The sequence below is a fragment of the Rhodoflexus sp. genome, assembly GCF_053489755.1.
On the sequence record NZ_JBRCHD010000061.1, the window covers coordinates 1 to 57,671 of the forward strand.

51 protein-coding genes (1 of these 51 running past the window's edge) are annotated in these 57,671 nt (G+C 46.6%); 34 read left to right on the forward strand and 17 right to left on the reverse strand.

The window, feature by feature from the left end:
* Both ACWIP2_RS13710 and ACWIP2_RS13715 read left to right on the forward strand, forming a co-directional pair.
* On the forward strand, window positions 1-180 hold a 180-nt coding region (locus tag ACWIP2_RS13710; RefSeq protein ID WP_448520512.1), incomplete at its 5' end, for a hypothetical protein.
* A gap of 262 nt (window positions 181-442) precedes the next feature.
* Entirely contained in the window at window positions 443-1,060 is a 618-nt protein-coding gene (locus ACWIP2_RS13715; protein ID WP_448520513.1) for a 7-carboxy-7-deazaguanine synthase QueE, read from the forward strand.
* Here the strand turns inward: ACWIP2_RS13715 and chrA are convergent.
* Window positions 1,057-2,250: a chromate efflux transporter gene (gene chrA / locus ACWIP2_RS13720; RefSeq protein ID WP_448520514.1), complete on the reverse strand. Its 1,194-nt coding sequence runs from the start codon at window positions 2,248-2,250 to the stop codon at window positions 1,057-1,059. The two genes, ACWIP2_RS13715 and chrA, sit on opposite strands and share 4 nt — an antisense overlap.
* Window positions 2,247-3,524 (reverse strand): threonine ammonia-lyase IlvA, encoded by a 1,278-nt coding sequence (gene ilvA / locus ACWIP2_RS13725; RefSeq protein ID WP_448520515.1) that lies wholly within the window; start codon window positions 3,522-3,524, stop codon window positions 2,247-2,249. The genes chrA and ilvA overlap by 4 nt, the downstream gene beginning before the upstream one ends.
* 191 nt (window positions 3,525-3,715) lie before the next feature.
* Here ilvA and ACWIP2_RS13730 point away from each other — a divergent pair, with 191 nt between their 5' ends.
* The 6 genes from ACWIP2_RS13730 (at window position 3,716) to ACWIP2_RS13755 (ending at window position 9,611) form a co-directional block, all read left to right on the forward strand.
* On the forward strand, window positions 3,716-4,519 hold the full coding sequence (locus tag ACWIP2_RS13730) for a peptidyl-prolyl cis-trans isomerase (RefSeq protein ID WP_448520516.1): 804 nt from the start codon (window positions 3,716-3,718) through the stop codon (window positions 4,517-4,519).
* A gap of 50 nt (window positions 4,520-4,569) precedes the next feature.
* Window positions 4,570-5,913, forward strand: coding sequence for a peptidylprolyl isomerase (locus tag ACWIP2_RS13735; protein WP_448520517.1), 1,344 nt, complete (start codon window positions 4,570-4,572; stop codon window positions 5,911-5,913).
* 74 nt (window positions 5,914-5,987) lie between these two features.
* Window positions 5,988-6,950 (forward strand): AAA family ATPase, encoded by a 963-nt coding sequence (locus ACWIP2_RS13740; RefSeq protein ID WP_448520577.1) that lies wholly within the window; start codon window positions 5,988-5,990, stop codon window positions 6,948-6,950.
* A gap of 51 nt (window positions 6,951-7,001) precedes the next feature.
* The gene (locus ACWIP2_RS13745; protein ID WP_448520518.1) at window positions 7,002-8,774 is read left to right on the forward strand and encodes a lysophospholipid acyltransferase family protein; all 1,773 of its coding nucleotides are present in this window, start codon (window positions 7,002-7,004) and stop codon (window positions 8,772-8,774) included.
* Window positions 8,767-9,252, forward strand: a complete 486-nt coding sequence (locus ACWIP2_RS13750) for an NUDIX domain-containing protein (protein ID WP_448520519.1) — start codon at window positions 8,767-8,769, stop codon at window positions 9,250-9,252. Before ACWIP2_RS13745 ends, ACWIP2_RS13750 begins: the two co-directional genes overlap by 8 nt.
* A 26-nt stretch (window positions 9,253-9,278) precedes the next feature.
* Window positions 9,279-9,611 carry a hypothetical protein gene (locus ACWIP2_RS13755; protein ID WP_448520520.1) on the forward strand — a complete coding sequence of 111 codons (333 nt, stop codon included), beginning with the start codon at window positions 9,279-9,281 and terminating at the stop codon, window positions 9,609-9,611.
* Here the strand turns inward: ACWIP2_RS13755 and ACWIP2_RS13760 are convergent.
* Both ACWIP2_RS13760 and trhA read right to left on the reverse strand, forming a co-directional pair.
* Window positions 9,608-10,303 carry an RluA family pseudouridine synthase gene (locus ACWIP2_RS13760; protein WP_448520521.1) on the reverse strand — a complete coding sequence of 232 codons (696 nt, stop codon included), beginning with the start codon at window positions 10,301-10,303 and terminating at the stop codon, window positions 9,608-9,610. The two genes, ACWIP2_RS13755 and ACWIP2_RS13760, sit on opposite strands and share 4 nt — an antisense overlap.
* Window positions 10,300-10,941 (reverse strand): PAQR family membrane homeostasis protein TrhA, encoded by a 642-nt coding sequence (gene trhA, locus ACWIP2_RS13765; RefSeq protein WP_448520522.1) that lies wholly within the window; start codon window positions 10,939-10,941, stop codon window positions 10,300-10,302. Before trhA ends, ACWIP2_RS13760 begins: the two co-directional genes overlap by 4 nt.
* A 119-nt stretch (window positions 10,942-11,060) precedes the next feature.
* Between trhA and ACWIP2_RS13770 the strand changes: the two genes are divergently transcribed.
* The gene (locus ACWIP2_RS13770) at window positions 11,061-12,158 is read left to right on the forward strand and encodes a hypothetical protein (protein ID WP_448520523.1); all 1,098 of its coding nucleotides are present in this window, start codon (window positions 11,061-11,063) and stop codon (window positions 12,156-12,158) included.
* A gap of 151 nt (window positions 12,159-12,309) precedes the next feature.
* Here ACWIP2_RS13770 and ACWIP2_RS13775 read toward each other — a convergent pair whose 3' ends face one another.
* Complete coding sequence (locus ACWIP2_RS13775; protein ID WP_448520524.1) at window positions 12,310-12,954, reverse strand: hypothetical protein; 645 nt, start codon at window positions 12,952-12,954, stop codon at window positions 12,310-12,312.
* Between the two features lie 151 nt (window positions 12,955-13,105).
* On the opposite strand from ACWIP2_RS13775, the gene ACWIP2_RS13780 reads away from it, so the two are divergent.
* Window positions 13,106-13,618 carry a phosphoribosyltransferase family protein gene (locus tag ACWIP2_RS13780; RefSeq protein WP_448520525.1) on the forward strand — a complete coding sequence of 171 codons (513 nt, stop codon included), beginning with the start codon at window positions 13,106-13,108 and terminating at the stop codon, window positions 13,616-13,618.
* Between the two features lie 6 nt (window positions 13,619-13,624).
* Here ACWIP2_RS13780 and argS read toward each other — a convergent pair whose 3' ends face one another.
* Window positions 13,625-15,445, reverse strand: coding sequence for an arginine--tRNA ligase (gene argS, locus ACWIP2_RS13785; RefSeq protein WP_448520526.1), 1,821 nt, complete (start codon window positions 15,443-15,445; stop codon window positions 13,625-13,627).
* A gap of 96 nt (window positions 15,446-15,541) precedes the next feature.
* Between argS and ACWIP2_RS13790 the strand changes: the two genes are divergently transcribed.
* The 5 genes from ACWIP2_RS13790 to ACWIP2_RS13810 all read left to right on the forward strand — a co-directional run bounded on the left by ACWIP2_RS13790 (window position 15,542) and on the right by ACWIP2_RS13810 (window position 22,700).
* The gene (locus ACWIP2_RS13790; protein WP_448520527.1) at window positions 15,542-17,200 is read left to right on the forward strand and encodes an amidohydrolase; all 1,659 of its coding nucleotides are present in this window, start codon (window positions 15,542-15,544) and stop codon (window positions 17,198-17,200) included.
* A gap of 39 nt (window positions 17,201-17,239) precedes the next feature.
* Window positions 17,240-17,386 carry a DUF2256 domain-containing protein gene (locus ACWIP2_RS13795; protein ID WP_448520528.1) on the forward strand — a complete coding sequence of 49 codons (147 nt, stop codon included), beginning with the start codon at window positions 17,240-17,242 and terminating at the stop codon, window positions 17,384-17,386.
* Between the two features lie 94 nt (window positions 17,387-17,480).
* Complete coding sequence (locus ACWIP2_RS13800; protein ID WP_448520529.1) at window positions 17,481-20,255, forward strand: 2-oxoglutarate dehydrogenase E1 component; 2,775 nt, start codon at window positions 17,481-17,483, stop codon at window positions 20,253-20,255.
* A gap of 32 nt (window positions 20,256-20,287) precedes the next feature.
* On the forward strand, window positions 20,288-21,841 hold the full coding sequence (odhB, locus tag ACWIP2_RS13805) for a 2-oxoglutarate dehydrogenase complex dihydrolipoyllysine-residue succinyltransferase (protein WP_448520530.1): 1,554 nt from the start codon (window positions 20,288-20,290) through the stop codon (window positions 21,839-21,841).
* 175 nt (window positions 21,842-22,016) lie between these two features.
* On the forward strand, window positions 22,017-22,700 hold the full coding sequence (locus tag ACWIP2_RS13810; RefSeq protein ID WP_448520531.1) for a DUF3592 domain-containing protein: 684 nt from the start codon (window positions 22,017-22,019) through the stop codon (window positions 22,698-22,700).
* A 143-nt stretch (window positions 22,701-22,843) separates the two neighbouring features.
* Here ACWIP2_RS13810 and ACWIP2_RS13815 read toward each other — a convergent pair whose 3' ends face one another.
* On the reverse strand, window positions 22,844-23,452 hold the full coding sequence (locus ACWIP2_RS13815; protein WP_448520532.1) for a TonB family protein: 609 nt from the start codon (window positions 23,450-23,452) through the stop codon (window positions 22,844-22,846).
* Between the two features lie 172 nt (window positions 23,453-23,624).
* Here ACWIP2_RS13815 and rsgA point away from each other — a divergent pair, with 172 nt between their 5' ends.
* The 4 genes from rsgA (at window position 23,625) to ACWIP2_RS13835 (ending at window position 28,975) form a co-directional block, all read left to right on the forward strand.
* Window positions 23,625-24,557 (forward strand): ribosome small subunit-dependent GTPase A, encoded by a 933-nt coding sequence (gene rsgA, locus ACWIP2_RS13820; RefSeq protein ID WP_448520533.1) that lies wholly within the window; start codon window positions 23,625-23,627, stop codon window positions 24,555-24,557.
* An 87-nt stretch (window positions 24,558-24,644) separates the two neighbouring features.
* Window positions 24,645-25,526 carry a Cbp1 family collagen-binding glycoprotein adhesin gene (locus ACWIP2_RS13825; protein ID WP_448520534.1) on the forward strand — a complete coding sequence of 294 codons (882 nt, stop codon included), beginning with the start codon at window positions 24,645-24,647 and terminating at the stop codon, window positions 25,524-25,526.
* Window positions 25,527-25,659: 133 nt separating this feature from the next.
* Window positions 25,660-26,256, forward strand: a complete 597-nt coding sequence (locus ACWIP2_RS13830; RefSeq protein WP_448520535.1) for an RNA polymerase sigma factor — start codon at window positions 25,660-25,662, stop codon at window positions 26,254-26,256.
* Complete coding sequence (locus ACWIP2_RS13835) at window positions 26,246-28,975, forward strand: hypothetical protein (protein WP_448520536.1); 2,730 nt, start codon at window positions 26,246-26,248, stop codon at window positions 28,973-28,975. The genes ACWIP2_RS13830 and ACWIP2_RS13835 overlap by 11 nt, the downstream gene beginning before the upstream one ends.
* 247 nt (window positions 28,976-29,222) lie before the next feature.
* On the opposite strand, the gene ACWIP2_RS13840 is transcribed toward ACWIP2_RS13835, so the two are convergent.
* Window positions 29,223-30,170, reverse strand: a complete 948-nt coding sequence (locus ACWIP2_RS13840; protein ID WP_448520537.1) for a transglycosylase SLT domain-containing protein — start codon at window positions 30,168-30,170, stop codon at window positions 29,223-29,225.
* 88 nt (window positions 30,171-30,258) lie between these two features.
* Between ACWIP2_RS13840 and msrA the strand changes: the two genes are divergently transcribed.
* The 3 genes from msrA to ACWIP2_RS13855 all read left to right on the forward strand — a co-directional run bounded on the left by msrA (window position 30,259) and on the right by ACWIP2_RS13855 (window position 33,241).
* Window positions 30,259-30,909 (forward strand): peptide-methionine (S)-S-oxide reductase MsrA, encoded by a 651-nt coding sequence (msrA, locus tag ACWIP2_RS13845; RefSeq protein WP_448520578.1) that lies wholly within the window; start codon window positions 30,259-30,261, stop codon window positions 30,907-30,909.
* A 95-nt stretch (window positions 30,910-31,004) separates the two neighbouring features.
* Window positions 31,005-32,198, forward strand: coding sequence for a parallel beta-helix domain-containing protein (locus tag ACWIP2_RS13850; protein WP_448520538.1), 1,194 nt, complete (start codon window positions 31,005-31,007; stop codon window positions 32,196-32,198).
* Entirely contained in the window at window positions 32,195-33,241 is a 1,047-nt protein-coding gene (locus ACWIP2_RS13855; RefSeq protein WP_448520539.1) for an SO2930 family diheme c-type cytochrome, read from the forward strand. The genes ACWIP2_RS13850 and ACWIP2_RS13855 overlap by 4 nt, the downstream gene beginning before the upstream one ends.
* A gap of 186 nt (window positions 33,242-33,427) precedes the next feature.
* On the opposite strand, the gene ACWIP2_RS13860 is transcribed toward ACWIP2_RS13855, so the two are convergent.
* Entirely contained in the window at window positions 33,428-34,480 is a 1,053-nt protein-coding gene (locus ACWIP2_RS13860) for an NAD(P)/FAD-dependent oxidoreductase (RefSeq protein WP_448520540.1), read from the reverse strand.
* 35 nt (window positions 34,481-34,515) lie between these two features.
* Here ACWIP2_RS13860 and thrC point away from each other — a divergent pair, with 35 nt between their 5' ends.
* Together thrC and ACWIP2_RS13870 are read left to right on the forward strand one after the other, a co-directional pair.
* On the forward strand, window positions 34,516-35,832 hold the full coding sequence (gene thrC / locus ACWIP2_RS13865) for a threonine synthase (protein ID WP_448520541.1): 1,317 nt from the start codon (window positions 34,516-34,518) through the stop codon (window positions 35,830-35,832).
* Between the two features lie 118 nt (window positions 35,833-35,950).
* On the forward strand, window positions 35,951-39,022 hold the full coding sequence (locus ACWIP2_RS13870) for a glycosyltransferase family 117 protein (RefSeq protein WP_448520542.1): 3,072 nt from the start codon (window positions 35,951-35,953) through the stop codon (window positions 39,020-39,022).
* A 70-nt stretch (window positions 39,023-39,092) separates the two neighbouring features.
* Here ACWIP2_RS13870 and ACWIP2_RS13875 read toward each other — a convergent pair whose 3' ends face one another.
* The 5 genes from ACWIP2_RS13875 to ACWIP2_RS13895 all read right to left on the reverse strand — a co-directional run bounded on the left by ACWIP2_RS13875 (window position 39,093) and on the right by ACWIP2_RS13895 (window position 43,441).
* Window positions 39,093-39,497 (reverse strand): hypothetical protein, encoded by a 405-nt coding sequence (locus tag ACWIP2_RS13875; protein WP_448520543.1) that lies wholly within the window; start codon window positions 39,495-39,497, stop codon window positions 39,093-39,095.
* Window positions 39,498-39,557: 60 nt separating this feature from the next.
* Complete coding sequence (locus ACWIP2_RS13880) at window positions 39,558-40,790, reverse strand: nucleoside recognition domain-containing protein (RefSeq protein ID WP_448520544.1); 1,233 nt, start codon at window positions 40,788-40,790, stop codon at window positions 39,558-39,560.
* A gap of 200 nt (window positions 40,791-40,990) precedes the next feature.
* Window positions 40,991-41,701, reverse strand: coding sequence for an SDR family NAD(P)-dependent oxidoreductase (locus tag ACWIP2_RS13885; protein ID WP_448520545.1), 711 nt, complete (start codon window positions 41,699-41,701; stop codon window positions 40,991-40,993).
* 70 nt (window positions 41,702-41,771) lie between these two features.
* Window positions 41,772-42,890 carry a S1C family serine protease gene (locus ACWIP2_RS13890; RefSeq protein ID WP_448520546.1) on the reverse strand — a complete coding sequence of 373 codons (1,119 nt, stop codon included), beginning with the start codon at window positions 42,888-42,890 and terminating at the stop codon, window positions 41,772-41,774.
* Window positions 42,887-43,441, reverse strand: a complete 555-nt coding sequence (locus ACWIP2_RS13895; RefSeq protein ID WP_448520547.1) for an RNA polymerase sigma factor — start codon at window positions 43,439-43,441, stop codon at window positions 42,887-42,889. The genes ACWIP2_RS13890 and ACWIP2_RS13895 overlap by 4 nt, the downstream gene beginning before the upstream one ends.
* Before the next feature lie 90 nt (window positions 43,442-43,531).
* On the opposite strand from ACWIP2_RS13895, the gene queG reads away from it, so the two are divergent.
* The 4 genes from queG (at window position 43,532) to tilS (ending at window position 47,876) form a co-directional block, all read left to right on the forward strand.
* Window positions 43,532-44,470, forward strand: a complete 939-nt coding sequence (queG, locus tag ACWIP2_RS13900; protein ID WP_448520548.1) for a tRNA epoxyqueuosine(34) reductase QueG — start codon at window positions 43,532-43,534, stop codon at window positions 44,468-44,470.
* 99 nt (window positions 44,471-44,569) lie between these two features.
* A complete protein-coding gene (locus tag ACWIP2_RS13905) occupies window positions 44,570-45,937 on the forward strand; it encodes a BatD family protein (protein ID WP_448520549.1) in 1,368 nt (455 codons plus the stop codon).
* A 35-nt stretch (window positions 45,938-45,972) separates the two neighbouring features.
* Window positions 45,973-46,527 (forward strand): rhomboid family intramembrane serine protease, encoded by a 555-nt coding sequence (locus ACWIP2_RS13910; protein ID WP_448520550.1) that lies wholly within the window; start codon window positions 45,973-45,975, stop codon window positions 46,525-46,527.
* 2 nt (window positions 46,528-46,529) lie between these two features.
* Window positions 46,530-47,876: a tRNA lysidine(34) synthetase TilS gene (tilS, locus tag ACWIP2_RS13915; RefSeq protein ID WP_448520551.1), complete on the forward strand. Its 1,347-nt coding sequence runs from the start codon at window positions 46,530-46,532 to the stop codon at window positions 47,874-47,876.
* An 8-nt stretch (window positions 47,877-47,884) separates the two neighbouring features.
* Here the strand turns inward: tilS and bshB1 are convergent, their stop codons facing one another.
* Window positions 47,885-48,601: a bacillithiol biosynthesis deacetylase BshB1 gene (gene bshB1, locus ACWIP2_RS13920; RefSeq protein ID WP_448520552.1), complete on the reverse strand. Its 717-nt coding sequence runs from the start codon at window positions 48,599-48,601 to the stop codon at window positions 47,885-47,887.
* A gap of 42 nt (window positions 48,602-48,643) precedes the next feature.
* Between bshB1 and ACWIP2_RS13925 the strand changes: the two genes are divergently transcribed.
* The 4 genes from ACWIP2_RS13925 (at window position 48,644) to ACWIP2_RS13940 (ending at window position 52,408) form a co-directional block, all read left to right on the forward strand.
* A complete protein-coding gene (locus ACWIP2_RS13925) occupies window positions 48,644-49,783 on the forward strand; it encodes a cystathionine gamma-synthase (protein WP_448520553.1) in 1,140 nt (379 codons plus the stop codon).
* A 331-nt stretch (window positions 49,784-50,114) separates the two neighbouring features.
* Window positions 50,115-50,492: a GxxExxY protein gene (locus ACWIP2_RS13930; RefSeq protein ID WP_448520554.1), complete on the forward strand. Its 378-nt coding sequence runs from the start codon at window positions 50,115-50,117 to the stop codon at window positions 50,490-50,492.
* A 111-nt stretch (window positions 50,493-50,603) separates the two neighbouring features.
* The gene (hemF, locus tag ACWIP2_RS13935) at window positions 50,604-51,497 is read left to right on the forward strand and encodes an oxygen-dependent coproporphyrinogen oxidase (protein WP_448520555.1); all 894 of its coding nucleotides are present in this window, start codon (window positions 50,604-50,606) and stop codon (window positions 51,495-51,497) included.
* Window positions 51,498-51,514: 17 nt separating this feature from the next.
* Window positions 51,515-52,408 carry an alpha-1,2-fucosyltransferase gene (locus tag ACWIP2_RS13940; protein ID WP_448520556.1) on the forward strand — a complete coding sequence of 298 codons (894 nt, stop codon included), beginning with the start codon at window positions 51,515-51,517 and terminating at the stop codon, window positions 52,406-52,408.
* Window positions 52,409-52,555: 147 nt separating this feature from the next.
* Here the strand turns inward: ACWIP2_RS13940 and ACWIP2_RS13945 are convergent, their stop codons facing one another.
* Window positions 52,556-55,375, reverse strand: coding sequence for an outer membrane beta-barrel protein (locus ACWIP2_RS13945; protein ID WP_448520557.1), 2,820 nt, complete (start codon window positions 55,373-55,375; stop codon window positions 52,556-52,558).
* Between the two features lie 142 nt (window positions 55,376-55,517).
* Here ACWIP2_RS13945 and kdsA point away from each other — a divergent pair, with 142 nt between their 5' ends.
* Entirely contained in the window at window positions 55,518-56,351 is an 834-nt protein-coding gene (gene kdsA, locus ACWIP2_RS13950; RefSeq protein WP_448520558.1) for a 3-deoxy-8-phosphooctulonate synthase, read from the forward strand.
* A gap of 74 nt (window positions 56,352-56,425) precedes the next feature.
* On the opposite strand, the gene ACWIP2_RS13955 is transcribed toward kdsA, so the two are convergent.
* Window positions 56,426-57,067 (reverse strand): flavin reductase family protein, encoded by a 642-nt coding sequence (locus ACWIP2_RS13955; RefSeq protein ID WP_448520559.1) that lies wholly within the window; start codon window positions 57,065-57,067, stop codon window positions 56,426-56,428.
* A gap of 30 nt (window positions 57,068-57,097) precedes the next feature.
* Here ACWIP2_RS13955 and ACWIP2_RS13960 point away from each other — a divergent pair, with 30 nt between their 5' ends.
* Window positions 57,098-57,671: the beginning of a putative sugar nucleotidyl transferase gene (locus ACWIP2_RS13960; RefSeq protein WP_448520560.1), read on the forward strand. The gene runs 623 nt beyond the window's last position; only the first 574 of its 1,197 coding nucleotides appear in the window; the start codon lies at window positions 57,098-57,100; the stop codon falls past the right edge of the window.

Below are 57,671 nucleotides of genomic sequence, written 5' to 3' on the forward strand. Positions count from 1 at the left end.
GGTCTCATCCAATCGGACAGGATTGCTTTTGTGTTGCGTGTTCTTTTACTTTGCAAAAGGCTTCGTGAAGCAAGCAGCGCCGGCAAAAGTCTTTACGGGGCGCTCAACTGTCCACAAGCCAATTCTTACATATTTTCAAAGCCAAAGTTTGCTCACTCTGACCTGTTTAAAAGGGGCTGAGAAGCATCAAAACAGCTGTATAACTTGTTGTGTAGCAGGCTTTTTCCACATACGTAAGTTGTTGGTTTTCAATAACTTAAGATGTGGGTTCGATGCTTGCTTCGGCTATAAAAGTCTTTGCGAGACTGTCTAAAAAGACTGTAGGTAGCGCAGACTTTAGTCTGTAGCTATTTGACTATCAATTATTTAATTACTTTTTGGACAACCTCTTTTTAGTTTTGATGCGCTTGGCAAAGCGGAAGCATTCAACAATTTTACAGATATGTTAACCCAGACGCAAGAAGAAGTACTGCCTGTAATGGAGGCATTTTATACAATACAAGGTGAAGGACACTGGCAAGGGCATGCTGCTTATTTTATTCGCTTGGGGGGCTGCGATGTTGGCTGCGTGTGGTGCGATGTAAAGGAATCATGGGATGTGAATGCGCATCCGAAATTTGCTGTTGCTGATATTGTGGCGCAGGCAATGGATTATCCGGCGCGCATGGCAGTTATTACAGGCGGGGAGCCGCTGATGCACAATTTGGATGGATTGACGGCTGCATTGAGGGCTGCAGGTTTCCGCACCCACATAGAAACTTCCGGTGCGCATCCTTTTTCCGGAACATGGGATTGGGTATGCTTTTCTCCTAAAAAGTTCATGGCACCCAAGCCCGATATTTATGCGCGTGCCAACGAGTTGAAAGTAATTATCTACAACAAAAGCGATTTTGCATTTGCCGAAAAGTTTGCCGCCGTAGTGCCTACAGATTGTCGCTTGCTCTTGCAACCCGAGTGGGATAAGTCAGCGCAAATGATGCCTCTGATCGTAGATTACGTAAAAGCCCATCCAAAGTGGCAAGTTTCTCTGCAAACGCATAAGTTCATGGCCATACCTTAGCCTGTCCACTGTACCATCAGCCAGCCTGCCAAGATGCCAGCCAGCACAATTACAGGTGCAGATAGACGAGTGAATTGCAGCAACAAAAGTGTTGCAGCGGCTACCCCAATATTGACCAGTGTTTGCGGCATAGGCTCCCATAGCAGAAATACTGCGGCGATTACCAATCCTGCGCTTGCAGCGTTGATGCCTTCGAGTGATGCTTTGACCGGACGATACTTTTTGAGTTGCTCCCAAAACGGATAGGCGAAAAATATAAACAAGGCGCCGGGCAGATTGATGCCTAATGTTGCCATCAGGCTGCCAAGTACCATGCCGCCAATACTCTCCTGCCGCATCGTGAGTGCGCCTATATATCCTGCAAACGAAAAGACAGGACCGGGTACTACCTGAAGCAATGCATAGCCCGAAAGAAATTCGGCAGAGGACAGATAGCGTTTGAACTCTACAAACTCATTGTACAGCACAGGTACAAGCACCTGCCCTCCGCCAAAAACTAATGCGCCGTTGCGGTAAAAATTTTCTAACAAGCGGATCGGCAGGGAGCGCGTAATTCCGCCCAGCGCTGCTATGCTCACAAAAAGAACAGCAAATAGTATGAGGTATTTCCATTTGACTGTAATTGCTGTTTTTTCTTCGCGGACAAATTCTCTGTATTTGACTGAGGTAGCAAGCCCCGAAAGGACAATCAATACAGGGAGCAGGAAGGGCGTTCGCAGAAAATAAGCTGCTACAGCTGCCACCAGTGTAATCAGAATCGCCTCGCGGGTTTGTACCAATTTGCGTACAATGACAAATCCTGCATGTGCCACCAGCCCAATAGCGATCGGCTGCATAAACTGTGTGTAGGCCCAGAGGTTGATATTTTTCTGTTCTTCCTGCCAGAAAACCAGCGTCAGCGCAAAGGATGTAACGATCAAAAATGCAGGAAAAATCCATACGAGCAGGCAAAGCAGTGCAAACAGCGCACCGCCTTTTTTGTAGGCGATGGCTGTGAGCATTTGCGTTGAAGACGGGCCGGGCAGCAACTGACAGAGTGCGTTGATTTCCATTAGCTCGCTCTCAGTCAAGTACCGACGTTTTTCTACAAGCACCTTCAGGAATAATGCCATGTGCGCCTGAGGGCCGCCAAAAGCGCTCAGGGTCAGCAAGGCTACATCACGCAAAAAAAGTAGGTCTCTTCTGCTCAAATCAGAATAGAAAAAAGTTCGGGACGTTCGTTCAAATGCTCGAAACTAATATTGCGCTCTTCCATCCGCTTGACAAGGGCTTCATAGTCTGAGGGATGATTAAATTCGATGCCTAACAAGGCAGGCGCTCGTTCGCGGTTATTCTTTTTGGTATATTCAAAGTGTACAATATTGTCGCCCGGGCCTAAAACATTAACAACAAACTCGCGGAGTGCGCCCGAACGTTGTGGAAAACTGATGATGAAATAGTGTTTCAGTCCTTCAAAAAGCAGCGAGCGCTCTTTGATCTCCTCCATGCGGGTAATATCGTTGTTGCTGCCACTGACGATGCACACCACATTTTTGCCTTTGATGGCTTCCCTGTGATAGTCGAGCGCTGCAATGGTCAGTGCGCCGGCAGGTTCTACTACAATCGCATCTTCGTTGTAGAGTTGCAAAATGGTCGAACAGACTTTTCCTTCGGGAACAAGTGTGATTTGCGAAACTACTTCTTTACATATTTCGAAGGTGATGTCGCCAACGCGCTGTACAGCCGCGCCGTCCACAAACTTGTCTATTTTGTCTAAAGATACTACCTCTCCGCGTTCAAGTGATACTTTCATACCCGGAGCGCCAAGTGGCTCAACGCCAATAATTTGCGTAGTTGGACTTAATTGTTTGAAATAGCTGCCTACGCCGGCAATCAGTCCGCCTCCCCCGATGGGTACAAAGAGCATATCTATGTCTGTAGCCGCATCTTCGAGTATTTCAACGCCTACCGTCCCCTGTCCTGCGATTACTTTTTCGTCGTTGAATGGATGGATGAAGACGCTGTTATGTTCTTCGCAATATTTGACAGCTTCTTTGTAGGCATCGTCGAAGGTATCGCCTGTCAGAACGATCTCGACGTACTCTCTGCCAAAAAATTTAACTTGTTTGACTTTTTGCAAAGGGGTAGGGGTAGGCATAAAAATCGTACCCTTAATTTTCAGTAGCTTACACGAAAAGGCAACTCCTTGTGCATGATTGCCTGCACTGGCACAAACCACTCCTCTGTCCAATTCTTCGCGGCTGAGGCTGCTGATCTTATTGTAAGCACCTCGTAGCTTGTAGGAGCGGACAACCTGCAAATCTTCCCGTTTGAGCCAGATGTTTGCTTGGTATTTTTCTGACAGGTTGGCATTGTATTGTAAAGGCGTTTGCAGCACCACCTGCCGAAGTAACTTGTCGGCATTCATAATGCGGGAGGCGGGCAACAGCGCCGATGATTTCGCGATTCCGTTTAGACTACTCATGCTTATTAATGGCTCTTGCAAAGGTACGAGCATTGTTGTCCAAATATACAAAACCTTTGGCAGCAATTCTGAATGTGCAGCGACTTTTGCCGGCGCAGCAAAAATTAGCGAATCTCATGTAAATTTGCCCAATGACTCATTGCAAGTTATTTTTCATTGGTATACTAATAGGGTTGGCGGGCTGCAATGGAATGCAGGATAGTACAGAGCAGCCGATTGCACAGGTGTACGATGCCTACCTAATGCCTTCCGATTTGAGAGCAGTTATTTCGGATGCTGCAACCCCCGAAGACAGCGCGCGTATAGCTAAAAGTTACGTAGAAACATGGGCGAAAACCCAGCTACTTTACTATGAAGCAGCTACAGGGGCAAAGTTGGATATGGATGAGATTGAGCGCCGCGTTATGGAATTTAAATACCAACTAATTACGCACGCATTTGTGCAGCAATACATTAGCCAGCATCTGGATACGGTTGTTACAGACGAGCAGATACGCGCTTACTACGAAGCTAACAAAGCTAACTTTGAATTGAAGCAGAATATCGTCAAAGGCATGGTGATCAGAATTAACGAGCGTACACCTGAAAAGGCAAAGGCCTATGCATTGCTCAAGAGCCGTAATCCCGACGATTGGTACGAATTGCGCGCCTATGCCTACAGTTTTACCGAAGCGCCCATCGTTAGCGACACTACATGGATTCCATTTGCAGAACTTATCCGAAACACGCCTCTGCGCAATACCATTAAAAACGAGGTACAGTTTCTGGCTACACAAAGCTATGCTACCGCAGTAGGCGAAGATGACGAGGATATGTATATGTTGAAAATTTTTGACTACAAAATAGCCGATCAGACTTCGCCCATAGAATTTGTGCAAGAGCAAATCCGCGATATTTTGCTTAATCAGCGAAAAATGTCATTGCAACACCAATTGGAGGTATCTTTGTTAGATAAAGCCCGAAAAAGTAACAAATACAAAATGATGGCTCGCTGAGGCAATTTTCTGATACAAACATTCATCTTTCTTTAATAACAGCGTGTGCTATGATGCGCAAACAATTGATAGTATTACTGGCAACATTTGCCCTCTCATTGCCGCTTTTTCCTCAATCAGAAGGCATTGTTATTGACAAAATAATTGTCAAAGTTAATGATTATATCATTCTGAAATCTGAATTGGAATTGGCATATCGCCAAGCGATGGAAAACGGACAACAACTGCCGCCTAATGCACGATGTGAGATCCTTCAGCAGTTGTTAATTAACAAAATGCTTGTCGCAAAAGCAGAGATTGACTCTGTGATAGTTAGCGACATAGAAGTATCCAACAACTTAGAACGCCGCATGGCATATTTCGAGCAGCAGTTCGGCAGCACGCAGAAGATAGAACAGGCCTACAATAAAAGTATTGCACAACTCAAGGAGGAACTGCGCCCGACAATTCAGGAAAATATGATTGTCAGCAAGATGCAGAATGAAATCACTAAAGACATTGAAGTTACGCCTCGACAGGTAAAGCGATATTTTAACAGCATTCCTAAGGATAGTTTGCCTTATATACCTTCTGAGGTTGAGATAGGTGTGATTGTGCGCTTTCCGGTGGTAAGCAAGTCCGAAAAAGACAAGGTCAAAGCAAAACTGCAAGACTTTAAGCGGCAGATTCTTTCGGGGAAGGCCAGATTTGAGGATCTGGCTCGAACGTATTCTGAAGACTTAGGTTCGGCTTCCCGAGGCGGCGATCTGGGTTTTCACGGGCGCGGCGAACTTGTACCACCCTATGAGGCAGCGGCAATGAGCTTAGAGCCCGGTGAAATATCAGAGCCTGTCGAGTCTGAGTTCGGTATCCACTTGATTCAGCTCATCGAGCGGAGGGGCAACCGCTACAACTCCCGCCACATCCTGCTGCGTCCCGAACCAACCGAACAAGACATGAAAGATGCAGAACGCTTCTTAGATAGTCTGCGCACAATTATTGTCAGCGGCAAACAGCCTTTTGAGAAGGTTGCTCTCGCAAACTCTGATGACAAATCTACTAAAGCATCAGGCGGCATTTTGCAAAATCCCGAAAATAAGAGTACGCATCTTTCCAAAGAAGAATTAGAATATTCCATATTTATGACCATTGACACCATGCAAGTAGGTAGCATTACACGTCCGCTTCGTTTCCGTACAGACGATGGCAAAAACGCGGTGCGGATTCTCTACTTCAAGAGTCGCATTCCAGCGCACCAACTGAACTTAGAGATGGACTACCAAAAAATACATGCAGCAGCCTTACAAGAGGAGCGCAACAAAGCGCTGATAAAGTGGTTCAATCGGACTAAAAATCAGTTGTTCATTGACATAGACCCCGAGTACGATCGCTGTAAACTTCTGGAAGGGTTCTGATTCTTGCTTAAATTGCCTATCTTTCACAACCAATAAATTATTGACACCACCCAAAATACGAACTGATGTCGGATATTAAATTTATGTCGGATGTAGCTGCTGCTGAGGCGCTTCATCAGACTTTTGACCAACTCAATAAAGAAATCACAAAAGTTATCATTGGTCAGGATGAGGTAATTCGCCTACTGGTAACTGCTATTTTCTGTCAAGGGCACTGCCTGCTGGTAGGTGTACCGGGGCTTGCTAAAACCCTGCTTATCCAAACACTGGCCAAAGCCTTAGACCTTAAGTTTAATCGCATTCAGTTTACACCCGATTTGATGCCATCCGATATTTTGGGGGCTGAAACCTTAGATAAAGACCGCAACTTCCGCTTTATTCGGGGGCCTATTTTTGCCAATGTAATTCTTGCAGACGAGATTAACCGCACACCACCCAAAACACAGGCAGCACTGTTGGAATCTATGCAAGAGTATGCAGTAACTGTTGCAGGACAGTCTCACGCGTTAGATCGTCCGTTCTTTGTACTGGCTACCCAGAATCCGATTGAGCAAGAAGGAACTTACCCGCTGCCCGAAGCGCAGTTAGACCGTTTTATGTTCAATATTTGGTTGGATTATCCAACTTATCATGCTGAATTAGAAATCGTTAAGAGTACTACTTCCAACAAAGTAAACGAGATTTCTGCTGTGCTCCACGCCAAAGAGATCATTGCTTTCCAGCAGCTAGTGCGTAGAGTGCCTGTTGCCGATAACGTAGTCGAATACGCTGTCAAATTAGTTCATAAGACACGTCCCGGCAAAGAAATGGCTTCTCCGACGGCCAACGACTACCTTGAATGGGGGGCAGGGCCTCGTGCTTCGCAAAATCTGATCCTCGCTGCTAAGTGCAATGCCTTGCTTAACGGTAAGTACTCGCCTGATATAGAAGACATTCAGGCTGTCGCTATTCCTGTACTGCGCCACCGTATCGTAAGAAACTTCAAAGCAGAGGCAGAGGGTATTACGGTAGAAAATATCATCAAACGTCTGATGTAGTCATGTAAATTTTATGTTCCCCAAACCAAACAAACATATTGACTTAACATTATGCCTAACAGAACACTGATCAGTCCTGAAGATTTTGCCCGTTCGCTAAATCTGGACAAGTTGCAATTGCAGCTACTGGCTAAACCCCTGATGCGACTTCTCAAGTTAGACAAGATCAACGAAGTCTATAATGAGGCTGCTCGCTTCGATGGAGTAGGTTTTATAGACCGCGGTTTAGAGATGTTTCAGGCAAAATATGAGATTGTAGAAGGTGAGGAGGCGCATATTCCCCGAACAGGCCCTTTCATAGTGGTTGCTAACCACCCCTACGGCGGCATTGACGGAATGATCCTGATTTCTATTTTTAATAAAATCCGCCCCGATTTCCGCCTGATGGCCAACTACCTACTCAATGCTTTTGAGCCGATTCAGGAATATTTTATTCCTGTCAATCCTTTTGACAGCGCAAAAAACAAGCAGATCAATATATCGGGTGTGAAAACAGTGTTAGAGCACCTCAAACAGAATAAACCTGTTGGTATATTTCCGGCCGGTGAGGTTTCTGCCTATCAGCCGGACAGCAAAAAAATAACCGACAAACAATGGCATCCGCTGGTTGGTAAAATTATCCAAAAAGCAAAAGTAGATGTTGTTCCTGTTTATTTTTCAGGGCACAATAGTGTGTTTTTCAATCTATTGGGTATTATCCATCCCAACTTGAGAACAGCTCGCCTGCCCTCCGAAATGCTCAACAAGACAGAGAATAAAATTCAGGTGCGCATCGGCAAGGCAATTCCTTACAGCGAACTGAGCACTTTTGAAGATAGCGATCAGATGTTGCGCTACCTGCGGGCGCGCACCTATGCGCTTGGATCTTCGCTTAAGTTGAAGCCCTTTTTTCGCAATCCGTTTAAGCGCACTGTAGAACCCGAGCCGATTGTACCGCCTGTACCTACGGAACTTCTGGAAGCAGATATTGCGCAAATTCGCAAAACTGATTTACTGACTTCGCATGGTAATTATGAGGTCTTTTTCTCCGAAGCTACGGCTATTCCTAACGTATTGCGCGAAATAGGCCGCCTGCGCGAAATTACCTTCCGCGAAGAAGGCGAAGGCACCAACCATAGCATAGACATAGATGAGTACGACGTATACTACTATCATCTCTTCATCTGGGACAACGAGGCTAAGCGCATCGTTGGTGCATATCGCATGGGCAAAGGCAGAGATCTGTATGCTAAATTCAAGATCAAGGGATTCTATTTGAGTACGTTATTCAAGATTGACAAGCGATTTGCCTTTGTGCTCAAAAAATCAATTGAGATGGGGCGTTCCTTCATAGTGAAAGATTATCAGCGCAAGCACGTATCGCTGATGCTGCTTTGGAAAGGAGTACTGATTATCCTGCGTAAATTTCCTGAATACCGCTACCTGATCGGGCCTGTAAGCATTAGCAATACTTTTTCACACTTAGCAAAAGAACTTGTTGTGCAGGTAATCAAAAGTAATTACTTCGATTATGAACTTGCTAAATATGTCAAGCCGCGCCGTAAATTTGAACCGCAACTGAAAGATGGATCAGATGTACTTCTCTTACCTAAGTTTCAGGATATCAAAGGGTTAGATCTTTTAATTTCTGCGATTGAATCTTCGCACAACAAATTACCGGTATTGCTGAAGAAGTACATCTTGCAGCTAAATGCCAAGATTATTGGTTTTAATGTAGATCCAAACTTCAACAACGCCCTTGATGGTTTTATTGTAGTAGATTTTGAGAAAGTACCCGAAGAGGTACTTAAAATGATCGGTAAAGAGGTGGCAGTCAATGGCTGATGCAGTTTATGCAAATCGGCTGCGCGTAAGAGTAGGAGGCCTCTGCATAGAAAACGATCACCTGCTAATGCTCAGGCTGCGCAACTTTGGTAGGGCCGGGTATTTTTGGCTACCTCCCGGCGGAGGTGTCAAATTTGGTGAGTCCTTAGAGGATGCACTCCGGCGCGAGTTTTTAGAAGAAACAGGCTTGGAAATTGCCGTCGGCGATCTGATTTGCACCAATCAGGTATTGCGGATGCCTTTTCATGCAGTAGAGTTTTTTTTTCATGTCAATGTGGTAGGTGGGCAATTGCAACTGGGAGCTGATCCCGAACTCCCGCCGGATCGGCAAATGATTGACCGTCTTGCATGGCTTACTTGGCAAGAAATTAGCCAATTACCTAAAGAGGCATGTCATAATATTTTGCATAATTGCCGAAACATGTCCGATATCAAGCAGTTGAAAGGCTTGCACAGTTTGAAAGACTCAAATACGTGAGCTAGGATAAATTACCAACAATGTACATGCACGAATTAGTAGAAATCCGCAGTTTGCTGGGCAATCACCTCGATATGGACAGCCGCGAACTGCAACCACTCGAGGCAGCAACAGACGAAGAGATTTTGCTGGGTAGGCTGGCTGAGTTTATCCGTTACTTGCTCGATAATGACCGGCAGCGACTTTTTGCTGCTGCGTATCGCATAGATATCAGCGAGCCGATGCTGCGGCAAGCTCTCTATTCGGGTACTTCGGATACAGTAGCGCTCAACATAGCAGCACTGATTATCCAACGCGAAAAGCAAAAGATCGAAACCCGCAGACGCTATCGTCAGGATAGCAGTTTGCTACCTGATTAGCCAATTACTTGTTGAAATATTTTCCAAATCCTTCGTTCAAAAGGCGGAGGTGCTGTAAAAGTAATAGGCATTTTTTGGATTGGATGCTCGAAGCTGATACTGTAGGCATGTAAACAAATCGTTCCGGGGCTGTCTTGCACTTTAGATCCGTATTTAGCATCGCCCCAGATAGGGCAACCCATAGCCGCAAGTTGAACCCGTATCTGATGCCCGCGTCCGGTGAGCGGCTTTACTTCAATCAGTGACTTATCTCCAATCACAGCAGCCAGTCGGTAGTCTAACTCGGCGCGATCGCTGTTCTTAACCTCCTGTACATGTGCGCGGCTGATGTTTGTCTTGGGGTTTTTAGTCAGCCAATGCACTAGCTTACCACTGTCTGTTTCGGGTTTGCGGCTGCTAATGGCAAGGTATGTTTTCTGCACTTGCCTGCTGCGAAAAATTTCATTCATTCGCGCCAGCGCTTTTGAAGTTTTGGCAAGTATCATCACACCACTGACCGGACGGTCTAATCTATGCACTAATCCACAGAAAATATTGCCCGGTTTGTTGTACTTTTTACGGAAATATTCTTTTGCATAATCCGTAATGGCAAGATCACCGGTCAGGTCTCCCTGCGAAGGAATACCGCTCTGTTTATTGACAACTAATAAATGGTTGTCTTCATAAATGATCGTGAAGGAGGACGATTTCATTGAGGGTAACTGTAAAAAAAGATAGCAAAAAAGTGGCAAATGCCTCCGCCAAGCACAAATAAGTGCCAGATAGCATGGTTAAACCGTAGGCGTTCCCACATGTAAAAAACAGTACCTGCTGAAAACAGTAGCCCGCCAGCTACAATCAGGATTAGTCCGTTAAGCGGTATGGCTTCATACATAGGTTTGGCAGCAATTACAACCAACCAACCCATGCCCAGATAAATGATCGTGGAAAGCATTTTAAACCTTCCAGTGAAAAATATTTTGAAAATAATCCCAAAAAATGCGATACTCCAAACCAACCAAAGCAGTAAATCACCCCACCAGCGATCGAGAGTAATCATTGCAAACGGCGTGTAAGTACCTGCAATCATCAGATAAATGCCAATATGATCTATAACCTGTAAACGTTTTTTGACAGATTCATGTTTAAAGCTGTGGTAAAGTGTAGATGCGAGAAACAGAAAAAAGATGCCGCCACCGTAGATCATAAAACTCAGCAGCAGGCGCTGATTCTGGAACGCAAGTGCCTTATCAATCAAGAGCCAGCTGCCTATCAGGCTTAACAACGCACCTAACCCGTGCGTCAGCGCATTTGCCAGTTCCTCGTTTTGCTCATTGAGATATTTTTTCATATCAAACTACCAATTTCTGAACAAACATACGCACGAAAATTATTAAATGCGTATGATTTTGCATCCAAAATGCTTAGTTTTACGTACATACTAATACAACTGATTAAACTTCCGTGCTTATGAAGAAACTTAAGATTGCTTTAACAATTACATGCCTCGTAGGTAGCGGCCATTGGCTGATGGCGCAAGAGCATGATGATGTGTATTTCACTCCGAAAGACAGAAAACAAACCAATGCTACAGCTGCAATTTTGATGCAGCCAAGTGTTTTGGGTAGCCCTGCTCAGGCATTTTCTAACGATCCTGTGCAATCAAAATTTGCCAACCCTGAGTTTAGGGAGCAAACAGGTAATAATATATCCATTTTGCCTTATTTCCGCAAAGATTATAATCAAAATAACACTATGGCAGGTGCTTTCCGCAATTGGAATGCGCCGGGCGCAGGTGGTTTCTGGAACAACATGTCCTTTGGTACATCTGCCTTCTGGGGAATGTCGCCATTTATGGCAAACCGCATAGGTATGGGCTTAGGCTGGGGCATGAATCCAATGATGATAGGCTGGGCAGATCCGTGGATGATGAATCGCATGATGATGGGTTGGGCATATCCGTGGATGATGAACCGCATGATGATGTGGGATCCTTTCTGGGGCGGTGGCATGATGGGTATGGGTATGATGAACCCAATGATGATGGGTTGGGCAGATCCGTGGATGATGAATCGCATGATGATGTGGGATCCTTTCTGGGGCGGTGGTATGCTGTGGAATCCTTTCTTCCGTCCGGGAGTATTGGTAGCTGCCGCCAACGACATACGATACGGAGCGCGTACTGATCGCAGCAGTGTTTACACACCTGTACGCGCACGTGCCGACGAATTCCGTAGTGGCAGAACAGAAGAAAACACAGTGCGCAGCAGCCGCTATGGCAACTTTGATAACTCAAGTGCGGGCCGTAGCGCATATGTAACAAATGAATATAATTCAGGACGTTCTTCAGGCTATGCAGGTCGCAGCGAGTGGGCAACCGGTCGTTCCTCAGGCTATGAAGCCCGCCAGTCCGGTTACAGCAGTGGTAGCGATGCTTTTCGCAACTCCAATATGGGAACGATGAACAGTGGAAGAAGCAGTAGCTACGGGGGTGGTAGCTTTGGTGGCGGCAGAAGTTCTGGTGGTGGCTATGGCGGTGCCGGAGTACGCGGCGGACGCGGCAATTAATTGGGTGATTGTGCGCCAGACTTCTTCATAAAACGGTCTTAATAAAAGAAGCTGTCCAGAAAGGTTACATGTAGCACAGTCTGTAGCCGTCTGACTATCAAGTATTTCAACGATCACAGACTAAAGTCTATGTTACTTTTTGGACAGCATCTTATTTTTTTGCTAGTATCTTTACAACAGTGCCTATTTGCTGATCCTGAAAAGTTCCATGTAAAACACTGCCTTTGATTTGAAACGAAACTTTACCATCGGTATCGAATAGCGTCCGGTAGGTAACAGTAGCGTTGCCATCGGTATCTACATAGCCTGAACCGTAAGCATATACAAAAGATTCACCTAACAAGTGGTAATACTCTGTCAGAGTGATTTGGTTGCTGTTCTGTTCTATGAGGTAATAAGCGCCGCTGTTATTATCATCCATCCATTGGCCTGCTAGGTTTGGTATGTTGTTATGGTCAGTGTAAATATCTTGTAAAGCATTTTCTGTCGTAGTTTTTTGTTTCAATCTTCTTTCGCGTTTGCGTAGGTCATTTACTGCTTCGGATTCGTCGCCTCCGTGTTGCGACAATAGCTTTTTCGCTTGTTCTGCCTTGTAGCTTTCGTATGCTAATCGCTGTTTTTCAAGTTCCAGTTTTTTCTTTTCCACTTCGATTGCTGCTACTTGTTTTTCAAGCTCGGCTTTACCTTTTTCGCTCTCACTTTGCTGGTGGCGGTTGAAATAAACAACAACCGCGATCACGGCGGCAATAATGCCTACGATCTTGTATTTTCCGATAATTGAGTCGATGCCTTCCATAGTTGATATGAATTTTGAGGTAAAAAAATCATAATGCCAAGCCGGGAGTACGACTTTTTCTAAGTTAAAAATTCTTTTGGGAAAAAATTGAATTGCGGAGGCTTGTAATGAAAAAGAATCCCCAAATTTGCAATAACTATATGTTGAGTATATGCAAAATGAAGGGCTGCATCTCATATTAGAGCATCGCCAGATCAAACAGAAAATCAGGAGAATTGCTTTTGAAATTTGCGAACGCAATTTTGAAGAACACGAAATTATTGTGGCAGGTATTGCACCGCAGGGCTACCTTTTTGCTGAACTATTGCTCAACGAACTCAAACAAATTCTGCCGATTACATGGAAGCTCGTGAAGTTGAATATAGACAAACAACAGCCTGCCAATAGCCCCGTAACGCTGGATGTACCAACCGAACAGCTACACGGTAAAACCATTATTCTCGCAGATGATGTACTCTATACGGGCAGGACGTTTTGTTTTGCCATTCGCTCTATTCTGGATGTGCATCCCAAGCGCCTGCAAACAGCGGTAATCGTGGATAGAGGGCATCAGGAATTTCCAATTGCCGCAGATTATATAGGCTATTCGCTCTCAACTACTGTCCGTCAGCACGTAGATGTGCATTTGGACGATCCACAGCAATTAGCTGTTTATTTGAGATAGATGCGCTTACATCCGCTCAGGAGCCTGAATGCCAATCAGTTGCAGGGCTGATTTCAGGACTTTTGCAGTCTGTGCCGAGAGTGCTACGCGCAGGCTTTTCAATACTGCATCGGGTTCGTTGAAAATAGACAGTTCTGCGTAGAAGCGGCTGTAAGTTTTTGCCAACTCATAAGCATAAGCAGCAATCAGCGAAGGGGCGTAATCATTCGCCGCATCTGCAATGCGCTTCGGATAGGCTGCCAGCGTCTGAATCAGTTCTACTTCCTGAGGTGCAAGCGCTGTTGGAGTGGCAAAAGCTGCCGGCGAAGCATCAATCTCAGAAGCCTGTGCACGGCGCAGAATAGCTGCTATTTTGGCGTGTGTGTACTGGATATAAACGCCGGTATCACCTTGAAAATCAATAGATTCTTCCGGGTTGAAGAGCATTTTCTTCTTCGGATCTACGCGCAGCAGGTAATATTTCAGCGCGCCCATTGCCAGCGCATGATAGAGCGCTTCGGCTTCGGCACTTTCAAAATCATCAATTTTGCCCAATTCTTTGGTGCGTTCGCGGGCAATTTTCACCATTTCATCTATCAGGTCGTCGGCATCTACTACCGTACCTTCGCGACTCTTCATCTTGCCGCTGGGCAGTTCTACCATGCCATAAGACAGGTGATACACGCCGTCGGCATAACTTCTGCCAAGTTTTTGCAGAATAAGTTTCAGTACCTTGAAGTGGTAATCCTGCTCATTACCAACTACATACACCGATTTTTGCATCGGAAAATCGGCATATTTCATGTCTGCCGTGCCAAGGTCTTGTGTGATGTACACAGAAGTACCGTCGGAACGCAGCAGCAGTTTCTGGTCTAAGCCGTCGCTTGTCAAATCTACCCAAACAGAGCCATCTTCTTTCTTGAAAAACAGTCCCTTAGCTAATCCTTCTTCTACTACAGCTTTGCCGAGCAGGTAGGTATTGCTTTCGTAATAGGTTTTGTCAAAGTCAACGCCCATTTTTTGGTAAGTAGCCTCAAATCCTTCGTACACCCAGCCGTTCATGGTTTGCCAAAGTTGTACGATTTCAGGATTACCTTCTTCCCATTGGCGAAGCATTTCCTGTGCTTCCAGCAGCAGCGGGGAGTTTTTGGCAGCGCGTTCGGCTAATTTTTCAGGGTCTTCATTAGGATAAGCCACCTTATACTCCTCTAACAGCTGAGCGGTCGCTTTTTTATTTTCGCGGTCAAAAATTACGTAGTAATGCCCTACCAAATGGTCGCCTTTCATGCCGCAAGTCTGCGGTGTTTCGCCCTTGCCAAACTTCTGGTAAGCCAGCATAGACTTGCAGATATGAATGCCTCTGTCATTGACCAGATTGACTTTCATTACCTCATATCCGTTGGCTTTCAGGATATTGGCAACCGCGTAACCCAAGAAGATATTGCGCATATGCCCCAGATGCAGCGGCTTATTTGTATTGGGCGATGAGTATTCCACCATTACCTTCTGCCCGTTGCCTGCAAACTGTCCGTAGTGGTAGGCATTGGCAATTTGGGTCAGCGTTTCAAGCCAAACCGCCTGCGCAAGTGAGACGTTCAGAAAGCCTTTGACTACGTTGAACTTAGCCACCTGCGGATTGTGCTGCACGAGGTATTCGCCGATTGTTTGCGCCAGCGCTTCGGGCTTTATTTGTACTTTTTTCAGAAATGGAAAGATAACCAACGTAATATCGCCCTCAAATTCTCTGCGAGTAGTCTGAAAAGTAATTTCATTGTCCAACAGTTGGATGCTAAATTTTTCCTCAAAACACTTGCGAATGGTCGGAATAAGCGGTTGGGCAATGTTCATGGTTATATCTGAATTTATGCGGCTGCAAAATTAGCGGAAAGCCAACTGAAATACATCAGAAAGCGATTATCTTAGCTATCATTTCATGGAATCCCAATGATGCGCATTTTCTACTTCTTATTTTTTGTCGTGTCGTTACTCGGCAGTTGCGGCAAAAAACAGCCTGCTGATTTGATATTACACAACGCTCAGTGCTACCTGCCCGACAGTACGTTTGCAGAAGCTGTTGCTATCGGCAATGGCCAAATTCTGGCAGTTGGCAAGAGCGCTGATATACTGGGACGATATGAATCTGCACAAGTGCTTGATTTACAGGGTAAATTAGTGCTGCCCGGCTTGCACGACGCACACGTTCATCCGATTGGTGGCGCAAAAGAAGAGATCCAGTGCCGACTAAGCGGGCTGAATACGGTCGCAAAGGTGCGCCAAGCCATCGCCGATTATGTAAAGATGCATCCCGATGATGAATGGATACTCGGCAGGGGCTGGGAGTTGCATGTATTCCCACCTAACGGCAACCCTTCGCGAGCGATGTTGGATAGCCTGATTCCCGACCGACCAGCTTATTTTAGTTCTTGGGATGGACATTCGGCATGGGTAAACAGCAAAGCGTTGGCGCTGGCAGGCATTACAGCAGCCACACCTGACCCGCCGCAGGGACGCATTGAAAAAGACAGCAAAGGGCAGCCTTCGGGTACACTCCGCGAAGAGGCAATGGGATTGGTGAGTAAATTACTGCCCCAAGATACCCACGAACAGCGCGTTGCTTTGCTCAAAACTGCCATGCAAAAAATGCACGAGTTGGGTATTACAAGTTTTACGGATGCCTCTGCGCCTGTTTCCTATCTGAAAGCCTACGAGGAACTGCACCGCAAAGGCGAGTTAAAATCGCGTGTAATTACTTCATTATCAGTTGGTTTGAATGGGATAGTGTCTGTTGTTTCTTTGGACAGTCTGCGCCGCACCTACACGAAAGATGAGTGGCTGCGGGCTACCTGTGTCAAAATTTTTACCGATGGTGTTCCCGAAGCGCACACGGCAGCGCTATTAGCACCCTACGACGACCGCCCCAACGATACGGGCATTCTTAACTACAACCCCGACGAGTTACGCCGCTACTGCCGTCAGTTAGACAGTGCGGGCTTCCAGATTCACTTCCACGCGCTGGGCGATAAGGCAGTGCGCGTTTCGCTGGATGCTCTGGAAGGCAGCAATCCGGCGCTGCGACATAATATTTCGCACTTGCAGGTGATTGATTCCGCCGACCGTGCGCGTTTTGCCCGCCAGCAGGTCATCGCCAATTTTCAACCTTTTTGGGCAAAAGGCGACTTGCTGAATATCAATCTGATTTCCAGAATTTTAGGACCGAAACGCGCCCGCAGCCAATATCCAATGGCGAGCATTTGGCGCACCGGGGCAAGCATGGCAGCAGGCAGCGATTGGCCTGTTTCTACGGTCAATCCTTTTGAGGCGATTCAGGTAGCGGTAACTCGTATGCAAATTGATGTACCTGATGACATCTCATGGATTCCTGAAGAACGCCTCACTTTGCATCAGATTATTTATGCTTATACTCAAGGTGGAGCTTATCTGATGCATCAGGACAAAATCACAGGCAGCATTACAGCAGGTAAAGCAGCCGATTTGATTGTTCTTGACCAAAATATTTTCAAAATACCTGCCGCCAATATTCACAAAACCAAGGTGATGCTGACGCTGGTAGGTGGGGAAATCATACTCAACAAAGGAATTTAGTCGTGTTACAAACCTAATTACACAGTTTCGATGCCTAAAATGCGTAAAAAGTCCGACTTGCCTGAGAAGGTCTGCCTGACTTGTGGTCGTCCCTTTAGTTGGCGGAAAAAATGGGAAAAGTGCTGGGACGAAGTGAAATATTGCAGCGATAGATGCCGATCGGAAAAAAAGCGGACAGCATCCTGAAAATCAAAAGTATTTGCCTATGCAAATAGGCATATTTTGAAAATTTAATTTAATCCCTATTTTTGCGAAACAACCTTTTGTTTCAGCAATTATCATGGATCAATTCTCGTACATAGCCAATGCTGATGTGTCTGTCATTGAAGCATTGTATCAGTCCTACAAAGCAGACCGCAATGCGGTGGATGCTACCTGGCAACAGTTTTTTGATGGTTTTGAGTTTTCGCTGCGCTATGCCAATGCGTCAGTCTTGCCCGAAACAAGTACAAACGGCAACGGTACGGCTGCTATATCGGTTACAGGGGACAGCAATACCGATAAGGAATTGCGCGTTCGCAACCTGATTCAGGCCTACCGTCAGCGCGGGCATCTCAAGTCGAAGACCAACCCTGTGCGTCCGCGTCGCGATCGTCGTGCATTGCTCGATTTGCAGGACTTCAAACTCAGCGCTGCCGATCTGGATACAAAATTTATGGCGGGTCGTGCACTGGGCTTAGGCAGTCAGGCTACGCTGCGAGAGATTATCGCCCGCTTAGAGAAAATCTACCTCGGGCCAATTGGTTTTGAATTTACCTACATTCGCGAACCTGAGGTTTACGATTGGCTGAAGCAAAAAATTGAACAAGACTACCCACGTTATTCACCAACTATTGAGCAAAAGAAGCGCATACTCGTCAAACTGAACGAGGCAGTAGTTTTTGAAAACTTTCTGCATACCAAATTTTTGGGACAAAAGCGCTTTTCATTGGAAGGCGGTGAATCTACTATTCCTGCACTGGATGCTATCATAAGCAAAGCCTCAGAATTGGGAGTAGGGGAGGTAGTGATAGGAATGGCGCACCGCGGTCGCCTGAACGTATTGACTAATATTATCGGCAAGACCTATGAGCAGGTATTCACTGAATTTGAGGGTAGAGTACCCGAAGACATGATGAATACTATGGGCGACGGCGACGTAAAGTATCATCTCGGCTATAGCAGCGAGATTACTACGCAGTCAGGAAATAAAATCCGCCTACAGTTGACTCCTAATCCTTCGCATTTGGAAGCAGTCAATCCTGTGGTGGAAGGCTTCTCCCGTGCGTTGATAGATCAGTACGGGAAAGATACCAGCAAGGTGTTGCCTATTCTGATCCATGGCGATGCAGCAATTGCCGGACAGGGGATCGTATTTGAGGTAGCGCAGATGTCGCAATTGGCCGGCTATCACGTAGGCGGGACTATCCACTTTGTCATCAACAATCAGGTAGGTTTTACTACAGATTTTGAAGATGCCAGATCCAGCATCTATTGTACCGATATTGCCAAGATGATTGATTGCCCGGTCTTCCACGTCAATGGAGATGATCCTGAAGCAGTTATTTTTGTTGTTGAGCTGGCAACTGAGTTTCGTCAGCGTTTCAAGCGCGATGTGTTTGTAGATATGGTTTGCTACCGTCGCCACGGACACAACGAATCCGACGAGCCAAAGTTTACGCAGCCTACCCTGTACAATATCATTAGCAAGCACCCCAATCCCCGCGAGATATACAACCAAACGTTGATTGAGCGCGGTTTTGTAGATGCATCGCTGGCTGATGCAATGGATAAAGAGTTTCGCGAATTGTTGCAGGCGCGCCTCAACGAGGTGAAGCAGCAGCCGCTGAGCTATACCATGCGCAAGTTTGAGCGCGAGTGGGCGGCCATGCGCCCTTCTACTGCCGAAGACTTCCTGCAGTCGCCGACTACTGCTATTTCCGAAGAAGTGATCAATAGTATCGGTAAAGCGCTAATAACTATTCCTGAGGGCTTTAAGCCGCTCAAACAGATTGAAAAGTTGCTGAAAGATCGCCAGAAGATGTTTTTTGAGGACAAAGAACTCAACTGGGCAAGTGCCGAGTTGCTGGCATATGGATCGCTGTTGTTGGAAAATAAACCTGTCCGTATTTCGGGTCAGGATGTGAAGCGGGGTACATTCTCTCACCGTCATGCCGTGCTATACGATGCGGTAAGCAGCGAGCCATATTCCTCGCTAAATCATCTGGCAGAAGATCAGGCTGCATTTCAGATCTACAACTCGTTGCTTTCCGAATATGGGGTACTAGGCTTTGAATTTGGTTATGCGATGTGCAATCCGAATGCGCTTGTAGTCTGGGAAGCACAGTTCGGCGATTTTGCCAACGGAGCGCAGGTAATGATTGATCAGTTTATCAGCAGTACAGAAACCAAGTGGGCGCGTCAAAGCGGCGTGGTATTGTTACTGCCGCATGGTTACGAAGGGCAGGGCCCAGAGCATTCCAGCGCACGCCCAGAGCGCTTCCTGCAACTGAGCGCTGAATACAACATGATCGTTGCCAACGTTACTACGCCTGCCAATATTTTCCACTTGCTGCGTCGCCAGTTGGCTTGGCCCTTCCGCAAACCTTTAGTAGTCATGTCGCCCAAGTCGCTGCTGCGCCACCCGCGTGTAGTTTCTAAAATCGAGGAGTTTACTTCAGGAGGCTTTAAAGAAGTTTTTGGTGATGATTACGCTAAGCCAGACAGCAAAGTTAAAAAAGTAGTACTCTGCACAGGTAAATTTTATTACGATTTGCTCGACTATCAGCTTGAACACAAGCGTAAGGATGTTGCTCTGATTCGCGTAGAGCAGTTGCATCCGTTCCCCGCTGCACAGGTAGATGAAATATTGAAAAAATACAAAACCGCAAAACTCTACTGGGCGCAGGAAGAGCCTGAAAATATGGGCTATTGGGCTTATTTGCTACGTACTTACTTTAGGTACGACCATCAGCCGGAACTGATCGCCCGTCGTCCGGCGGCATCCCCTGCAACAGGCTACTACAAAGTACACAACGCTGAGCAGGAAAATCTGGTAAAACGCGTCTTTGAATAATCATTAGCCAATCAACAGAAAAACAAACTGTTATGACAATAGAAATGAAAGTGCCTGCCGTTGGCGAGTCAGTAACGCAGGTAACAGTCGCTAACTGGATCAAAAAGGAAGGTGATCAGGTAAAAGCAGACGATATCCTCTGCGAATTGGAATCGGACAAAGCAACCTTCGAGCTGCCTGCCGAAGCAGATGGCGTGCTGCACATCGTAGCCCCTACGGGCACTACGCTTAACATTGGCGATGTTATTTGCCGTATTGCTACTACTGCTGATGAAGCAAAAGCCAGCGCCGCTGCCGATGCTTCGGCCGTTGCTGTTAATCAAATCGCGCAAACAGGAGGTAAACAGGAAGTCGTTCTGATGGACGTTCCCCAATTAGGCGAATCTATCACAGAGGTTACGCTTGCCCAATGGCTGAAGCGCGACGGCGAGTTTGTAAAAATGGACGAGCCGATCTGCGAAATTGAATCAGATAAAGCTACTTTCGAGGTGGCAGCCAAAGCATCAGGCATCCTGAAAATCATTGCGGTAGATAAGAAAACGCTGACTATTGGCGAGCCGATCTGTGAGATTATTGTAACAGAAGATACTGCACAGTCTGCAACGACAACAACAACTACAACTTCAGCAACAACACATCCGGCACAGACTGCGGTAAGTGGTGTTGCCTCCTCTTCCTACGCTTCAGGACATGCTTCGCCTGCCGCTGCCAAAATTCTGGCAGAAAAAGGTATTAGTACCAAAGAAGTAAAAGGCAGTGGAAAAGATGGACGAATCACTAAAGAGGATGCTTTAAGCGCACAAAAGACCGTACAGCCACAGGTTACTGCTACTGCACAACCGACAACTACTGCCCCGCCTGTTCAGTCTGCTGTTGCAACAGACGGGCGTAGTACCCGCCGCGAAAAAATGAGTTCGCTGCGCAAAACGGTTGCCCGCCGACTGGTTGCCGTGAAAAACGAAACGGCCATGCTTACTACGTTCAACGAAGTAAACATGAAGCCGATCATGGATTTGCGCAGCAAGTACAAAGACTTATTTAAAGACAAGCACGAGATTGGGCTTGGTTTTATGTCCTTCTTTGTAAAAGCAGTATGCATTGCCCTGAAAGAATTCCCGGCCGTCAATGCGCAGATTGATGGTGATGAGATTATTTACCACGATTTTTGTGACATTTCTATCGCAGTTTCTGCCCCTAAAGGTCTGGTAGTACCTGTGGTGCGCAATGCAGAGCAAATGTCGTTTGCAGAAATTGAAAAAGAAATCAGCCGCTTGGCAACCCGCGCCCGCGAAAATAAACTAAGCATTCCGGAAATGACAGGCGGTACGTTTACAATCACCAACGGCGGCGTATTCGGTTCGCTGATGTCCACTCCAATCATCAATGCTCCGCAGGTTGCTATCTTGGGTATGCACAACATTGTCGAGCGCCCTGTTGCCGAGAATGGTCAAGTAGTAGTCCGCCCGATGATGTACATTGCTCTTTCCTATGACCACCGTATTATTGACGGACGAGAATCTGTCAGTTTCTTAGTACGCGTAAAGCAGTTGCTCGAAGATCCTGCGCGTATATTATTAGGTGTGTAAGTGCTAACACAATGCCTATTTTATTTTAGGGATACAAACATCGGTCAGATCTGCAAGGTCTGACCGATGTTTGTTAAGGGCCGAGCCTGCCACAACTGATTGCAGTCCGTTGCTTGAACTTGTCGGGGGAAGTCATAATGTTTACTACATTTGGTAGAGATAAAATAAGACTGATATGAGAAAGTACATCCGCATCATAGCATGGGCTTTTATTATACTTGCAGGATTCTTGCTTGGAAGAGCTTTGTATGCTATCTTCGACTGGAATCAACGCATCAAAGTCTATGAAATGGTAGATGGGGTGGTTGTAGAGGTGCAAGCCAATGCAGACAGCACACAATTCTTTCCTGTCATCAGCTTTAAAGCACTCGATAACCAAAAGTTGAGGATCAAGTCGCGCTTGTCCGATGAGTCTGTGCAGGTCGGCGACTCGGTGCAAGTGCTGTACGACTTGGTCAATCCCGATGATATGCTGCCTGTTCATTTGCATCCTGTAAAGCGTGTCAAGGTATGGATTTTTAGTGCAGGGGCTTTGTTTGCGGCTTCTTTCTTTCTGCTGTTTTATCTTTGGCAGCGGGACAATCGCAGTAATTTTTTGAAAACATTCGGAAGGGCTGTGCAGGCATCCTATCAATCAACAGAAAAAATTTCGCTGGCAGGGATCTATTTGTACCGTGCCAAACTGACAGCACACATTACCTACCCTCAGGAGCAAACCTTGCAATTTGACAGCGAATGGTTGTTGGATGATCCTGCTCAATACTGGCAGGGACGAGAAGTGCCGGTTTATGTAAACATGAACCGCGAGAAAAACTATTGGGTAAGCACAGATCTGCTGCCCGACGACATCCTGATCTAAACACCAAAAGAGGCTGTCCAAAAGGCTGAACATAGTACAGATTTTAGTCTATAACTATTTGATTATCAAGTAGTTAACCAATTGCAGACTAAAGTTTATGTTACTTTTTGGGCAGTCTCTTTTACAAAGTAAATTTGTTTTGCCTAATTCAACTTAAATTTGATAGGCAAAGTAACGCGCTGCGCAACAGGCTCACCCTTATTGATGGCAGGTTTCCATTTTTCGCCTTGCTTAACTACGCGCACTGCTTCCTCATCGCAACCAAATCCGATACCCTTTCCCGACTGGACACGAACGTCGTCTATGGAGCCGTCTTTTCTTACTACAAACTCTACGAATACCTGTCCTTCAGCATTGTGTTTTTTTGCTTCTTCGGGATATTGTAGGGTATTTTTGATGTATCTATAGTAGGCAGGATAACCGCTGATAGGTTCGGCAGGCTGATCTGCTACGAGTACAACCTCCTCAACTTCTTTCTTGGGTTTCTCCGCTTTCACTACCGGCTTTTTTTCAGGGTCTGTCTCTTTTTTAGGCTTAGGCTGCGACTTTACAGGTTCGGGCTGCGGATTTACGGGTTCAGGCTGCTTAACTGTCTCTACAGGCGGCGCGCTTGCAGGCTCAACCGGTTTAACCTTTTCAATAGCTGATTCTTCGACTTTAGCCTCCTCTTTAGTAGGCTCTTGACATGCCCAGACAAAAAATGCCCCAGACAGTATGACCCAGTTGTGCCAATTTGCAAATTTGGTTTTCATAAAAATTTAAAATGTGTAGGATACGAAAATTACAGTTGAGATTGGTAGTGTGCATGAGGATAATTAACAGAAATCTGACAGAAAAATTACTGCCAATTCCATGCAATAAAGGGGCATATTGTTTGGTACAATTTGAATGCCAAATAAATACAAATCCGCGTAACTTTGGCATATGATCAAGCAACGGGGATTAATCATGCGTTCTACGGGTTCCTGGTACGAAGTGCGCGACGAGGCAGGTACGATCCGCAGAGGAAGGCTGCGAGGTAAATATAAACTGCATGGGGCCAAAGTAACCAATCCGGTAGCTGTAGGCGACTACGTAGAGTTCGTGGAAGAAAACCCTGCTGAGGGTACAATTCTAATTACGGATATTCTGCCGCGCGAAAATTACATCAGCCGTAAGTCCCCCCATAAGATGGCTTTTGCACATATCATTGCTGCTAACATAGACCAAGCACTGTTGATGGCGACAGTAGCGCTGCCGCGAACTTCTACAGGCTTTATTGACCGATTTCTTGTATCTGCCGAGTCTTTTAGGATACCTGTGATTATTCTTTTCAATAAAAACGATTTGTTGGATGCCGAAGCGCTGGCGTATCAGGAGGAACTGATACAAACCTATGAGCGGATTGGCTACAGTTGTCTTGCTATTTCTGCGCTCCACGGAACCAATGTCAATCGGCTCAGAGAGTTGCTGACGGCTAAAAAAACGCTCATTGCAGGGCATTCCGGTACGGGCAAATCAACACTAATTAACAGCCTGAACCCGCAGTTGAATTTGCGTACATCTGCCATTTCAGAGTTTGCAGGCAAAGGCGTGCATACAACCACATTTGCAGAAATGTTTGAACTCGCTCGAGACACCTTTCTAATTGATACGCCTGGGATCAAAGAACTTGGATTGGCAGACATGGATGACGAGCCGATCAGTCATTATTTTCCCGAAATGCGCGACTGCTTTGGCAAATGCCGCTACTACAACTGTCAGCATGTGCAAGAGCCTGATTGTGAGGTTATTAGAAGGGTAAAGACAGGTGAAATAGCCCACTTCCGCTACATGAGCTATCTTAGCATGTTGGAAAACGACGATAACAGACGCTAATCATGGCTATATTTTTGCAGATTACTCGCATGGATTGGCTAACTTGCTGGACCTATCTCAAACCATTCAACTAAAAATCTTCAAATTATGAAATCTTTAAAATTGTGGAGCTTCATTTTGAGCATGCTTATGCTTGGTATGTTAGGTGCTTGTTCGGAAGGTGGGAGCGGTGAGACCGAAAAACTGAGGCAGGAAAAAGAAGAACTTCTTGCTAAAATTCGCAAGGACAGCCTCTATATTGCAGGGTTGAATTCTGAGATGGACGAGCTATATGCCAACTTAGATACGATGCGGGCGCGCGAGGAAAGGATTCGTCAGGCTGCAGCTCGCATGAAGTCTGGTAGCATGAGCGGCCGCGAGGGTTCGCTGACAATTGATCAGAGTTTTGCAGAACTCGACCGATTAAATAAAGAAAACCAAGCTAAAATTGCCCAGTTGCAAAGTAAACTCTCCCAATCTGGTAAGGAAAATGCACTGTTGCAAAAAATGGTTGATGAGTTGCAGAAATCAATTCAGGACAAAGAAATGCAGATCAGAGACCTGCAAAGCACAATTGCAGCATTGCAGGATGAAATTACCGGTCTCAAGTCGCAGTATGCTGCCAAAGCCGAAGAGCAGGAGCGCACACAAACAGCACTCGTAGAAACGCAGGCTGAGCTTTACAGCGTATTTTATGCAATTGGTACGCGCAAGGAGTTGGAAAATCGCGGCGTGATTGATGCCAAAGGGCTTTTCAACCGCAATAAAGATCTCAACAGCGATATTGACGAAAGCAGGTTTACCAAGTTGGACAGCCGTACTGCCACCGAAATTCAGATAGGCAATTACAAGGCAAAGAGAGTAGAATTAGTTCCTGCCCGCAGCGCTTCCAGCTACCAATTGGTAGAATCTGGAAGCAATTTGACACTAAAAATTACCGATCCAAGGAGTTTCTGGAAAACCAAATTTGTTGCCATCGTAGTAAGATAATTCAAAGAATCAACCAGTAGTTTTCCAAGAGCCGCATCTGCTAATTAGATGTGGCTTTTTATTTGAAAAAAATTTGTATAAATTGCAATACATGAATACATAGACTACGACGATCAAAATTCGCTTCACAGACATGACAGACGATGAGATTATTACAGCGCTGCAAAAAGGTGGTAATGACCATACTGTCGCCAAGGCATATAGCATACTTATGGGCAAGGAGTATCGCAACATGATCCGTAAGTTTTTGCTACAAAATAATGGAAGTGAGGCAGATGTAGATGTTATACATTGCGATACGATAACCGATCTATACGACAACATACAGCGTGGCAGATATAAAAAAACAGCCTCTGTAAAAACATACATATATACGATTGCCCGCAACAAGTGGCACAAAGAATTGAAGCAGCGCGGTAAAACAGTATTGATCGTAGATACTGAGGTTCCTGATGAAGAACCGGATCGCCCTGCTGATGCAGAGATACAAATGCAACTAATGGTTCAGCGACTCATGGCAGAGTTTTCGCAAGCACATAAGGATTGTGCCGTACTTTTGCAAAATATTTTCTTCGATAGAATTGGCGATAGCGAAATAGCAGCCAGAGAAAATATTGAGTGTACAACTGTACGCACGCGTCGTCTGCGTTGTTTGAATAAAGCGCGTCGAATGGCAGTTGATATGGGGTTACAATTTGATTCTTTTATTACTACGACTTATGGGATCTGACGAGATCGTTGTGATAGAAAAGATACATGATTACCTCAATGGAACAATGAAAACAGAGGACCGAGTGCGGTTTGAGGAAGAACTAAAAACTGTCGAAGCTCTTCGGAACGAACTGGCAATCCATCAGGAAATCATCTATACTATCCGAAAGAACGCTTTTGCCGAACGCTTGCGCATGATACAACAGCAAATGCACGAGCAGGGCGAGTATGCAGATGAAACACCGCCTGTGGCTGAAGAGCCTGTAATACCGACACCTATTATCCGCCCAATCAATAGCAATGTGCGTATGCTCAGAATTGGGCTGGCGGCGGCAGCAAGCATTGCGGCGGTGCTTCTCATTGGTTTCTGGCTGATTCCCCTGTTCAATGAGCGCACTGAGACGATTGCCGCAGTGCCTGAGCCTACCCGATTTACAAGTCCTATCCAAGGACTGGAAGTTCCCCAGCAAGTATTCGAGCTTAATGCAGCAGATGGAAACTCCTTCCGTCTGGAAAGCGGTACCCTGATTAATATACCACCCAATGCATTTGCCGATAGTCAGGGTAAATCTGTGTCGGGCAAGGTACAACTCACCTACCGCGAGTTCCACGATGGCTTGGAAATGCTTGCAAGCGGCATCCCAATGAAAGACCTCGATAAGGTACTCGAATCTGCGGGTATGTTTGAAATCAATGGATACCAAGACGGCAAACCACTGACTTTGACAAAACCTGTAGCGGTCAGCCTGGCATCGTTTACCAACGAATCGAGCTATAGTAATTTTCATTTGGCAAGTTTTACAAGCGATCAGCACAGCGAGGGGGCATTAAACCCCGAAAAGTTGACAGAAATATCCGAGATCATTCTCAATGCACATAAAAAAGCCTATTTGGATTCGCTGCGAGCAGTATATCTGCAGCAGGCGGAGGCAAGTGCACGTGCTGCCTTTGAAAACCAGCAATTACAGCAGGAAGACAAGTCGGTCAACGGTTTTCAAATCCAGGCTGCTAAAACAGACGTGATTTTGAGCTGGCTCAATACGCAAGGAATGGAGTATATCGGCTTCTATCCTTCAGCAGAAGATCCTGAAGATGAGGCGCTTTCATGGGTAACTGCCTCCCGTTGGCAAACTGCCAAAGCCTCTAAGGCGATGTTTATACCTTTGTACAACATCCCCGTATCTGCTGCAAGTTATACTGAAATTGTTTTCAGTCCCGACGGAAAAAAGCTGCTGCTCAAATCATTTAACAAGGTATTGCTCTTCCGTGCTAACGGACAGCAGGTTGCCAGAGAGCCGCTTGAACTGCGAGAAGCGCGCTTTTCGCCCGATGGCGAATATGTACTTGGCTTTTCGGAAAAGAAAGAATTACTCTGTTACAGGGCTTCAAACGGCGAGTTTGTAACCAAATACGGCGAACTTGCCCCCACCAATAGCCGTGAGTTGAACCCTACGGTTAATACCGACGATCGCTATATTACCAACTATGTAGGACAGGTAATGACCTACGATATTTCATTAGACGGCAAGCGTGTGGTCACCATTCACGCCGACGAAAGCGCCGTTTTGTGGGAAATTGACGGAAAGATGATCAGTCGTCGCAAGGGACTGCCCAAGAGTTGGTTTGTTGATGTGATGTTCACCAATCGAACAGGCACGCAAATGATTGGCAAGATGCACGATAATTCTATCTATCTGCTCAACGATCAGTGGCAGCAGTCGGGCAGACGCGACAAATTTGAACGCCCCGCCAACTACGACAGCGAAGGTATTCTTGAGAAAAACTGGGCAATTATTCATAATACAAAAAGGCTGCGCCAGCCCGATGGCGATGTTATGAAGGGACGTGTAAAGTACAAAGAAGTAGCCCAGCACGTGTTTTATATCAACCGCAAACAAAGAAAAGCAGCACAAGAGAACAATACAAACGATTCTGGTATCAACGTCCCCGGAGCAATTCCGATGCAGCGTAAACAGCCCGACTCTTGGCAGGCAGCAGATACGCTCTATATCAGCGGGCAGGAAAGCGCTTCTCTTTATGCAATTGCACCGCAGGGACAGGCGGCAGCCATGCTCATGGGTGGTAATAAGCTCATCATATGGCCACAAGGCGACCCTAACAGACCTATGTATCGTCTGAGCTTGGATCGGGCGATAGTAGAGCCGAACGGCAATGCGCAAGACATCCAGTTTTACACCTATGTGCAGCCGGCCGCTCCTAAGCAAAAACGAGAACAGCCGCGTCTGGCAAGTTTAGACGAACTGATACAACGCAACCGGCGCATAGCCGAGCAAAGGCTGAAGCAGGCAGAGGAAAACTACAAACATGAGGCAGATCACCTGCGAATCTTTCATGTTACAGCTTTTGGTATTTATCATGTATCGAGGCATTTTGAACAAACCACACTGGCAGTCAGTCATCTCAATTTGTCTTTTGAGAGCAGCAGCGACAGTGTGCAACTTTTCCAACTGGCAGGCAATCATCAGAACGTTGTTTTACCACTTGGCAGGTTTGCGCTCAATAGCCCTTCGGAAATCAATTTTGATGCTTCCGGTGGTCATCTGATAGGTGTGCTGCCCGATAATACAGTACTTGTATTTGCAGCGAAAGATTTCGACCTTTGGATACGTCAGTACAAGAAAAATATCAACAACCCACCACAGTTGGTATTCAAGAAAATAGACAAAGACGCTGTTAATTACAACAGCCTCAAAAAGATATTAGCAGGGGAGTCGTAGATGGTTGTCAATCGGAATTTGTATGTTGCAGCTATAAGCTGGCTGCTATGCTTAGCAGGTGGGCTAATCTTTGTAGCTGCCTATACAAAGCCATCTCCACCTTTAAAGCCAATGGCTGATAGGTTGTTGCTAACTGATTTCTGTTTGACAACAGAGGCGCGTTACCTGCGACATTTCAATACCTTCGAGCCGATTGCACCTTTCCAAGATTTACCCGGCTACCACGAACACGCACCTGCTTCGTCTTTTATTCGCCCGCTATTTGGACGCTTTCCGGCAGCGCAACAGTGTAAGATTTGCCCTTAGGAACTACGAGTTTGTAATCCGATCCGTTGATCCATGGATTGTAAATTTTCAAGATCTTGTAATTAATGCCCATATCGAGCGCGAATTGCGGCAGATCGTTGATAGTAGTATCTATCTGCACTGCGCGTGTAGCAAAGGGCTGATACTTATCGGCTTCCTCTATAAAAAAACCATAGTCTTTGGGGTTTTCAATGATGAGCTTAAGAGCAATAATCCGCATGACATAGCGATAGGTTTCGCGGTTGAGGTACAAGTCGTAGAAGTTATTGACTTTCTGTGCCTTAACCGCATTGTCCAAACCTGTCATGCCACGATTGTAGGAAGCGGCCGCAAGCGTCCAGTTGCCAAATTTTCGATAGGCCTCTTTCAGGTAGCGACAGGCGGCATAAGTCGAGGCAATCGGATCTTTGCGCATATCTACCTGATCGCTTACTTCTAATTGATAAGCAGGGGCGGTATTCTTCATAAACTGCCAAAAGCCCATAGCACCTACGCCTGATTGAGCATGTTCATCCAACTCGCTTTCAGCTACAGCCAGATAAAAGAAATCTTCGGGTACTCCCTCTTCTTTGAGGATGCGCGAAATCTGCTTGCGCCAGCGGCCTTCGCGCTTCAAAATCAAAATTGTAGCAGAATGTTTGTAAGAGTTCTGGATGAGCTCCCGTTCGATGCGTTCGCGCACATCCGGATCGTCCATCGGTACAACCTCGCCCGCAAAAGTCAGCCTATCGGGCAGCGGGAAGGTACTGATATACTGTTTCTTTATTTTTAAAGAGTCCGGGTTTACCTCTACCTGCTCCGGATCTGCTGTCAGCAAAGCGCCACTGCCCAAAAACAAAACGATACAAACACTTCCTAAGCCTGAAAGCAACTTTGCACCAAACAACATAGCAATAAAAAAGGTTAGATATTTGCCTTAAAATTAACGTTGTTTTGCTTGGAAACGTACAATCCGATAAACAAAAATGGATAAACTGATGCGCGCCTCACTTAGTTATATTTTAGCTTTCGCACTTTCTTTGGTTAGTTTAGCTTGCGAAGCGCAGAAAAAAGAAAAAAATCAATCATCTACTGCTATGACAACTAATGTAAACACAGATACTGCGACTTTCGGGGCAGGTTGTTTCTGGTGCGTGGAAGCTATTTTTCAGCGAGTGGAAGGTGTGCTGCATGTAGAATCGGGCTATGCCGGAGGGCATGTAAAGAACCCCACCTACGAGCAAGTTTGCAACAAAACCACCGGACACGCCGAAGTCTGCAAGATCGTTTACGATCCGTCCAAGATTTCCTACGAAGAGTTACTGGAAGTATTCTGGAAAACACACGATCCTACCACTCCTAACCGCCAAGGTAACGATGTTGGGCCGCAGTATCGGTCTGTAATCTTCTACCACAACGATGAGCAAAGGCAGTTAGCCGAAAAATATAAAGCAGCTTTGGAAGCGGAAAAGGTATTTGACAAGCCAATCGTAACCGAGATCACTGCCTTAAATGGAAATTATTACAAAGCCGAAAGCTATCATCAGAACTACTACAACAACAATCCCTATCAGGGTTATTGTGCGTTTGTTATAGCGCCTAAAGTAGAGAAGTTCCAGAAAGTATTCAAAGAAAAAGTGAAGAAATAGCTGTTGCAGTTTTTTTAATTGCCGCGCTTTTTTGATGGATCTCAAAGAGGCGCGGCAATTATTTTTTCGTAAATTCAACTAAAATTTTTGTGAAGATGAAACAACTACTGCTTCTACTAAGTCTGGGATGCGTGCAGATCTTTGCCTATGCACAGAAGGATCTGCAAAAACGGCTGCAAAATCAGTTCATCATGGTAAAATCCGGCGATACCATTCATCTGGAAAAAGGAATATTTGAACTGGACGGGACGCTTTGGATGGATGACAAACAAAATGTAGTCATCAAAGGGAAAGGCATTAACGAAACCATACTTTCCTTTAAAAATCAAAAATCCGGTGCAGAGGGCATCAAAATTACCAACAGCCAAAATATCACTATAGAAGGGCTTAGCGTAATGGATGCAAAAGGCGATGCGATCAAGGTGCAGCAGACCGAAGGCATCACTTTTCGCGATACCAAAACGGGCTGGTCGGGCAAGCCCAAAAAGACCAACGGAGGCTATGGCTTCTATCCTGTCAATTGCCAAAAAGTACTGATAGAGCGCTGTGAGGCAATGGGCGCTTCCGATGCAGGCATTTATGTCGGTCAGTCCAAAGAGATCATCGTGCGCAATTGCAAGGCATGGCACAATGTAGCAGGCATTGAAATTGAAAATTCGCTCTATGCAGATGTATATGAAAATGAGGCATTTAACAATACAGGTGGCATCCTCGTATTTGACCTACCCGATTTGGTTCAGAAAAAAGGCGGCTTTGTGCGCGTGTATAACAACAAAGTCTATGAAAACAACTACCCCAACTTTGCACCCAAGGGCAATATCGTAGCGAAAGTGCCTCAAGGAACAGGCTTGCTGATTCTGGCAACAAATAATGTAGAAGTATTTAACAACCAGTTCGTTAATAATATCTCTATCGGTGCAGGTATTATTAGCTATTACATGACCGAAGAGCCAATCAAAGATAAAGAATATTACCCTTATCCCGATAAAATTCATATTCACAGCAATGAGTTCTCGCGGCAGCAGGTGCGGGCTACTTCCAAAGGGCGTATGGGAGCGCTGTTTCGCTTCAAACTCAAATTTGGAACAGATGTGCCGCACATTATGTACGACGGCATTCGGGATGAGCAGCGAAGTGAAAAATTACAATTATGTATTCGCAATAATACGAATGAATCATTCGCTGATCTGGATGCGGGCAATAATTTCAAAAATATTAGCCGTGCTGTTAGAGAATACAACTGTGAACTTCCTGCACTTAAACCTGTAACCTTAGCCGATGTCCAATGAGTAAGTTTTGGTTCTATGCTGCCTGTGCTGTTTTCATGGCAGCTTTGCTGGGTGCCGGACACAGCGTCCTGAAAAAGTACAAAAGTAGCCTTTCCGAGTACGGCTTTTTCAAAGGCGCGCTTGCTGATTTGCAGCCTGCTGCCAATGTGTTGCCCTACGACCTGAATACGCCGCTTTTTACGGATTATGCACACAAACAGCGCTTTGTTTACATCCCCGAGGGAAAACAGGCTATTTACAACGACTCTGCGGTGCTTGCTTTTCCGATTGGCTCAGTACTTATCAAAAATTTTTACTACAACAACGACGAGCGCAAGCCTGAAAAAGGGCGGCGGATATTGGAAACGCGCTTGCTCATCCACGAAGAAAGTGGCTGGGTGGCGCTGCCCTACGTTTGGAACGACGAACAAACCGATGCCTTTCTGGAACCTGCGGGTGAGACCAAGTCCGTAACGTGGCGCGACAGCAAAGGAGCTAAACAAACCATCAGCCACTACCAGATTCCTAACATGAACCAGTGCAAAGGCTGCCACATTGTCGGCAAGACGCTAATGCCGATAGGGCCTTCCGCAAGGCAGTTAAATGGTTTATATGCTTATGCCGATGGTGCTGAAAACCAGTTGGTTAAATTGTCAAAACTCAATAAATTGCTCAATCTACCTGAGCTTGACAAAGTGCCGAAATTAGCGAATTGGCAAGATGCTTCTGCCTCTTTGGATGCCCGCGCCCGTGCGTGGTTAGACATCAACTGCGGGCATTGCCACAACCCGAAAGGTCCGGCGAGTACTTCGGGACTGCTGCTGGATATTCACACCAACGACCCCAAAGCATTAGGCATTATGAAAACGCCCGTAGCAGCGGGCAAGGGTTCGGGCGGGCTGCTATACGACATCGTACCGCGACAGCCCGAAAAATCAATCCTCGTGTATCGGCTGCACAGTACCGACCCGGGTGAGATGATGCCTGAACTTGGGCGTTCCGTCGTCCACCGCGAAGGTTTGGAATTGATTCGCGAGTGGATCAGGCAGATGCCCGTGCAATAGGGGGCTTAGCGTTCCAGTCCTCAGGGGCAGACTGGGTTGCAATGGTATTCTTGGCGTTTAACCGCCAAGTGCGCTAAGTTTACGCCAAGTGCGCAAAGAGTGTGTTTTACAAATAAATTTAATCTCAGTGTTCTCCGCGTAAAACATGGCGTTCTTCGCGGTAAAAAGGTTCAACTGCAAAGAGCGCTAAGTTCTACGCCAAGTACGCGTAATATCAACCTCTGCGGGCAACTTGTCAATTTTTCCTTCCAGAAAATCAGCAAACACAGCGGCAAAGTAGGGGGCAAGCGATACGCCCTTTGCCCCCAATCCGTTGAAAATACCGATGCGCGGCTGTTGTGGGTGCATACCGACAAAAGGGCGGCGGTCGTAAGTAGCAGGGCGGATACCTGCCGAACGCCCCACAAGTTCCCAAGGCGCGGCGGTGAGTTTGGCTGCCTTGCCCGTCAGTTCATCCCAGCCTTTTGCGGTAGGTTCTGGACTCAAATCCTCGTTGTGGTAGGTTGCGCCGATGCGGTAAATACCATCGGGTTGCGGTAAAATCCAGCAACCGCGATTGACAATTTCGCTGTATGTTTCATTGGTAAACTTTACTTGCAAAGTTTCACCTTTGACAGGGCGAAAAGGTAGGCTAAATAGACCACTTGTGGTTTCTTTCCAGCCGCGACAGTAAATTAGGTAGTCAGCTGCAATGTCCTGCCAGTAAATTTTTTCATCGGTAATGCGAATATCTGGTTCTTGCACTTCGCATTGCCTGTAAATGCCTGCCTGCTGCCAAACAGTTTTAGCAGCAGCTAACAGCGCAGGCAAATCCACATAGCCACAATTTTTGAGCAGGATGCCGCCGAATTCATCTTTTATCTGCCTGCCGTAGCCGAAGGAATCAACAATTTTATCTACATATCCTGCAAATTTTTCATCGGCAGTTTCCGCTAAGACTTCATTTTGCTGTGCCATCGTTTCAAAAGGGCGGTACATGGGCAGCGGATGGAAAAAACGGGCATTTAAAGCACATTCCATAGCCGGATAAAATTCGTGTAGGAAAGGAAAAAGACGATCGGCAAGCCATGTCTTAGTCATGCGGTAGCCCGTAACAGGATTAAACAAGCCCGCAGCAACTTTGGAAGCCGTTTGCGGTGCGTTGTTATCGGCAATTTGCACGGTATGACCGCGACTGAGCAGCGTATAGGCAAGCGCCGTTCCCGCGATACCCTGCCCGACAATGAAGTAGTGTGCCATTTTTCCCTACCTTTGCGAAAATAAAACGAATCAACGTGCAATATTACAGTACAAAGCGCCAAGTACAGCCGGTTAGCCTTGGCGAAGCCGTATTAAAAGGGCTACCCGATGATAACGGGCTTTTCATGCCTGAGCGTTTACCGCAACTTTCTGCCGAATTTATTGAAAAATTGCCACAAATGTCGCTGGAAGAGGCGGCGCTGGGCTTTGCGCAGGCGCTGCTAAGCGACGATTTGCCCGCCGACGTATTGCGTGGCATGGTGCAAAAAACGCTGGGTTTTGATGCGCCTGTGGTTTGGTTAGCGCCGCAAATGGGCATTTTGGAACTTTTCCATGGTCCTACGCTGGCCTTTAAGGACTTCGGGGCGCGCTTCATGGCGCAGGCGATGTCCTATTTCCTGCCCAGAGGCGATAAGCCGCTGCACATTCTGGTTGCCACTTCGGGAGATACAGGCAGCGCCGTTGCACACGGTTTTTTGGGCGTTCCCGATATTACGGTCGCGGTTTTGTACCCCAAAGGAAAGGTTAGCAATTTTCAGGAAAAGCAGTTTACCACGCTGGGGCAAAACATTACTGCCATTGAAATTGACGGCACATTTGACGACTGCCAAGCCCTTGTTAAACAGGCTTTTCTGGATAGTGAATTAAATCAACACTTTCGCCTTTCTTCCGCTAATTCCATCAACATATCAAGGCTGATTCCGCAGGCTTTTTATTATGTGTATGCCTATGCGCAGGCAGTCGGCCAACATGGCGATAAACCTGTCTATTTTGTTGTGCCAAGCGGCAATTTTGGAAACCTGACTGCAGGCGTTCTCGCTCAACAAATGGGCTTGCCAATTGCGGGTTTTGTAGCGGCTACGAATGCCAACGACATTGTGCCGAAATACCTGCAAAGCGGCCAATATGTGCCGCGCCCTTCCGTAGCTACGATTTCCAATGCGATGGACGTAGGCAATCCAAGCAATTTTGCAAGATTGGCAGCTATTTTCCCTTCGTGGGAAGAAATGAAAAAGCACTTGTATGGTTATGCTTTCAGCGACGAGGCTACGCGACTGGCGATGCAGGAAGTAAAAGCAAAATATAACTATGTGATAGATCCGCACGGTGCTGTTGGGTATTTGGCGTGGGAGCAGTTCCGCAAGGAACATGCGCCGCAGGACGCGGTGGGCATTGTGCTGGAAACGGCGCACCCTGCCAAATTTGGCGAGGTAGTAGAGGAGGTGCTCGGCGAAGCGCCTGCCATTCCCGAAAGGCTGCGCCACTTGCTGGATATGCCTAAGCAATCCATCTCGTTGTCTAAGGACTATGCTGCCTTCAAAGCCTTTCTGATGCAGCATTATCCCCGTTAAAAAACTTTAACAGCGCACAATAAGTGCGGTTTTTATCCCTCAAAAAAACTCGGATTCGGAAAATGATTTGTAGTTTCGCGAACCTGAACGGGCAGGCGATGCCCGATATGATGCACATATGATGACTTACAAAAAACTGAATGACCTTGCAGGCTGGGTAATTTTCCTGATTGCAGCCGTTGTCTATGGACTTACGGTTGAAGACACTGCCAGCTTCTGGGACTGCGGCGAGTTTATTGCCGTTTCTTACAAACTGATGGTTCCTCACCCGCCCGGAGCGCCGCTGTTCCTAATGTTGGGGCGCGTTTTTTCTTTCCTTGCGTTGGGCGATACTTTACGGGTGGCGTTTTGGATCAATATGCTCTCTGCTTTGAGCAGCGCCTTTACTATTTTGTTTATGTTCTGGTCTATCACCTTGCTGGGGCGCAAGATCATGGGCTTGAAGCCAACTGATGAACCTTCGGGCCCGCAAACGTTTGGTTTGTTAGCCGCCGGCATCGTCGGTTCTTTAGCATATACTTTTTCCGATTCTTTCTGGTTTTCAGCCGTAGAAGCGGAAGTTTACGCAATGTCCTCGTTCTTTACGGCGGTCGTATTCTGGGCAATGCTCAAATGGGACACCCTCGCCGACGAATCCGACGAAAACCGCTGGCTCATTCTGATTGCCTACATCATGGGGCTTTCTATTGGTGTCCACCTGCTGAACCTTGTTACGATTCCCGCACTCGGGCTGATTTATTACTTCAAAAAATATCCGAAGCCAACCAACATGGGGCTTATCGTTACGCTTGCCGTCAGCCTTGTGATTATCGGCGTGGTGATGGTGGGGGTAATTCCGGGTTTGCCTTCTATCGCAGGCGGATTTGAAATCTTCTTTGTCAATACGCTGGGGCTGCCTTTTGGCTCGGGCGCATTGTTTTTCTTCTTTGCCATTATCGGCGCATTGGTTTGGTCAATTCGCTATTCTATCCAAAAGGGAAATGTAGCGCTCAATACTGCCCTGTTGGGCTTTACTTTCATCCTGATTGGCTACTCATCTTATGCGCTGGTCATTATCCGATCTAATTTTAATCCACCGATTGATGAAAACGATCCTTCGGACGTGATGAGCTTTGTTTCGTACCTGAAACGTGAACAATACGGCGATCGTCCGCTGCTGTATGGCCGCACCTTCGTTTCCGAGCGCGAATCGGTAGAGCAGGGTGCGCCTATTTACCGCAAAGGCAAAGACAAGTATGAGATTTACGACTACAAAATGGAAATCAAATATACGAAGGAAACACTCTTCCCTCGTATGTACAGCAATGGCGAAGACCACCCCGAACTGTATCGTCAGTGGGCGGGCATCCCAGAAGGCAAAGACCCTACGTTGATAGACCATCTGTACTACATGATTCGCTATCAAATTGGGCATATGTATTTTCGTTACTTTCTGTGGAACTTTGCAGGTCGCGATGGGGACGAAAAAGAATCCGGCTGGTTGCTGCCTTGGTCGCCTTCCAAAGATTTGCCCGAAGAGGTTGCCAAAAACAAAGCCCGCGATAATTTTTACATGCTGCCGCTAATTTTGGGCATTATAGGGCTGCTTTACCAACTAAAAAAAGATGAAAAAGGCTTTGCCATCGTTGGTATGTTGTTTATTTTGACAGGCGTTGCGCTGGTGGTTTATATGAACTCGCCGCCTGTCGAACCCCGCGAACGCGATTACATTTATGTAGGTTCATTTTATGCCTTTGCCATTTGGATTGGATTTGGGGTGCTTGCCATCGCCGAAGGTTTGATGCGTTTTATTAAAAATCCGATACCGGCTACTGCCCTTGCACTGCTGGTATCCATGAGTGTACCGACCATTATGGGAGTCAAAGGCTGGGACAACCACGACCGCTCCGGACGCTTCCACTCGGTTGATCAGGCGCGAAACATGCTGGCAAGCTGTGCGCCGAATGCGATTCTATTCACAGGTGGCGATAACGACACCTTCCCGCTGTGGTATGCGCAGGAGGTAGAAGGTTTCCGTACCGACGTGCGCGTAATCGTATTGAGCTACTTCAATACCGACTGGTATATTGAGCAAATGCGCCGCAAGGTGTACGAGTCGGATGCGCTGCCGTTCAGCCTTACTTACGATAACTACAAAAGCGGTGTAAACGATTTTGTGCCTTATGTAGAAAATCCTGCCGTGAAAACCAATGCAATCAATCTGAAAAATTTCCTGCAATTGGTGAAGGAAAACAATCCTGCTATTCAGGTAAGTTTGCAGGGTGGGGGAGCAACAGCTGCAATACCCGCTAAAAGGGTGTATATAGATGTGGACAGCGCTGCCATTGCTCAAAAGCCCTGGATTCCCAAAGGAAAGGCAGACAGAGTAGTGAAACGCATGGAGTTTGGTATGCGCAACGGTGCAGGTGCACTCTACAAAGGCGATTTGATGTTGCTGGACTTGATTGTGAGCAACAACTGGGAGCGCCCGATTTACTTTAACAACACTTCTGCCAATACCATTGCGCTGGAACTGCGCGAGTGGTTGCAAATGGAGGGTTTGACTTACCGCCTGATGCCTATCCGCGCCAATAATCGCGGCGATGTGGGCGAAGTTAACAAAGAAGTCATGTACGAAAACATGAAGAAGTTCCAGTTCAGAGGCTTTGACGATGAAAACGTTTATCACGACGAAGAATACAGAAAGTTTGCTGCCAATACGCGCAATGCTTTCTATCGTCTGGCGTTGCAATTCTACTTAGACAAAGACAACGAAAAGGCAAAAGAAATACTGGAAACCAGCCTCCGCCAGATTCCGGATAAGAGTATTCCTTACGACTACTACATTCCGCGCTATATCAAGTTGTTCTATGCGCTGAAAGAATACGATCGCGGCAATCAGTTGGCTGACCTCGTGGGTAAGCGTGCAAAGGATAATCTGGCGTATATTGTTCGCTACGATTTGGATGATTTCCAAAACTCTTCACTCAAAGACCGCAGCATGATTATGCTCAACCAGTTGCGCGACCTCTATGCAGAGGCTGCCGATCGCGAGAAGAATATTGCTGAAAAATTTGCTGCTGCCAGCGACACCTCCATTACGCCTGAAGATATTGAAAAGGCAAAAGAACGTCAGGCATTTTTCAGCAAGAAGTTCGATGAGTACGAGCAATTATTCAACACTTACTACGACCGCTTGTATGGACGTTAGATAACTATGAAAAGCGCCGCCTTGAATAACAGGGCGGCACTTTTTGTATTTATTGTTGTTGCAATATAGATCAGGCAGTTAGCCAGTTTTTGGCTTCTTCTTCGCTTTCAAAATAGCGAGGGGCGCTGTATCTATCTGCTATGCCTTCTTCCTCCATCAGTTGTTCTAAGGATATCTGTGCAAAAATATCGCTGCTTACCAATATTGCCATCCGCTTCAAGCTGGTGGTGCGTGGTGCAATTTCTTTTGCTGTCCATTCTTGCAGATCAGGCGTGATAGTGAAGCGCAAATTACGTATATCAATCAGCAGACGTTCAGGCTGATATTGTTCGCAGAAGCCGCCATAAGCGCTCATATTTGCTTTGAAGTCATCTGCGGTCATGTTTTCGTCTGCATTAGGTGTGTAGATGTAGCTAATGATAGAGGTCGAGGCATCCCAGTCAATGATGACGTATCGGGATTCGTGTACGTGCATAAGCAGATAGGTTTTCGCAAATGTATCAACTTGTCATGTAAAATGCAGAGTAGCCATTACTTAATGAAAAAATAAGTATGCCAGCAGTATGGCAGTAATTACCCCTACGGCATCGGCAATCAGTCCGCAGGTAAGCGCATGACGCGTTTTGTGGATACCTACCGAGCCGAAATAGACTGCTAATACGTAAAAAGTAGTTTCGGTAGATCCTTGAATTATACCGGAGAGCCTTCCTGCAAAAGAATCTGCGCCATAAGTTTTCATGGTGTCTAACATCATGCCGCGTGCGCCGCTGCCGCTCAGTGGTTTCATCAATGCTGTAGGCATGGCGGGGACAAAGTCTGCATTTAGTCCTGCCAATTGTACTGTCCACTCCAGCCCCGCAATCAGGTAGTCCATCGCTCCCGAAGTGCGGAATACACCAACAGCAACAAGGATCGCAACCAGATAAGGTATAATTCCTATAGCTACCTGAAAGCCATCTTTAGCACCTTCGATAAATGACTCATATACATTGACGCGGTTGCGCCATGCAAGCAGCAAAAAACTGATAATGACGGAGAAGAGAATAACATTACTCGTTACAGCAGAAACCACGCTTATTTTTTCTTGCGGCAGAGTACGGAAATAAGCAATAACAGCTATGATAAAAATGCTCAATCCGCCTACATAAGCAAAAATTACACGATTAAATAGGTTGATTTTCTGATAGAAAGCAACTACGAGCATCCCTGCCAACGACGAGAAAAAAGTTGCCAACAGAATCGGTATAAATACATCTGAAGGATCAGCAGCGCCCATCTGTGCTCGATAAACCATAATATTGATCGGAATAATGGTAAGTCCCGATGTATTGAGTACCAGAAACATAATCTGTGCGTTGGAAGCCGTTTCCTTATCGGTATTGAACTCTTGCATTTCGCGCATGGCTTTTAGCCCAAGCGGAGTAGCAGCATTGTCTAACCCAAGCATATTGGCAGAAAAATTCATCAGAATTGAGCCAATGACCGGATGGTTTTTCGGTAGTTCGGGAAATAATTTGTGAAAAAAGGGGCTTACCAATCGGGCTAAGAGTTGCACTGCGCCGCCTTTTTCGCCAATGCGCATCAGTCCGAGCCACAGCGTCATAACGCCCGTCAGCCCCAGTGAAATTTCAAATGCGGTTTTGGAGGTATCGAAAGTATTGGCAACAATTTTCTGAAAAATTTCTGTGTCGCCAAAGAAGATGAGTTTTACAAGCGCAACAATAAAGGCTATTAGAAAAAATGCCAGCCAGATATAGTTTAATGCCATTAGGTGGTTTCGACTTGGTGTTTTACGATTGATGAATATACATGAGCCATTCCCAGTTTTGGAATGCTGATTACGCGGCTTTGTGCAGTTTTTTACGCCAAAAAAACAGCGTTTACTTGTATGATCTGTCTAAATCTATGTTCTACACAGATTTTTCGGAATAACTCATGTCGGCAAAAAATAGCAAGCATGTTTTGAAACTACTTGAGTTTTCCCATGCCGCCGTCTACACCTATGACTTGTCCCGTAATCCAGCTTGCCGTAGGGGAAAGCAGAAACACAGCAGCATCTGCTACGTCGTGTGCTTTACCGACGCGCCCGATTGGGTGGCGTTTAGCTGAAGCCTCTTCTTTTTCGGGCGAGGAGAGCAATTGTTGTGCAAGGGGTGTTTTGGTGAGTGAAGGCGCTACTACGTTTACGCGAATTTTGGAAGGGGCTAACTCCGAAGCCAGCGAGCGGGCAAGACCTTCTACTGCGCCTTTGGCTGAAGAAATACTGGCGTGGAAGCCCATACCTACGGAAACTGCGACAGTACTAAAAAGTACAATGGCTGCGCCTTCGGGGGCTTTCTTCAAGAGCGGCAGGGTTGCTTGAATGACTTTTACAGCTCCTAAAACATTGATATCGAAGTCCTTGCGAAAGTCTTCTAGGGTCAGGCGGTTAAAGGGTTTGAGCGTGATGCTGCCGGGGCAGTAGGCAACTCCATCCAGATGATCGGGCAGATTTTCCAGTTTAGCATTCGGATCTAAGACATCGTAAATTGTATGCCCTGCAATATCTAATCCTGAAGGAAAATTCCGAGAGGCAGAGTAAACATTTGCACCCGCATCTATCAGCCGATGTGCCATTGCATAGCCAATGCCGGAACTTGCACCGACAATTAAGATATTTTTTCCTTGAAAATTGAGCATGGTTGAAACTGTTTTGGTCTTACAAGCGCAAGGTACGCAATATTTGCTTGTTGCGTAATCGCTTCAACAATCAATACACCTTTACTTGGAAAATAAAATCCTGCATTTTTTTGAGTTGTGCCGGCCGCTTTTGACTCGTCAGCTTGCTTTGTCGTGGCAGATCCAATATGTTGTCCAGTTGATCCGGTATGCTGTCCTTGAGGATTTTCCAGATGACAGACGATTTTAGTGCGAAGGCGACACCTTCCGCACCTGAAAGTTTACCTGATACTACACCGATGATATTGCCATTTTCATCAAAAACAGGGCCGCCACTGTTACCCGGGTTTACCGGAATGGAGATTTGGTAGGCTGTCGAGTCGCCCTCAAAACCTGTTCGCGCGCTGATGCTGCCTTCGCCATACACAAGATCATTTTTAGGATAAGCGAGTGTGAAAATCTCTTCCCCTAAATCAATCGAGCCTTTTTTGAGCGTGTAAGGGATCTTGCCAAAGTCGCTAAACGTACTGTCTGCTATTTTCAGAATGGCAAGATCTGTAGCGGGATCGCCGAAGACAAGCTCTACTTTGTAACGCAGGCCGGGCAGTGTTACCGACTCAATGAAAATAGAGTCTGCCTTGGCTACTAAGTGATAGCTGGTAATCAAGTGCCCCTGATCGGAAATGGCGAAACAAGTGCCTTCAAATCGCTGTGGGGCTGCTGAAACACGCGGGATGGGGCGTTTAATCGTATCCTTAGTGCTTTTAATGTCGCGTTTGATCTGGTCTAACTCGCGGCGCAACAGCTTGAGGTTGCTCTGCTGGCTGCGTTCCATGCTTTTCAGATAACCAAGTGTGAAAAGCGTACTCAGAACCGTGATGAGCGCAACGCTGGCAGCGATTGCTATGGTAGGAAGGTATTTGGACATGTAGTTGCGCCATGTTTCCTTGTTCTTATAGACTTTGAGCGCAGTTTGCTGTTCTATAGGATCTATTTGTGCATGGAAAACGTCTAATTTAGCGCGAAATTGTCTGCGTGTTTTGAGTGAATCGAGTGATGTTCGTACAGATTGATAGTCGGCTATTTGCTTAGCTAAAGAAGGATTTTCGGCTATTTCCTGCTCAAATGCAAGGTATTCACTAGCCTCCATGTTGCCTTCAACATAGCGTTCAATTTTTTCCCACAACCGGATTGGCTCTTCAGTCTTCATTTCAATTCCTCAATTATCCTTTTCAAACGGTTAAAACACTTGTATTTCTGTGTTTTGGCGTTGTCTGCATTTGTGTATCCCATTTTCTCGGCGATTTCAGCCATGCTCATTTCCTTGAGGTAGTAGTCCTCCAAAATCGTACGACAAGGTTCGCCGAGTCGTTGCATAGCTACTTCAACCTGTACCAGTCGCGCTTCGTTTTCAATACTGACGCTGTCTTCGGCAAAAGGAATAAATTCTTCTATGTCTTTCAGATCAGTTTTGCTTTTCTTTGCCTGCAATCGCTTCAGCCAATGGTTTCGACTGACCGAATAAAGAAAAGTTTTAATACTGCATCGCAACTGAAAATCCGGTCGTTGCAGACTTTCGTATAGTACAATGAAGGCTTCCTGATAAACGTCTTTTGCCTCATCTTCCGTCCCGCTATTGACTACCACTAAGTGCAACACCATCGGAAAGTAGAGCTTGTAGAGGCGGCTCATCACTACCTCATCGTTTTCACGAAGTGCTTTTACAAAGCTCTCTTCGGTAAACAAGGTAGTTTTTTTCATTGCTACTCTCATTAATACGCTTGAATAGGGATAAGTAACCCCCCAAAGGAAAAAAATTTTTTGTAATAATTTTGTTTCAAACCCGCTACTATGAATTTGCAGCGCATCCGATATACAAATACTGTCAAACAAAAAGCAACCGAAATAGGCTTTGATTTTTGTGGTATCTCAGCAGCCGATTTTCTGGAAGAGGAAGCCCCTCGGCTAGAGCGCTGGCTCAACTCGCAGATGCATGGGCAGATGAGCTACATGGCCAATCACTTTGATAAACGATTAGATCCGCGTTTACTTGTGCCCGGGGCTAAATCTGTCGTCTCGCTGCTCTACAACTATTATCCCAATAAGCGGATCTTGTACCGCGACGACGAACTGAAAATATCAAAGTATGCTTACGGAACAGACTACCACTTTGTTATCAAAGATAAACTCAAGTCGCTGTTAGCTGCGCTTCGCGAGGAGATTGGCGATATTAACGGGCGCGTATTTGTAGATTCTGCCCCTGTAATGGACAAGGCATGGGCGGCTCGCAGTGGTGCGGGTTGGCTGGGTAAACATACCAATATCATCAACCGCAAACTGGGTAGTTTCTTTTTCATTGCAGAGTTGATTATTGATCTGGAACTGGAGCCTGATGCACCCGCAAAGGATTATTGCGGTACTTGTACGCGCTGTATTGATGCCTGCCCAACCGACGCCATTGTAGAACCTTATGTAGTAGATGGGAGCAAGTGTATTTCTTATCTGACGATTGAACTGAAAGACAAAATTCCCGATGAATTTGCAGGAAAGATGGAAAATTGGATTTTTGGCTGCGATATTTGCCAAGATGTATGCCCGTGGAATCGTTTTGCCAAACCGCATCGCGAGCCTGCTTTCGAACCGAACCCGCAACTTGAGGAAATGAAGTCTTCCGACTGGCAAGAGCTTACCGAAGAAGTATTCGGTAAACTCTTCAAAAAATCAGCCGTCAAACGAACTAAGCTAACGGGCTTAAAGCGAAATATCGCGTTTGTTACTGAGCAAATATAGTATTTTTGTTGAACTTTCAAAGGCTTTTAGATGCTTTTTAGCTATTTTCCGATCAACAAAAAACAGTTGTCCCGCATACTTACAAGTTTATTTGCGTGCTTGTGGGTCTTGCAGGCGCAAGCGCAGGAAATTCAGATAGAAATTCCCAAAACAGAGATCCCCATCAATGAGTCGTTCCAAATCAGAATATCGGCAATCAATGTGAAGATTAGCGACTATGGCGCTTTCCCGACGATCAAAGGATTTACCAAATCCGATATTTCCTCAGGCGATCGGCAAATCCTGACCAATGGACGCATTACTCCCGTGTCTTACATTGTGCAGAACTATCGTCCTTTAAAAGAAGGAAGCTACACAGTCCCACCGTTTTCAATTATTGTCAATGGCGAGTCCGTCAGTTCGCCAGGCGTTACTGTAAACGTAGTCGAGGCAAGCGTATCGGGTAGGGATTTTTGGTCTGTTCCCGACCTGATGGAATCCGAAATAGCAATCAATCGCGGGAATATTTTTCTGGAAGTTATCACCAATACCAAAGAGGTGTACGTTGGCGAAGGGTTTAACGTAATGGTTGCCTTCTACGAAAGCATCAACAATCCTTTGCTGATCAGCTTTCCATCCGATATGGCACAGCGCGTTGCAGCGATGAGTCAAAAACTCAAGCCTGATAATTGCTGGGAGGAGAACTTTAATGTACCCCGTGATGTGATTCCCGTGCTGGTAAAGATCAAAGGCAAAGACTACAAGCAATACAAGGTTTATCAGTCGCAGTACTATGTCAACAAGGCGGGAGAGATCCAACTGCCTCAGGTCTCGCTGCCCTTAGTCAAATGGAGACTCAATAACAGCGGGCGCGAGGAGATGCGCAATTATAGTTCTAAGCCGCTGAAAATCAAGGTAAAGCCACTACCTCCGCATCCGCTGAGCGATAGGGTAGCCGTAGGACGTTTCAAGTTGGAAGAAAAAGTCGGACAAACGCGCCTGCAAACCGGGCAAAGCACGAGTTACGATTTTCAAATCACAGGCGAGGGCAACTTTGCCTTCATACGCGAACCCGATACGCGCCGCACTTTGGCTATGGAACTCTATCCGCCCAATGTGCAGCAGCAAATCAACCGCGAAGGCAGCCGCGTTACAGGCAGCAAAAAGTTCACCTACATGATTATCCCCAACGAGCCGGGAACATACAAAATGGCAGACTATTTCCAGTGGATTTTTTTCAATACCGAAAAAAATGACTACGATACGCTAAAGCCAAGCACTGTCATTGAAGTAGCAGGCGAAAGCCGTGCAGATAACAGCATCAGCAACAGTAGCAGCAGCGCCTACTACGACGGCATTTACAAGCTGGACAATAACTTGAAAAGCCTCGAAAGCGTACACATCTGGAAGTGGCTGCTGACTTTTGCCCTTGGTATTTGTGCCGTCGCAGGTTTGGTAATTGCATTGGCAGGACTCAAACGCAAATAGTATCTTTTCTGTATCTTTCCCTCAAAACAGCTGCTATGAGAATACAATATAATGCGCCGGTTGTACTCACTTTTGCTTTCGTTTGTACATTTTTAGTAGTGCTGCAAGGCTTTGGTATCAACCTGATGCCCCTTTTTAGTGTAGCAGGAACAATGGACATCACCAATCCGCTGGACTTTTTTCGACTGTTTTCACACGTACTTGGGCATGCCGACTGGGGACATCTACTCAATAATCTGACTTTTATCTTGCTACTGGGGCCTATTCTCGAGGAAAAATACAGTTCTTCGGGTTTGCTACTGATGATGTTCATTACTGCGCTGGTTACGGGAGTGCTGAATATTTTCTTTTTCTCGTCCGGGCTTTTGGGCGCAAGTGGGATCGTATTTATGATGATTTTGCTTAGCTCTATTGTCAATTTGCAGCGCGGACGCATTCCGCTGACTTTTGTGCTGGTAGTTGTCCTGTTTCTGGGCAGGGAGTTAATCAGCGTGTTTGAGCAGAATAACATCTCTGAATTTGCCCATATCATCGGCGGGATTTGCGGGGCTGTCTTTGGCTTTAATTTCCGTCGCCGTCCTATTTATTAGCTATGCAAGTACAAATTGCATTTGAGCGAAAATTACAACATTTTATTGCTGATAATCAGCTTTTTACGAGTAATGATCGCTTGCTGTTAGCCGTCAGCGGCGGCATTGACTCGATGGTAATGAGCCAAGCAATGAGCCGACTGGGCTATGCGGTAACAATCGCACACGTCAACTACCAACTGCGCGGTGATGAATCGGATGCCGATGAACATTTTGTTTGTCGGTGGGCAGCCGACAAGGGAATTACCTGCTTGGTAAGGCGCTTTGAAACAAAAAAAGTTGCACAGGCTGCTAAAAAAGGCATTCAGGCAACTGCGCGACAACTGCGCTATGATTGGTTTGAGGAACTGCGGCAGGAGCATGGCTTTACACATCTGCTAACAGCGCACCACTGCGGCGATGCGCTGGAAACCACATTGTATCACCTTGCCAAAGGCAGTGGACTCAATGGTTTGCGGGGGATTCCACTCAGGCAGGGCTATGTCGTCCGCCCTTTACTGGCATTTACCCGCGAGGAGATCCGGGCATATGCCAACAGCACAGGGCTTGTCTGGCGCGAGGACAGCTCTAATGTATCCGACGACTACGCCCGCAATTTTATTCGTCATCGGGTAGTACCTTTGCTGGAGGAGATCAATCCCTCGCTTGTAGCCAACTTTGCAACTACACACGAGCGCCTCGCCGATGCTTCCCAATGGTTGCAGGCCGCTGTTGCCGAAGCAGCACGGAATCTTACACATCAAGTTGACGGGCTGATTTATTTGGATATCAAGGGTTTACAGTCGCTGCCTTCGCCCCGCTTATTTCTGTATGAATACTTGAAAAAATTTGGGTTCAACTACAAGACTGTTGTTTTAATTGCCCAACGTTTGCAGTCTGTTGGCAGTGGTACACAGTTCTACGCTCCTAATTATTGTGCGACGATTGATCGCGAAAGCATCATTATCAGCTCTGCCCTTGCTACCGATATGCCGCTTGTAACCATTGCAGATTGGGGTATTTACATGCTTGATCATTGGCGTACAATCAATATTCGATTGGGTCAGCGGGAGGATATTGTATTCGGCGATCCTTATTGTGTGTACGTAGATGCAGAGGCGCTGCAATTTCCTTTGTATGCGCGCCGATGGCAGGCAGGCGATTTTATGCAGCCGCTGGGTATGACAGGCAGAAAAAAAGTCAGCGATATACTCATTGATTTGAAAGTGCCGCGCCCCGAAAAGCAACGAGCCTATGTGCTTTGCAATGTTGATGGACAAATTCTCTGGCTAATCGGGTATCGCCTTTCAGCTATCGGGCGCATCACAGACGCTACCCAATCGGTGGCTATGTTGGAGGTGAGCAAGTAAAATTTTTTTCAAATAGTATCAAATAAATCGCGCACACCAATTTTCCTGTTGGCAATAAATCCTTCGCCGTAGCCGACGCGGATGGCCTGTCCCAACTCGCGGGCGCGTCCTTTCAGAAAGTCCATAAACTCAGGAGTGGCAATGAAGGTAGGCTCGTTGTTCATGCCCGGCACGTAAAATTGTGTCTGATAAGCTAACACAGCCGCCATTTTTTGCTCCCAATAGTCGGAAATATCTACTATCAAATCAGGCTCTAAGTAATTGCTTTGCAGGATGTGGAAAATCTGCTCAGGTCGCCAGGCTTGCTGCGGCTTGCCCTCAAAAACGGTCGCTATCTTCTTTAAACCCGAAAGGAAACAGGCATCTTCGGTGAGTTTAGCTCCGCGCCCGTGATCGGGGTGGCGGTCGCTGGGCGCGTTGGCAATCACAATGCGCGGCTGAAAGCGGCGAATCTGCGTAATGAGTGCGCGTTGGTGGGTCTCATCATTGGCAAAAAAACCATCTTTGAAGCCCATATTTTCGCGCACGGCAAGCCCCATGATGCGTGCTGCCTCTGCTGCTTCTTTAGCGCGGGTTTCTACAGTGCCGTTTGTTCCCAACTCGCCTGCTGTGAGGTCAATGATGCCGACTTTGTAGCCCTTAGCTGCGTGTGCAATGAGCGTGCCTGCACAGCCCAACTCAGCATCGTCGGGATGTGCCATTATTGCCAGAATATCCAATTTCATGGCGCAAAATTGATAGATTTGCCCTTTAAAACCTGACTTCACATGAAATTTGCCACCAAAGCCGTTCATGCAGGCGTTCAGCCTGACCCTTCAACGGGCGCTATCATGACCCCGATCTATCAGACTTCTACCTACGTGCAGGAGTCGCCCGGCAAGCACAAGGGCTACGAATACGCCCGCACGCAGAACCCGACCCGCGATGCTTTGCAGGCAAGCCTTGCCGCGCTGGAAAACGGCAAACATGCGCTTTGCTTCGCTTCGGGGCTGGCTGCGATAGATACGGTTATCAAAACGTTGAACCCGGGCGATGAGGTGATTGCGACAAATGACCTCTACGGCGGCACTTATCGCCTGTTTATGCGCGTTTTTGAAAAGTTCGGTGTCCGCTTCAAGTTTATTCCGATGAATAATGCGGAGGCTATTGCTGCGCATTTTACTCCGCAAACCAAATTGCTTTGGATTGAAACACCGACCAATCCGCTGCTGAATATCATAGACATCAAGCGCGTTTGCCGGATTGCCCATGCGCATGGCGCAAGGGTGGCAGTTGATAATACTTTCGCTTCGCCGTACCTGCAAACTCCGCTTGATCTGGGCGCTGATTTGGTGATGCACTCAGTAACCAAATACATTGCCGGACACTCAGACGTAGTGATGGGAGCGCTCATTACCAACAACGACGAGTGGGCGGCACAACTGAAATTCCTCCAAAATGCGGCGGGTGGCGTTCCTGCACCGATGGATTGCTTTCTTGTGCTGCGCGGCATCAAAACGCTGCACCTGCGCATGAAAGCTCACTGCGACAACGGACAAGTAGTTGCTAATTTTCTTGCCAATCATCCAAAAGTAGGACAGGTTTGGTGGCCGGGATTGGCCTCACACCCCAATCATGCGGTAGCGGCTGCACAAATGCGCGGCTTTGGCGGCATGATGTCTTTCACGCTGAAAAATGACAGCGTAGAAAACGCCATGCGCGTGATGGAAAAATTAGAGTTGTTCAGTCTGGCAGAAAGTCTGGGCGGGGTAGAGTCGCTTTGCGGACACCCTGCCACGATGACACACGCCAGCATTCCCAAAGAGGAGCGCGAAAAAGCCGGTCTCCGCGATTCACTCATCCGCCTGAGCGTAGGCATTGAAGACGCACAAGACCTCTGCGAAGATTTAGACCGCGCGTTGATTTAACCGCAAAGTACGCAGAGGCAACCGCAGAGAACGCGAAGTTTAGTTTTCGTCTGTTGATTTAACCGCAAAGTATGCAGAGGCAACCGCAGAGAACGCGAAGTTTAGTTTTCGTCTGTTGATTTAACCGCAAAGTACGCAGAGGCAACCGCAGAGAACGCGAAGTTTAGTTTTCGTCTGTTGATTTAACCGCAAAGTACGCAGAGTAAACCGCAGAGAACGCGAAGTTTTAGGATACTTAATCAACCTGATCAGCGTCCTCTGCGGTAAAAAGCCTCTCGGTATTCTTTGCGGTAAAACCCACTTAGTGTATTTTGTGGTAAAAAATTAACATATGACAGAGAACGAACTTGCTTCTAAGACAATCGGCGTTGCTTTGCGTGTACATACAGCATTAGGTCCCGGACTGTTAGAAAATGCTTACAAAGAATGCCTGTTTTACGAATTGCAGGAAGCAGGATGCTGTGTTGAGAAAGAAAAGCCAATGCCACTCATATACAAAGATGTGAGATTAGATGTGGGTTATCGGATAGATTTACTGATTGAAAATAAGTTAGTCATTGAACTTAAAAGTGTAGAGTCTCTAAACGATATACATTTGGCTCAAATCCTGACTTATATGAAACTTGGAAACTATAAACTTGGGCTTTTGATAAATTTTAATGTTGTCAGGCTCAAAGAAGGAATCAGGCGTGTCGTCAATCAACTTTGATTAAAACACTGTCTTTTTGTGGTTAAAACTCCTCTCAGCGTCCTTTGCGGTAAAAATCTCTCAGCGCTCTTAGCGGTAAAAAACCGTTAGTAGCCAAACACAAAAAACATCATGAAACAAACGATAGAAAACTGGTTTCAGACTTTACAAGACAACATTTGTGCGGCTTTGGAAACTGCCGACGGCGTGGGCAAGTTTGAGCAGGACTTATGGCAGCGCGAGGGTGGAGGTGGAGGCAGAAGCCGCGTTATCCGCAACGGCGCGGTGATTGAAAAAGGCGGTGTCAATTTTTCCGCCGTCTTTGGCGAGCCGCCCGAAAAAATGCTGGCTGCATTGAAACTTGACAAGGCAGATTTTTTTGCTACCGGCGTTTCCATCGTCTTACACCCACATAGCCCAATGGTGCCGATTATCCACATGAACGTCCGTTATTTTGAGATGAGCAACGGCATTTGGTGGTTTGGCGGCGGCATTGACCTGACTCCGCACTACGTAGTACCGCAACAGGCAACATGGTTTCATCAGCAACTCAAAGCTGTTTGCGACAAGCACGATGCTGCTTACTATCCTGAATTTAAAAACTGGGCGGATGATTATTTCTACATCAAACACCGTCAGGAAACGCGGGGCATTGGCGGCATTTTCTTTGACCACCTGAACACCCAAAAAACAGGCAAAAGCAAGGAAGAACTCTTTGCTTTTGTGCAGGATGTAGGCAATGCCTTTGCCCCGATTTACACGCACTTGATGCAACTCAATCGCGATTTGCCTTTTGGCGAACAGCACAAACAGTGGCAGCAGTTGCGACGCGGGCGCTATGTGGAGTTCAACCTTGTGTGGGACAAGGGTACGAAGTTTGGCTTGGACACCGACGGGCGCACAGAAAGCATCCTGATGAGTATGCCGCCACTGGCGCGGTGGGAATACAACTTTACACCGCAGGAAGGCAGCCCTGAAGCCGAAACGCTCAAGCAACTCAAAAAAGGAATCAACCGCATACCTTAAAAAATATCAAGGCTAATATGCTGATTAACAGGCTATCAGGCGGCATGGGCAACCAACTTTTTCAGTATGCTTTCGGGTTGTACTTAGAGTTGATTGGCAAGCGGAAGGTGCTGCTGGATGCTGCCTATCTATCAGAAAACAGACACGCGGCGCTGCTCACCCATCGCGATTATAGCCTGAATATTTTCAGCATCAAGCCAAATTTTTGCAACCAGTGGCATTTGGCGCTTTTTCAGCAAAGCCGCTACTGGCGACTCAACGCACTGGCTGAAAAGATTTTTGATATTCGGCGTTATCAGATTGTAGAAGAAATAGGCAATTTCACAGGAACGGACACACTGCCATCTCATGCGCTGCTTTTAGGACACTGGCAGGACTATCGCTATGTACGGGCTGTTGAGCCAACCTTGCGCAAGCAACTACAATTTCGCAAACCCCTCAAAGGCGAGGCGCTGCAATGGCAACAACGAATTGATAATGAACCTGTTGCGGTAGCGATGCACGTCCGTCGCGGCGACTATTTGAAGCCGCACGTAGCCCAGTCGCTGCCGCCGCTTCCTTTGGACTACTACGAACGCGCTGTCAGGCAAGTCCTTGACAGCCAAGGGGAAAGCGCATTTTTCTACATCTTTTCCGACGATACAGACTGGTGTAAAAAGACCTTTGCAAGTTCGGATTTTTCGCACGAAGTAGTGCCAAATAACATTGATAATCAGCCTTTTGCAGACTTTCAGTTAATGACGCGCTGTCGGCATTTCATTATTGCCAATAGTACGTTTTCGTGGTGGGGTGCATGGTTGGGTACAGCGCCCGACAAGCAAGTCTGGACTCCTGCTCGCTGGTATGCCACACCCGAGTTGAATCAGCAAAAACGGACTAAATTAGTGCCGCCTGAGTGGCATACGGTCTGATGATAAAACAAGAGGCTGTCCAAAAAGTAACATAGACTCTAGTCTGTGATAGTTGAAATACTTGATAATCAGACGGCTACAAACTAAAGTCTGGTGCTATATGTAGCCTTTCCGGACAGCTTCTTGCAGTAAAATCCAATGCAGTTATTAGTTCATCATCCGCATCATGCCGCCTCTGCCGGGCTGAAAGTTGTTGGCAGGGTTCAGCGACTTGTTGAGCGAATAGGTGAATGAGAGCATAATAAAGCGTCCCAGATTGTTCACAACGGTCTGTTGCAGGAAGTTTACATCTGCCTGCTGGCTGATACCAAGACTTTGGTCGAGGAAGTTATTCACTGCAAATTTCATTTCACCCGCACCTTTGAGAAACACTTTGGAGATAGACGTATTCAACAGTGGCAACGCCTGACGGAAGTCGGTTGTGCGGCTGGTAAACAGGAAGTAGTCATAGTCCACGTTCAAACGGAAATCCAAAGGCAGTACTACGTTCATTTCTGCGCCATAAGTTTGGTTCAGGAAGTTTTGCTCGTTGGCTTGGTTGCCCGATGAGTTAGCGCGATCAAAAGTAGTGCGCTGTTGATTCACATTGGCTGTCAGTGAGAAGTCAAATTTCTCGCTTGGACGGAATTCATAACGAGCATCACCTACCAGCGTGCGACCATAGGCAAAAGTGCTTTCGTTGTTCAGCAGGTTAATAGAACGGTTGCCGCCGCCGCGTCCGCTGAGGTTGAAGCGGCTCTTGATCGGTCTGATCGGGAAGCCAAAGTTCATGTTAGCTGATGCATTGATAAAATCTGCCACGTTTACAGGCTGCGTCGTGCGTACAAACTGCTGGTCAATCAACTGGCTGTTGACAATTTTATTGGTGGTATAAGTTGCGTTGAAACCGCCAAAGAAGTTGATAGATGTAAACTGATCAAAGGTGAAATAGTTGGCGCGGAAACGGTGGTTGTACTCAGGGCGCAGCTCAGGATTACCCACATAAATATTCAGCGGGTCGGTGTTGTCCACAATCGGCTGCAACTGCGTAATGCTCGGCGCATTAATGTCTGTGTCGTAGTCAAAGTTCAAACGTTTGGTGCTGCTGAAATCCATGCGCAAACGGGCAGAAGGCAACAAGTTGTTGAAAGTTTTCTGAATGGAAGTACCGCGATTAATGATGTTGCCGCGCAAATCCGAATTTTGGTAGTTTACACCCATCGTCAGGTTGATTTTTTGCTTTACATAGCGGAAGTTAGCGCCTATGCGCTGGAATAAAAAGTTGTTGTCAAACTCGTTGGTCAGGTTTTGATTCACGGTCTGCTCGCCGTTGTTGATGTCAAATACTTTTTGGTCGGAAGTATTGACCGTATTGCGAATATTATAGTTCATTTCTAAAAACTTACGTCTGCCCAAAGGTTCGGTGTAGCTCAGATTGCCGCCGTAGGTATTGGTCATCGTGTTGCGGGTATTGATCTGGTTGATGTTCTCCGTCCGCATCAGTCCGCCCGTTTGCGGATTGAAAAAGCGGTTCACAGCTGTCAGTTCGCCTTCGCTTTCGTTGCGGTTCATGTTCAGCGTAAGTGTTGCCGACATGGTGCGTCCGCGCTTGGCGAAGCGGTGGCGGAACAATAGTTCGTTGTTCCAGCTCATGCCCGAACCAATGTTGATATTGTCGCGTGAGCCTTCGTTTTGCAAAATGCCTGCCGCGTTGAAGGTCTGATTATCGCTGATGGTGCGGAAATCGTTGTTGTTCATGCTGAACACCGTATTGTAACGGATACTGTTTGCCGAGTCAATTTTGTGGTCTAATGTAGCGTTCAGGCGGTGCGAAGTCGTTTGATTGTTTTGGCGATTGTCTTGCTCGCTGCTAAAGTTGCCTGTCGGCAGGAAATTAATCTGGTTGGTTTTTTGATCCAATCGGTGCGCCAAATCGCTGAAGAAGTAGCTGCCGTTCAGTTCGGTTTTCTTGTTGAACGTGTGGTTAAAGTTGATACCACCTGCCCAGTTGGTCATGATACCGTTGGGTCTGCCGCCGAAGTTCACAGGCACGCCACGTATATTTCCACCGCCGCCACCGCGAAAGAGCGCGCCAGCGCCGCCGCTTCTACCAGCAAAGCCAAAATATTCAGCAGGAGAAAAGCCCTGCTGGTTAATATTATTGCCCATGCCAAGGAAAGAAAGTTGTGTTGTTTTGCTAAAGCGGTTATAGCTTGCTTTAGCTTCATAGCGAAGCTCCTCTTGTGAGTCTGCACCTGCGCCTGCGGTGAAGTTGCCAAAACCGCCGTTGCTGAATTCTTCTTTCAGTTCCAGATTGATGGTTTTTTCGCGGGAGCCGTCGTCAATGCCCGAAAACTGCGCCTGATCGGATTGGCGGTCAAATACCTGAATTTTTTCAATCGCTTTGGCCGGCAGGTTGCGGGTCGCCAGCTTGGCATCGTTGCCGAAAAAGTTTTTGCCGTTGATCGTAACGCGCTGTACATCCTCACCCTGTACCTTGATGCTGCCGTCTTTTTCTACCTGCACACCGGGCAGACGCTTGAGCAAATCTTCTACAGCTGCATTGGCTTTGTTGGTTTCAAACGAGCTTGCGTTAAATTCCAGCGTGTCCTTTTTAATAGTTACCGCATCGCGCTCGCCTTTGATGACTACCTCGTTCAACTGGCGGGCTTTGATTTGCATCATAATCGTGCCTACATCCTGTACGCCACCCGAAGCAGTTACGGCTTTCATGTAGTTCTGATAGCCTGTGTAAGTAACTTTGAGGATGTAATTGCCTGCGGCAACGTTGCGCAGTGTAAATTCGCCGTTTACATCGGTTCGCCCGAAGGTTGCCAGCGCAGAGTCTTTGGCATTGAGCAGCATCACTGTTGCAATCGGCAGGGCAGTATTGGTTGTGTCCATTACTTTGCCTTTAAACGTGGTTTGCGACCACGAAGCAAGACTCACCGCGATAAAGCTAAGAAATAGTAATACAAATTTTTTCATCTGAAAGTTTTTTGACTTGCACAAAGGTAGCCCCCAAACCACACACCCTGCGTTAATGTGTCTTTAAGCAATGTTAATCAACCTTAATACCTGCATTTCCCCCTGTATTGCATAGCTTTGCACTGTTTTTTTCCATTGTCCAATGAATAAAAAAATTGTCAAAGTAGGCGATATAGCCTGTGGTGCGCCCGAGTTGTTCCTGATTTCAGGCCCCTGTGTAATTGAGGACGAAAGCACGATGATGCGCACGGCAGAGAAATTGCGCGAGGTAGCGGAGCGCGTAAAAATTCCTGTGATTTTTAAGTCGTCTTTTATGAAAGACAACCGCAGCAGTTTAGACTATTACATTGGTCCCGGGCTGGACGAGGGGCTGAAGATGCTGCAAAAAATAAAGGAGCAGTTTGGCTTTCCTATCCTTTCCGACGTACACTACCCCGACCAGTGCGTTGCTGCAGGCGAAGTACTGGACGTAATCCAGATTCCTGCCTACCTGTGTATGCAAACCACGCTGATTGTAGCTGCTGCCAAAACAGGTAAAGTTGTGAATATCAAACACGGGCAGTTTCTTGCGCCCGAAAACATGGCAAAACCTGCCCAAAAGTGCGTGGACAGCGGCAACGACCAGATTATTCTCACCGAGCGCGGCTATACTTTCGGCTATAATGACCTGATTGTAGATCCGCGCAGTTTCTACCATATGAACCGCACGGGCTATCCGGTGGTATTTGACATTACGCATTCCATCCGCAAATATGGCATCCCAAGCGCCGATGCAAAAGGCGGAGCCAGAGAGTTTATCCCTGTGCTTTCGCGTGCGGGGGTAGCTGCAGGCGTAGATGGCGTATTCATTGAAACCCACCCCGAACCTTCTAAAGCCCTTTGCGATGCAGCCAGCCAGTTATGTGTGTATGATTTGGAAGAGTTCCTAAAGCCAATTCTGGAACTGCACGCCGTTGAGGTAAAATACAGAGGTTAATCTTCAGATTTTGCTATCCTGAATTTATTGAAAGAGTCATCCCGATTTTTTTGGATGACTCTTATTCCTGCCACTTATATCTCCTGTGGCATTTTGTCGGGTTTGGCATAGCTGAGCCGTGCCAGTCGCTGCGTCTGGTGATACCCGTCCAACGAGGAGCAGGTAATAGTGCCTGCTTTTTCGATGTCTAAGTAACCATCGGCTGCGATGCAATCGGCCGGTGCAAAAATTTCTTCTACCTTACCTATAATCAGCACAGTGCCGTTGATCGCAAGGTCGTGGCGTTCGGCAAAAGACAAGCCAATCCGCACGTACGATTCGGCTACATAGGGCGCTTTAACGGTGTCGGTGTGCAGTGGAGTAAGTCCAACAGCTTCAAATTCAGATGTTTCGTAGCGAGCAGCCGTTTGGTGGGCTTGTTTGAAGAAGTCTGCACGGATATGATTGAGCGTAAAGTAGCCCGTTTCTTGCAGGTTGGCAAGCGTATCGCGGCGCACCGAATCGGGGCGCACGAGCATCCCCATCAATGCAGGGTTTGCGCCCACATGAAATACCTGACTAAAGATAGCAAGGTTCGTAATACCTGCTATATTCTGCGTTCCTACGAGGCACACACTTTTGAACCCACTCAGCGAGTTAATTAAATTGGTGCGAAACTGCTTTTCCATCTGCTCGAAGTCAGCAGTGCGAAAAGTGGCAAAATTGATTGTTTCCATATCTTTGCTATAATCCTGTTTTGCCTGCAAATGTTTTCACAAATTCGTTTCATAGATCTGCCTGCCCGTCATCGGCAACTGCTGCCACTGACAGCTACGCGCCCGATTGCCGACTTGCGCGTGGGTATTATGCGCATCCGCGACAAGTGGCAGCGCCGATTGCCTACAGCAAATTTTGACAACTCGCCACACAGAGGCACTTGTCTGTACATTAATGGTGCAGCGCTGCCGACAGATGGTTTGGTAGCCGCCATTGATCATTTGCCGCCCGAGCATAGTCTCTGGTCGGGTGATGAACTGCTTGTTTATCGAGCGTCTGTTGTTTACGAACAAGTAAAAGAACTGATAGCCGCAGCCGCTCAAAATCGCATACAAATTGTGCATACAGCCATCATCGGGCATTTAACAGATATTTTTGTGATGAATCGGCAGGAAATTGAGGCTGATTTGCAGATCATTAGAGGCTTGCGGCAAAGCTATCCGTTGACGGATCGCCATACAGCAGTTTACGGAGCAGAAAATATTTTCATCGAAGAGGGCGCTGTCATCAAGGCTGCTGTATTGAATGCAGAAAACGGCCCAATTTATATTGGCAAAAATGCCG

Bases quoted from the DNA above. Each gene is read 5' to 3' on its own strand.
- ACWIP2_RS13715 (WP_448520513.1), top strand. From the start codon at position 443: ATGTTAACCCAGACGCAAGAAGAAGTACTGCCTGTAATGGAGGCATTT.
- ilvA (WP_448520515.1), bottom strand. From the start codon at position 3,524: ATGAGTAGTCTAAACGGAATCGCGAAATCATCGGCGCTGTTGCCCGCC.
- ACWIP2_RS13730 (WP_448520516.1), top strand. From the start codon at position 3,716: ATGCAGGATAGTACAGAGCAGCCGATTGCACAGGTGTACGATGCCTAC.
- ACWIP2_RS13735 (WP_448520517.1), top strand. From the start codon at position 4,570: ATGATGCGCAAACAATTGATAGTATTACTGGCAACATTTGCCCTCTCA.
- ACWIP2_RS13745 (WP_448520518.1), top strand. From the start codon at position 7,002: ATGCCTAACAGAACACTGATCAGTCCTGAAGATTTTGCCCGTTCGCTA.
- ACWIP2_RS13750 (WP_448520519.1), top strand. From the start codon at position 8,767: ATGGCTGATGCAGTTTATGCAAATCGGCTGCGCGTAAGAGTAGGAGGC.
- ACWIP2_RS13755 (WP_448520520.1), top strand. From the start codon at position 9,279: ATGCACGAATTAGTAGAAATCCGCAGTTTGCTGGGCAATCACCTCGAT.
- ACWIP2_RS13760 (WP_448520521.1), bottom strand. From the start codon at position 10,303: ATGAAATCGTCCTCCTTCACGATCATTTATGAAGACAACCATTTATTA.
- trhA (WP_448520522.1), bottom strand. From the start codon at position 10,941: ATGAAAAAATATCTCAATGAGCAAAACGAGGAACTGGCAAATGCGCTG.
- ACWIP2_RS13770 (WP_448520523.1), top strand. From the start codon at position 11,061: ATGAAGAAACTTAAGATTGCTTTAACAATTACATGCCTCGTAGGTAGC.
- ACWIP2_RS13775 (WP_448520524.1), bottom strand. From the start codon at position 12,954: ATGGAAGGCATCGACTCAATTATCGGAAAATACAAGATCGTAGGCATT.
- ACWIP2_RS13780 (WP_448520525.1), top strand. From the start codon at position 13,106: ATGCAAAATGAAGGGCTGCATCTCATATTAGAGCATCGCCAGATCAAA.
- argS (WP_448520526.1), bottom strand. From the start codon at position 15,445: ATGAACATTGCCCAACCGCTTATTCCGACCATTCGCAAGTGTTTTGAG.
- ACWIP2_RS13790 (WP_448520527.1), top strand. From the start codon at position 15,542: ATGATGCGCATTTTCTACTTCTTATTTTTTGTCGTGTCGTTACTCGGC.
- ACWIP2_RS13795 (WP_448520528.1), top strand. From the start codon at position 17,240: ATGCGTAAAAAGTCCGACTTGCCTGAGAAGGTCTGCCTGACTTGTGGT.
- ACWIP2_RS13800 (WP_448520529.1), top strand. From the start codon at position 17,481: ATGGATCAATTCTCGTACATAGCCAATGCTGATGTGTCTGTCATTGAA.
- odhB (WP_448520530.1), top strand. From the start codon at position 20,288: ATGACAATAGAAATGAAAGTGCCTGCCGTTGGCGAGTCAGTAACGCAG.
- ACWIP2_RS13810 (WP_448520531.1), top strand. From the start codon at position 22,017: ATGAGAAAGTACATCCGCATCATAGCATGGGCTTTTATTATACTTGCA.
- ACWIP2_RS13815 (WP_448520532.1), bottom strand. From the start codon at position 23,452: ATGAAAACCAAATTTGCAAATTGGCACAACTGGGTCATACTGTCTGGG.
- rsgA (WP_448520533.1), top strand. From the start codon at position 23,625: ATGATCAAGCAACGGGGATTAATCATGCGTTCTACGGGTTCCTGGTAC.
- ACWIP2_RS13825 (WP_448520534.1), top strand. From the start codon at position 24,645: ATGAAATCTTTAAAATTGTGGAGCTTCATTTTGAGCATGCTTATGCTT.
- ACWIP2_RS13830 (WP_448520535.1), top strand. From the start codon at position 25,660: ATGACAGACGATGAGATTATTACAGCGCTGCAAAAAGGTGGTAATGAC.
- ACWIP2_RS13835 (WP_448520536.1), top strand. From the start codon at position 26,246: ATGGGATCTGACGAGATCGTTGTGATAGAAAAGATACATGATTACCTC.
- ACWIP2_RS13840 (WP_448520537.1), bottom strand. From the start codon at position 30,170: ATGTTGTTTGGTGCAAAGTTGCTTTCAGGCTTAGGAAGTGTTTGTATC.
- msrA (WP_448520578.1), top strand. From the start codon at position 30,259: ATGCGCGCCTCACTTAGTTATATTTTAGCTTTCGCACTTTCTTTGGTT.
- ACWIP2_RS13850 (WP_448520538.1), top strand. From the start codon at position 31,005: ATGAAACAACTACTGCTTCTACTAAGTCTGGGATGCGTGCAGATCTTT.
- ACWIP2_RS13855 (WP_448520539.1), top strand. From the start codon at position 32,195: ATGAGTAAGTTTTGGTTCTATGCTGCCTGTGCTGTTTTCATGGCAGCT.
- ACWIP2_RS13860 (WP_448520540.1), bottom strand. From the start codon at position 34,480: ATGGCACACTACTTCATTGTCGGGCAGGGTATCGCGGGAACGGCGCTT.
- ACWIP2_RS13870 (WP_448520542.1), top strand. From the start codon at position 35,951: ATGATGACTTACAAAAAACTGAATGACCTTGCAGGCTGGGTAATTTTC.
- ACWIP2_RS13875 (WP_448520543.1), bottom strand. From the start codon at position 39,497: ATGCACGTACACGAATCCCGATACGTCATCATTGACTGGGATGCCTCG.
- ACWIP2_RS13880 (WP_448520544.1), bottom strand. From the start codon at position 40,790: ATGGCATTAAACTATATCTGGCTGGCATTTTTTCTAATAGCCTTTATT.
- ACWIP2_RS13885 (WP_448520545.1), bottom strand. From the start codon at position 41,701: ATGCTCAATTTTCAAGGAAAAAATATCTTAATTGTCGGTGCAAGTTCC.
- ACWIP2_RS13890 (WP_448520546.1), bottom strand. From the start codon at position 42,890: ATGAAGACTGAAGAGCCAATCCGGTTGTGGGAAAAAATTGAACGCTAT.
- ACWIP2_RS13895 (WP_448520547.1), bottom strand. From the start codon at position 43,441: ATGAAAAAAACTACCTTGTTTACCGAAGAGAGCTTTGTAAAAGCACTT.
- queG (WP_448520548.1), top strand. From the start codon at position 43,532: ATGAATTTGCAGCGCATCCGATATACAAATACTGTCAAACAAAAAGCA.
- ACWIP2_RS13910 (WP_448520550.1), top strand. From the start codon at position 45,973: ATGAGAATACAATATAATGCGCCGGTTGTACTCACTTTTGCTTTCGTT.
- tilS (WP_448520551.1), top strand. From the start codon at position 46,530: ATGCAAGTACAAATTGCATTTGAGCGAAAATTACAACATTTTATTGCT.
- bshB1 (WP_448520552.1), bottom strand. From the start codon at position 48,601: ATGAAATTGGATATTCTGGCAATAATGGCACATCCCGACGATGCTGAG.
- ACWIP2_RS13925 (WP_448520553.1), top strand. From the start codon at position 48,644: ATGAAATTTGCCACCAAAGCCGTTCATGCAGGCGTTCAGCCTGACCCT.
- ACWIP2_RS13930 (WP_448520554.1), top strand. From the start codon at position 50,115: ATGACAGAGAACGAACTTGCTTCTAAGACAATCGGCGTTGCTTTGCGT.
- hemF (WP_448520555.1), top strand. From the start codon at position 50,604: ATGAAACAAACGATAGAAAACTGGTTTCAGACTTTACAAGACAACATT.
- ACWIP2_RS13940 (WP_448520556.1), top strand. From the start codon at position 51,515: ATGCTGATTAACAGGCTATCAGGCGGCATGGGCAACCAACTTTTTCAG.
- ACWIP2_RS13945 (WP_448520557.1), bottom strand. From the start codon at position 55,375: ATGAAAAAATTTGTATTACTATTTCTTAGCTTTATCGCGGTGAGTCTT.
- kdsA (WP_448520558.1), top strand. From the start codon at position 55,518: ATGAATAAAAAAATTGTCAAAGTAGGCGATATAGCCTGTGGTGCGCCC.
- ACWIP2_RS13955 (WP_448520559.1), bottom strand. From the start codon at position 57,067: ATGGAAACAATCAATTTTGCCACTTTTCGCACTGCTGACTTCGAGCAG.